Annotated in this window: 48 protein-coding genes, 1 tRNA gene and 1 pseudogene (2 of these 50 cut by a window edge); 27 read left to right on the top strand and 23 right to left on the bottom strand. The window is 59.5% G+C overall.

All coding sequences use genetic code 11. The features are described from left to right. Positions 1-527, bottom strand: the beginning of a protein-coding gene (locus K7H22_RS07225) for an FAD-binding domain-containing protein (RefSeq protein ID WP_230800062.1). It extends 703 nt beyond the left edge of the window; the window shows 527 of its 1,230 coding nt (coding positions 1-527); the start codon lies at positions 525-527; the stop codon falls past the left edge of the window. A gap of 209 nt (positions 528-736) precedes the next feature. Between K7H22_RS07225 and K7H22_RS07220 the strand changes: the two genes are divergently transcribed. The 5 genes from K7H22_RS07220 (at position 737) to K7H22_RS07200 (ending at position 4,174) form a co-directional block, all read left to right on the top strand. Continuing rightward, positions 737-1,369 carry an ATP-dependent Clp protease proteolytic subunit gene (locus K7H22_RS07220; RefSeq protein WP_230800061.1) on the top strand — a complete coding sequence of 211 codons (633 nt, stop codon included), beginning with the start codon at positions 737-739 and terminating at the stop codon, positions 1,367-1,369. Between the two features lie 141 nt (positions 1,370-1,510). Then, positions 1,511-2,776, top strand: a complete 1,266-nt coding sequence (gene clpX / locus K7H22_RS07215) for an ATP-dependent Clp protease ATP-binding subunit ClpX (RefSeq protein WP_230800060.1) — start codon at positions 1,511-1,513, stop codon at positions 2,774-2,776. 166 nt (positions 2,777-2,942) lie between these two features. Then, positions 2,943-3,326 (top strand): NADH:ubiquinone oxidoreductase subunit NDUFA12, encoded by a 384-nt coding sequence (locus K7H22_RS07210; RefSeq protein WP_230800059.1) that lies wholly within the window; start codon positions 2,943-2,945, stop codon positions 3,324-3,326. Between the two features lie 21 nt (positions 3,327-3,347). Beyond that, positions 3,348-3,797 (top strand): outer membrane lipid asymmetry maintenance protein MlaD, encoded by a 450-nt coding sequence (gene mlaD, locus K7H22_RS07205; protein ID WP_230800058.1) that lies wholly within the window; start codon positions 3,348-3,350, stop codon positions 3,795-3,797. Further along, complete coding sequence (locus K7H22_RS07200; RefSeq protein ID WP_419248159.1) at positions 3,794-4,174, top strand: DUF2155 domain-containing protein; 381 nt, start codon at positions 3,794-3,796, stop codon at positions 4,172-4,174. Before mlaD ends, K7H22_RS07200 begins: the two co-directional genes overlap by 4 nt. Here K7H22_RS07200 and aat read toward each other — a convergent pair. Genes aat through accB form a run of 3 tightly spaced genes read right to left on the bottom strand, consistent with a single transcriptional unit; the run spans position 4,138 to position 6,638 of the window. Next, positions 4,138-4,782: a leucyl/phenylalanyl-tRNA--protein transferase gene (aat, locus tag K7H22_RS07195; protein WP_230800057.1), complete on the bottom strand. Its 645-nt coding sequence runs from the start codon at positions 4,780-4,782 to the stop codon at positions 4,138-4,140. The genes K7H22_RS07200 and aat overlap by 37 nt on opposite strands. Positions 4,783-4,792: 10 nt before the next feature. Then, positions 4,793-6,142, bottom strand: a complete 1,350-nt coding sequence (gene accC / locus K7H22_RS07190; RefSeq protein ID WP_230800056.1) for an acetyl-CoA carboxylase biotin carboxylase subunit — start codon at positions 6,140-6,142, stop codon at positions 4,793-4,795. 10 nt (positions 6,143-6,152) lie between these two features. Next, on the bottom strand, positions 6,153-6,638 hold the full coding sequence (gene accB / locus K7H22_RS07185) for an acetyl-CoA carboxylase biotin carboxyl carrier protein (protein ID WP_230800055.1): 486 nt from the start codon (positions 6,636-6,638) through the stop codon (positions 6,153-6,155). 348 nt (positions 6,639-6,986) lie between these two features. On the opposite strand from accB, the gene K7H22_RS07180 reads away from it, so the two are divergent. The 5 genes from K7H22_RS07180 (at position 6,987) to K7H22_RS07160 (ending at position 13,105) form a co-directional block, all read left to right on the top strand. Next, entirely contained in the window at positions 6,987-8,378 is a 1,392-nt protein-coding gene (locus K7H22_RS07180; RefSeq protein ID WP_230800054.1) for a short-chain fatty acyl-CoA regulator family protein, read from the top strand. A gap of 110 nt (positions 8,379-8,488) precedes the next feature. Further along, complete coding sequence (locus K7H22_RS07175; protein WP_230800053.1) at positions 8,489-8,857, top strand: response regulator transcription factor; 369 nt, start codon at positions 8,489-8,491, stop codon at positions 8,855-8,857. Continuing rightward, positions 8,854-9,159: a hypothetical protein gene (locus K7H22_RS07170; RefSeq protein ID WP_230800052.1), complete on the top strand. Its 306-nt coding sequence runs from the start codon at positions 8,854-8,856 to the stop codon at positions 9,157-9,159. Before K7H22_RS07175 ends, K7H22_RS07170 begins: the two co-directional genes overlap by 4 nt. Positions 9,160-9,168: 9 nt before the next feature. Continuing rightward, the gene (locus K7H22_RS07165; RefSeq protein ID WP_230800051.1) at positions 9,169-11,847 is read left to right on the top strand and encodes an ATP-binding protein; all 2,679 of its coding nucleotides are present in this window, start codon (positions 9,169-9,171) and stop codon (positions 11,845-11,847) included. Between the two features lie 37 nt (positions 11,848-11,884). Further along, entirely contained in the window at positions 11,885-13,105 is a 1,221-nt protein-coding gene (locus K7H22_RS07160) for a flagellar motor switch protein FliM (RefSeq protein WP_230800050.1), read from the top strand. Between the two features lie 13 nt (positions 13,106-13,118). Here the strand turns inward: K7H22_RS07160 and K7H22_RS07155 are convergent, their stop codons facing one another. From K7H22_RS07155 to K7H22_RS07140, 4 genes are all read right to left on the bottom strand, one after another. Next, a complete protein-coding gene (locus K7H22_RS07155; RefSeq protein ID WP_230800049.1) occupies positions 13,119-13,553 on the bottom strand; it encodes a TIGR01244 family sulfur transferase in 435 nt (144 codons plus the stop codon). Between the two features lie 9 nt (positions 13,554-13,562). After that, positions 13,563-13,994 (bottom strand): DUF6691 family protein, encoded by a 432-nt coding sequence (locus tag K7H22_RS07150; RefSeq protein ID WP_230800048.1) that lies wholly within the window; start codon positions 13,992-13,994, stop codon positions 13,563-13,565. Further along, on the bottom strand, positions 13,994-14,419 hold the full coding sequence (locus K7H22_RS07145) for a YeeE/YedE family protein (RefSeq protein ID WP_230800047.1): 426 nt from the start codon (positions 14,417-14,419) through the stop codon (positions 13,994-13,996). Before K7H22_RS07145 ends, K7H22_RS07150 begins: the two co-directional genes overlap by 1 nt. Before the next feature lie 85 nt (positions 14,420-14,504). Next, the gene (locus K7H22_RS07140) at positions 14,505-15,368 is read right to left on the bottom strand and encodes an MBL fold metallo-hydrolase (RefSeq protein ID WP_230800046.1); all 864 of its coding nucleotides are present in this window, start codon (positions 15,366-15,368) and stop codon (positions 14,505-14,507) included. A 170-nt stretch (positions 15,369-15,538) separates the two neighbouring features. Between K7H22_RS07140 and K7H22_RS07135 the strand changes: the two genes are divergently transcribed. From K7H22_RS07135 to K7H22_RS07125, 3 genes are all read left to right on the top strand, one after another. Next, a complete protein-coding gene (locus tag K7H22_RS07135; RefSeq protein WP_230800267.1) occupies positions 15,539-15,862 on the top strand; it encodes a TraR/DksA family transcriptional regulator in 324 nt (107 codons plus the stop codon). A gap of 79 nt (positions 15,863-15,941) precedes the next feature. Beyond that, on the top strand, positions 15,942-16,166 hold the full coding sequence (locus tag K7H22_RS07130; protein ID WP_230800045.1) for a hypothetical protein: 225 nt from the start codon (positions 15,942-15,944) through the stop codon (positions 16,164-16,166). 79 nt (positions 16,167-16,245) lie between these two features. Further along, the gene (locus K7H22_RS07125; RefSeq protein WP_230800044.1) at positions 16,246-18,387 is read left to right on the top strand and encodes a 3-hydroxyacyl-CoA dehydrogenase NAD-binding domain-containing protein; all 2,142 of its coding nucleotides are present in this window, start codon (positions 16,246-16,248) and stop codon (positions 18,385-18,387) included. A 23-nt stretch (positions 18,388-18,410) separates the two neighbouring features. On the opposite strand, the gene K7H22_RS07120 is transcribed toward K7H22_RS07125, so the two are convergent. After that, the gene (locus K7H22_RS07120) at positions 18,411-18,626 is read right to left on the bottom strand and encodes a hypothetical protein (RefSeq protein WP_230800043.1); all 216 of its coding nucleotides are present in this window, start codon (positions 18,624-18,626) and stop codon (positions 18,411-18,413) included. Between the two features lie 135 nt (positions 18,627-18,761). Here K7H22_RS07120 and K7H22_RS07115 point away from each other — a divergent pair, with 135 nt between their 5' ends. Next, positions 18,762-19,022: a DUF2312 domain-containing protein gene (locus K7H22_RS07115; RefSeq protein ID WP_230800042.1), complete on the top strand. Its 261-nt coding sequence runs from the start codon at positions 18,762-18,764 to the stop codon at positions 19,020-19,022. Positions 19,023-19,068: 46 nt separating this feature from the next. Here the strand turns inward: K7H22_RS07115 and K7H22_RS07110 are convergent, their stop codons facing one another. Continuing rightward, positions 19,069-19,944: a hypothetical protein gene (locus K7H22_RS07110; RefSeq protein WP_230800041.1), complete on the bottom strand. Its 876-nt coding sequence runs from the start codon at positions 19,942-19,944 to the stop codon at positions 19,069-19,071. A 122-nt stretch (positions 19,945-20,066) separates the two neighbouring features. Here K7H22_RS07110 and K7H22_RS07105 point away from each other — a divergent pair, with 122 nt between their 5' ends. The 4 genes and pseudogenes from K7H22_RS07105 to K7H22_RS07090 all read left to right on the top strand — a co-directional run bounded on the left by K7H22_RS07105 (position 20,067) and on the right by K7H22_RS07090 (position 23,752). After that, positions 20,067-21,737: an ABC transporter permease gene (locus tag K7H22_RS07105; RefSeq protein WP_230800040.1), complete on the top strand. Its 1,671-nt coding sequence runs from the start codon at positions 20,067-20,069 to the stop codon at positions 21,735-21,737. A 52-nt stretch (positions 21,738-21,789) separates the two neighbouring features. Further along, positions 21,790-21,865 (top strand) — tRNA-Thr (locus K7H22_RS07100). Further along, positions 21,862-22,613: pseudogene (locus K7H22_RS07095) on the top strand (IS3 family transposase); the annotation flags it as partial. The gene K7H22_RS07100 and the pseudogene K7H22_RS07095, both read left to right, overlap by 4 nt. A gap of 497 nt (positions 22,614-23,110) precedes the next feature. Further along, entirely contained in the window at positions 23,111-23,752 is a 642-nt protein-coding gene (locus tag K7H22_RS07090; RefSeq protein ID WP_230800039.1) for a class I SAM-dependent methyltransferase, read from the top strand. 326 nt (positions 23,753-24,078) lie between these two features. On the opposite strand, the gene K7H22_RS20170 is transcribed toward K7H22_RS07090, so the two are convergent. The 5 genes from K7H22_RS20170 to K7H22_RS07075 form a co-directional block, all read right to left on the bottom strand. Continuing rightward, complete coding sequence (locus K7H22_RS20170) at positions 24,079-24,372, bottom strand: hypothetical protein (protein ID WP_330165843.1); 294 nt, start codon at positions 24,370-24,372, stop codon at positions 24,079-24,081. Positions 24,373-24,393: 21 nt separating this feature from the next. Further along, positions 24,394-24,567: a hypothetical protein gene (locus K7H22_RS20165; protein WP_330165842.1), complete on the bottom strand. Its 174-nt coding sequence runs from the start codon at positions 24,565-24,567 to the stop codon at positions 24,394-24,396. A gap of 77 nt (positions 24,568-24,644) precedes the next feature. Then, on the bottom strand, positions 24,645-24,836 hold the full coding sequence (locus K7H22_RS20160) for a hypothetical protein (protein WP_330165841.1): 192 nt from the start codon (positions 24,834-24,836) through the stop codon (positions 24,645-24,647). 121 nt (positions 24,837-24,957) lie between these two features. Continuing rightward, the gene (locus K7H22_RS07080; protein WP_230800038.1) at positions 24,958-25,701 is read right to left on the bottom strand and encodes a helix-turn-helix domain-containing protein; all 744 of its coding nucleotides are present in this window, start codon (positions 25,699-25,701) and stop codon (positions 24,958-24,960) included. 18 nt (positions 25,702-25,719) lie between these two features. Beyond that, a complete protein-coding gene (locus K7H22_RS07075) occupies positions 25,720-26,508 on the bottom strand; it encodes a Hint domain-containing protein (protein WP_230800037.1) in 789 nt (262 codons plus the stop codon). A 904-nt stretch (positions 26,509-27,412) separates the two neighbouring features. Between K7H22_RS07075 and K7H22_RS07070 the strand changes: the two genes are divergently transcribed. Next, positions 27,413-33,064 carry a Hint domain-containing protein gene (locus K7H22_RS07070; RefSeq protein ID WP_269063041.1) on the top strand — a complete coding sequence of 1,884 codons (5,652 nt, stop codon included), beginning with the start codon at positions 27,413-27,415 and terminating at the stop codon, positions 33,062-33,064. Between the two features lie 283 nt (positions 33,065-33,347). Beyond that, positions 33,348-34,061 carry a transglutaminase-like cysteine peptidase gene (locus K7H22_RS07065; protein ID WP_230800036.1) on the top strand — a complete coding sequence of 238 codons (714 nt, stop codon included), beginning with the start codon at positions 33,348-33,350 and terminating at the stop codon, positions 34,059-34,061. A gap of 69 nt (positions 34,062-34,130) precedes the next feature. Here K7H22_RS07065 and K7H22_RS07060 read toward each other — a convergent pair whose 3' ends face one another. The 6 genes from K7H22_RS07060 to K7H22_RS07035 form a co-directional block, all read right to left on the bottom strand. Beyond that, entirely contained in the window at positions 34,131-34,439 is a 309-nt protein-coding gene (locus tag K7H22_RS07060; protein ID WP_230800035.1) for a hypothetical protein, read from the bottom strand. A gap of 323 nt (positions 34,440-34,762) precedes the next feature. Continuing rightward, the gene (locus K7H22_RS07055; RefSeq protein WP_230800034.1) at positions 34,763-35,341 is read right to left on the bottom strand and encodes a hypothetical protein; all 579 of its coding nucleotides are present in this window, start codon (positions 35,339-35,341) and stop codon (positions 34,763-34,765) included. 675 nt (positions 35,342-36,016) lie between these two features. Further along, positions 36,017-36,367 carry an Hpt domain-containing protein gene (locus K7H22_RS07050; RefSeq protein WP_230800033.1) on the bottom strand — a complete coding sequence of 117 codons (351 nt, stop codon included), beginning with the start codon at positions 36,365-36,367 and terminating at the stop codon, positions 36,017-36,019. A 5-nt stretch (positions 36,368-36,372) separates the two neighbouring features. After that, positions 36,373-37,338 carry a response regulator gene (locus K7H22_RS07045; RefSeq protein WP_230800032.1) on the bottom strand — a complete coding sequence of 322 codons (966 nt, stop codon included), beginning with the start codon at positions 37,336-37,338 and terminating at the stop codon, positions 36,373-36,375. Between the two features lie 84 nt (positions 37,339-37,422). Further along, a complete protein-coding gene (locus tag K7H22_RS07040; RefSeq protein WP_230800031.1) occupies positions 37,423-37,824 on the bottom strand; it encodes a response regulator in 402 nt (133 codons plus the stop codon). A gap of 194 nt (positions 37,825-38,018) precedes the next feature. Continuing rightward, complete coding sequence (locus K7H22_RS07035) at positions 38,019-42,500, bottom strand: PAS domain S-box protein (protein ID WP_230800030.1); 4,482 nt, start codon at positions 42,498-42,500, stop codon at positions 38,019-38,021. 557 nt (positions 42,501-43,057) lie between these two features. Between K7H22_RS07035 and K7H22_RS07030 the strand changes: the two genes are divergently transcribed. Beyond that, complete coding sequence (locus K7H22_RS07030) at positions 43,058-44,185, top strand: CaiB/BaiF CoA transferase family protein (RefSeq protein WP_230800029.1); 1,128 nt, start codon at positions 43,058-43,060, stop codon at positions 44,183-44,185. Positions 44,186-44,189: 4 nt separating this feature from the next. Here the strand turns inward: K7H22_RS07030 and K7H22_RS07025 are convergent, their stop codons facing one another. Then, the gene (locus K7H22_RS07025; protein ID WP_230800028.1) at positions 44,190-44,660 is read right to left on the bottom strand and encodes an Lrp/AsnC family transcriptional regulator; all 471 of its coding nucleotides are present in this window, start codon (positions 44,658-44,660) and stop codon (positions 44,190-44,192) included. A 134-nt stretch (positions 44,661-44,794) separates the two neighbouring features. Between K7H22_RS07025 and putA the strand changes: the two genes are divergently transcribed. From putA to mnmH, 3 genes are all read left to right on the top strand, one after another. Further along, a complete protein-coding gene (putA, locus tag K7H22_RS07020; protein WP_230800027.1) occupies positions 44,795-48,313 on the top strand; it encodes a bifunctional proline dehydrogenase/L-glutamate gamma-semialdehyde dehydrogenase PutA in 3,519 nt (1,172 codons plus the stop codon). 91 nt (positions 48,314-48,404) lie between these two features. Continuing rightward, complete coding sequence (locus K7H22_RS07015) at positions 48,405-50,837, top strand: heavy metal translocating P-type ATPase (RefSeq protein ID WP_230800026.1); 2,433 nt, start codon at positions 48,405-48,407, stop codon at positions 50,835-50,837. A gap of 128 nt (positions 50,838-50,965) precedes the next feature. Further along, positions 50,966-52,012 carry a tRNA 2-selenouridine(34) synthase MnmH gene (gene mnmH, locus K7H22_RS07010; protein ID WP_230800025.1) on the top strand — a complete coding sequence of 349 codons (1,047 nt, stop codon included), beginning with the start codon at positions 50,966-50,968 and terminating at the stop codon, positions 52,010-52,012. A gap of 3 nt (positions 52,013-52,015) precedes the next feature. Here mnmH and selD read toward each other — a convergent pair whose 3' ends face one another. Continuing rightward, on the bottom strand, positions 52,016-54,193 hold the full coding sequence (gene selD / locus K7H22_RS07005) for a selenide, water dikinase SelD (RefSeq protein ID WP_230800024.1): 2,178 nt from the start codon (positions 54,191-54,193) through the stop codon (positions 52,016-52,018). 210 nt (positions 54,194-54,403) lie between these two features. Between selD and K7H22_RS07000 the strand changes: the two genes are divergently transcribed. The 3 genes from K7H22_RS07000 to K7H22_RS06990 all read left to right on the top strand — a co-directional run. Continuing rightward, positions 54,404-55,306 (top strand): LysR substrate-binding domain-containing protein, encoded by a 903-nt coding sequence (locus K7H22_RS07000; protein WP_230800023.1) that lies wholly within the window; start codon positions 54,404-54,406, stop codon positions 55,304-55,306. 175 nt (positions 55,307-55,481) lie between these two features. Continuing rightward, positions 55,482-56,639, top strand: coding sequence for an ABC transporter substrate-binding protein (locus K7H22_RS06995; protein ID WP_230800022.1), 1,158 nt, complete (start codon positions 55,482-55,484; stop codon positions 56,637-56,639). Between the two features lie 79 nt (positions 56,640-56,718). Beyond that, positions 56,719-57,671, top strand: the 5' portion of a protein-coding gene (locus K7H22_RS06990) for an ABC transporter ATP-binding protein (protein ID WP_230800021.1). The gene runs 37 nt beyond the window's last position; the window shows 953 of its 990 coding nt (coding positions 1-953); the start codon lies at positions 56,719-56,721; its stop codon lies off the right edge, out of view.

Genomic DNA, 57,671 nt, shown 5'->3' with positions numbered 1-57,671 from the left:
TCCGCGCCAAGTTCCCACGGCAGGCGCAGCGTGAAAATCCAGATGGAAGCGAACCACATCCGCGCGTGATTGTGCAGATAGCCCGTCTGCACCAATTCCTGCGCCCAATGGTCGAAAGCGTCGATTCCGGTCTGCCCCTTGCAGGCATCGGCCCATGCCGCGCGCAAGCCCGATTGCGTTTGCACCGCGTCCAGCGCGCCGCGCAGCCCTGCCTGATAGATGTCCCACACGGATGGGCGCATCTCCAACCAACCCTTCCAATAAGTGCGCCAGAACACCTCCTGCACGAATTTCTCTGCGGCGGCGGGGGAATGGCGCGTCAGAATGGATTGGAGCACCTCAGTCTCGGTCAGTAGCCTGTGCCTGATCCAAGGCGAAAGGGTCGAGACATGCCCGTGCTGACCCGCGCCCAGATCATAGTTTCGAAATCGTGCATAATCCGTGCCTGCAACGGGGATAAACCGCGCCAGACGTTCCAGTCCGGCGGTGCGTGTCGGCATGAAATCCTGTGTCGTGGTCAATGTCATATCGGGCGGCCTTCCGGTCACTGGGATGCTTGCCGACCGCGACCTAGCGTCTTTCGCAAAGGGTTCAATTGCAGGCATTCCAGACCTGTGCCAGCACGCCAAGGGGGGATTAATCCGCCGCGCCCCTTGCAGGCAGGTGGGCGCAAGACTAAGACTCCCTTAGCACCTCACGTCTATGGATGAACAACAGCACAAGCAGGCAGGCCGATATGAAAGACCCTATTGACGTTTACATGAATACACTCGTGCCGATGGTGGTCGAACAGACCAGCCGTGGCGAACGGGCCTACGATATCTTCTCGCGCCTGCTGAAGGAGCGGATCATCTTCCTGTCAGGCCCCGTCCATGACGGCATGTCGAGTCTGATCGTGGCGCAGCTTCTGCACCTTGAGGCGGAAAACCCGTCCAAGGAAATCAGCATGTATATCAACAGTCCCGGCGGTGTTGTGACATCCGGTCTGTCGATCTATGACACGATGCAGTATATCCGGCCGAAAGTGTCTACCCTTGTGGTCGGGCAAGCAGCATCGATGGGGTCGCTTCTGCTGACCGCCGGCGAGAAGGGGATGCGCTTTTCGTTGCCCAACAGCCGCGTCATGGTGCACCAGCCTTCGGGCGGCTACCAGGGGCAGGCGACGGATATTATGATCCACGCCGCCGAGACCCAGAAGCTGAAAAACCGGTTGAACGAGATCTATGTCAAGCACACCGGCCAGTCCCTGAAAAAGGTCGAGGCCGCGCTGGAGCGTGACAATTTCATGTCCGCCGAGGACGCCAAGGAATGGGGCCTGATCGACGAGATCGTGGCCAGCCGCGGCAAGGCGGAAGAGGTGAAATCGTAACAGTTTGTTGTCCCGCCCGTCGCCGGGTGGGACAATTTTGACATTGTGGACGTTGGGGGGCTGCCCTAAGCTTGGTCTCCAAAATACGAAGGTCGGCTGGCTCGATCGAACCAACACAAGACATGGCCTGAAAGGGACGATATGGCGACGAATTCCAGCAGCGACAGCAAAAACACCCTGTACTGCAGCTTTTGCGGAAAAAGCCAGCACGAGGTAAGAAAGCTGATTGCAGGACCGACCGTGTTCATCTGTGATGAATGCGTCGAGCTTTGCATGGACATCATTCGCGAGGAAACCAAAAGCGCCGGACTGAAAGCCACCGATGGCGTGCCGACACCAAAAGATATCTGCGCGGTTCTGGATGACTATGTGATCGGACAGCAGAAGGCGAAGAAGGTTCTGTCGGTCGCGGTGCACAACCATTACAAACGGTTGAACCACTCTTCCAAGACCAATGATATCGAACTGTCCAAGTCGAATATCTTGCTGATTGGCCCGACAGGTTGCGGCAAGACGCTGCTTGCGCAAACGCTGGCGCGGATTCTGGATGTGCCCTTTACAATGGCCGATGCGACCACACTGACGGAGGCCGGTTATGTCGGCGAGGATGTTGAGAATATCATTCTCAAACTCCTGCAATCCTCGGAATACAACGTTGAGCGCGCGCAGCGCGGCATCGTCTATATCGACGAGGTCGACAAGATCACCCGCAAGTCCGAAAACCCCTCGATCACCCGCGACGTGTCGGGCGAGGGTGTGCAGCAGGCGCTGCTCAAACTGATGGAGGGCACGGTTGCATCCGTTCCGCCACAGGGCGGGCGCAAGCATCCACAACAGGAATTTCTGCAAGTGGATACAACCAATATCCTGTTCATCTGTGGCGGGGCATTTGCAGGGCTGGACCGGATCATCGCACAGCGCGGCAAGGGCAGCGCGATGGGCTTTGGCGCTGACGTCAAGGACCCCGATACCCGCCGTGTGGGTGAAACATTCAAGGATCTGGAACCCGAAGACCTGCTGAAATTCGGTCTGATCCCTGAGTTCGTGGGACGTCTGCCCGTGATCGCCACGCTGGAGGATCTGGACGAGGAAGCGCTGGTCACGATCCTGACCCAACCCAAGAACGCGCTGGTCAAGCAATACCAGCGCCTGTTCGAGCTTGAGAGTGTCAAGCTGACATTTACAGATGACGCGCTGACGGCCATCGCCAAACGCGCCATTGAACGTAAAACTGGTGCACGCGGCCTACGTTCGATTCTCGAAGATATCCTGCTGAACACCATGTTCGACCTGCCCGGCATGGCCAATGTCGATGAAGTTCTGGTGAACGAGGAGGCCGCGATTTCGGCGGCCCAGCCTTTGATGATCTACGCCGAATCCAAAAAGGAAGGCGCGACCGCCGGTTGAGCCTGCCATCAGGACCACGGGCGGTATTGCGCAGGGCATGGATATTTAAGGCAAGAAGAAGCAGGGCCGTGCCGAAAGGTGCGGCCCTTTGCATCAAGGATCGCTTGCATCTGGACCTTGGCGCGCGGATGCGGCATAGCAGATAGAACGAATAGCGGAGGCTTCGATGGGCATTCTGAACACGCTCTTGCGCGCAGTGACCTGGTGGAACGGCCAGACCCTGAATACACAATTCTATACATGGCGTCGCGGCGTCAAGGTGGGCGAGGACGCGCAGGGCAACGCCTTTTTTACCACAAAGGACGGCAAGCGCCGCTGGGTCATTTATAACGGCGAGGTCGAGGCAAGCCGGATCAGCCCTGACTGGCATGGCTGGCTGCATCACACGTTCAAGGATACGCCTTCGGACAAGCCGTTGCCCCATAAGACATGGGAAAAGCCGCATCAGGAAAACCTGACCGGCACGCCGCTGGCCTATGCGCCTGCAGGCTCCATCCGCCGTACAGCGCCCGCGCCGCGCAAGGATTACGAAGCCTGGACGCCGGAATAAGTCAGCGCAGGGAAAGAACCGATGTCCGAAACGAAAACAGAAGTAGTGATCGGAGCGGCTGTGCTGGCAGTTGCGGCCGGTTTTCTGATATATGCCGGTCAGGTCACGGGCATGTCTGCCTCGACCAAGGGCTATCCGCTGACGGCATCCTTTCGCTCGCTTGAGGGGGTCAACGTGGGCACCGATGTGCGTCTTGCAGGCGTTAAGGTGGGCACGGTCACGGCTGTATCCCTCAACCCCGAGACATTCCGCGCCGATACGACGATCTCGGTTCTGGACGGTCTCGAACTGCCGGATGACAGCGCCATCGTGATCGCGTCCGAAGGTCTGCTGGGCGGCAATTTCGTCGAACTGGTTCCGGGGGGATCGCCCTTCAACCTGGCCGCGGGCGACGAGATTATCGACACGCAAGGATCTGTCAGCCTGGTGTCCCTGTTGATGAAATTCGTCTCGGGTGGTGAGGAGCAGTGAGCCTGCGCCGTCTTTTCTGTGGCACCCTTGTCGGGCTGCTGGTTGCAGGGTTTGTGCCGCTGCACGCGCAGGAGGTAGAAACCGCGACCGGCAACGGGGCGGTTGTGCGCGTTCTGGACAAGATCAATGGCGAGGTCGAGGACCTGAGTGTCCGCAACGGGGCATCCGCCAATCTGTGGCGTCTGCAGGTCGATCTGGAAGAATGCCGTTATCCGTCCGGAAACCCGGCTGGGGACGCGTTTGCTTTCCTCACGCTGCACCATCAGGGGCAGGAAGAGCCGTTGTTCCGTGGCTGGATGATTGCGTCATCGCCTGCGCTGAACGCACTGGACCATCCGCGTTATGACGTCTGGGTCATCCGCTGCACCACCTCCTGAGGGGTGGCAGGCAGGGCAGGGCTGCTGAAATCCCCCTGCAACATCAAGGCCTTTTCCAACCTAAGGTGGTACTCTGCACGCGTCACCTCGACCGCGCCGAGCGAGGCGAGATGCGGGGTCAGAAACTGGGTATCGAACAGGCGGAAGCCACCCAGACGTAATCTGTCGACCAGATAGGCGAGTGCGATTTTTGACGCATCTGTTCTGCGCGAGAACATGCTCTCGCCGAAAAAGGCCGCACCCAAAGAGACGCCGTACACCCCGCCTGCAAGGGTCTCGCCCTCCCAGACCTCCAGTGAATGGGCATGCCCCATAAGGTGCAGATCAAGGTAAAGGCGGCGGATCTCGGCGTTGATCCAAGTCTCGTCGCGGTCGGCGCAGGCATCCACTACGTCGGAAAATACCGTGTTGATCGTGACATGCGGCGGATTGCGCCGCATCCTGCGCGCAAGGCTGCGAGATATCCGGAATCCGTTGAGCGGAAAGATACCGCGGCGGCGCGGATCGACCCAGAAGACATCCGGGTCGTCGCGGGTTTCGGCCATTGGGAAGACGCCAGAGGCGTAGGCGTTGAGCAACAGCTCCGGCGTGATGACCGCCTCTGTCATGATCGGCGCGTCAGGCCGGAAGATGCGTTTTGAGCCAATGTTCCAGCCAGTGGATCGTGTAATTGCCGGTTTGCACATCCTCTTCCTGCAAGAGCGCATGGAAAAGGGGAATTGTCGTGTCCACACCGTCGACGATCAACTCGCCCAAGGCGCGCGCCAGACGCGCCAGCGCTTCGGGACGGTCGCGGCCATGAACGATCAGCTTGCCGATCAGGCTGTCGTAATAGGGCGGGATCTTGTAACCGTCATAGAGCGCGGAGTCTATCCGCACGCCCAGACCACCGGGGGCGTGATACTGCGTGATCCGGCCGGGGCAGGGCGCGAAATTCGGCAGTTTCTCTGCATTGATCCGCACTTCGATGGCATGGCCGTTGATGGTCAATTCATCCTGTGTGAAGGACATCGGCAGACCTTCGGCCACGCGGATCTGTTCGCGCACAAGATCGACGCCGAAGATGGCTTCGGTCACGGGGTGTTCCACCTGCAGGCGGGTGTTCATCTCGATGAAATAGAAATCGCCCTTTTCGTAAAGAAATTCGATCGTACCCGCGCCGATATAGTTGATGGCTGCCACGGCATCGGCGCACACCTTGCCGATACGGGCGCGTTCTTCGGGGGTGATCACGGGGCCGGGGGCCTCCTCGAACACCTTCTGGTGGCGGCGCTGGAGAGAGCAATCGCGCTCGCCTAAATGCACGGCGCGCCCCTTGCCATCCCCGAAGACCTGAATTTCAATATGGCGTGGCGTGGTCAGATATTTCTCGATATAGACCTCGTCATTGCCGAATGCCGCCTTGGATTCAGACCGCGCGGTCATAAAGGCGCTTTCCATGTCGGCGGCAGTCAGGGCCACTTTCATGCCGCGCCCGCCACCGCCTGCGGTTGCCTTGACGATCACGGGATAGCCGATTTCTGCCCCGATCCGCTTGGCATCCTCAAGCGTTGGCACACCACCATCCGAACCGGGCACGCAAGGCACACCCAAGGCTTTCATCGTGTCCTTGGCGGTAATCTTGTCGCCCATGATACGGATATGTTCGGCTGTGGGGCCGATGAAGGTGATCCCGTGATCCTCGACAATCTGCACGAAATTCGCGTTCTCGGACAGAAAACCGTAGCCGGGATGGATCGCCTGTGCGCCCGTGATTTCGCAGGCTGAGATGATCGCCGGAATGGAAAGATAGCTTTCCGTGGAAGAGGGCGGCCCGATGCAGATGGCCTCATCTGCCATCCGCACATGCATCGCATCCGCATCGGCGGTCGAATGGACCGCGACCGATTTGATACCCATTTCACGGGCTGCACGGATCACGCGCAGGGCGATCTCGCCACGGTTGGCAATCAGGATTTTATCGAACATGACCAGTGCCTTATTCGATGATCATCAAGGGGGCGCCATATTCCACAGCGGCACCGTCTTCCACGAGAATGCGCTTGACCGTGCCGGATTTGGGCGCGGGGATATGGTTCATTGTCTTCATGGCTTCGATGATCAGTAGGGTATCACCCTCGTTCACCTGCGCGCCAACGCTGACGAAAGCGGGCGAACCGGGTTCGGCCTGCATATAGACGGTCCCCACCATCGGAGAGGTTACTGCACCCGGAAGGGATGCAGGGTCCTGCACTGCGCTGGCGGCGGCAGGTGCGGTCGCGGCCGTGGCCGCAGGAGCATAATGTGTCTGGGCCGGAGGGGCCGCATAGGTCACCGAAGGGGCAGCGCGGCTGACACGCACGTTCAGGCTGTCATCCTCGCCATATTCGCGCATGACTTCCAGTTCGGTCAGATCGTTCTCGCGCAACAGTTCTGCAAGCGCCTGAATGAAGGCGACGTCGCTGTCATGGTTCTTCTTTGTCATTATATCCTCGACCGGTTCCGACAGGGCTATGCAGGCTATCCGAGGGTAGCCTCGCGCTATACTGACCCGCTTATAGGTCATCGTGCTGTCAGGGAAAAGCCGCCAATTCACGGCGGACCTTTTTCGGCGGGGCTTGTCCAGAGGGGGGGCGATCCGAACCTGAGTCTGCGTGGTCGCTATATGCGCAGATTACGGACCCACTGGATGATCACAAGTGACTGTTGCAGCGTGTTTGTGAAATGCGGCTTTCCGGTTCTTGATAATCGTGTAAATATGCCTTTAACACAGCGGTTTGGCCGGAAATTTTTCGGTGAAAAGCTTGACCACTTCGGGGCGGGACACCCAGATATGCCGCAGCGCCAATTGACAGGAGGCCGGATAAGGGAGCGACGGATCGCGCTGGCGATGCGTCAGGCCGATCTGGCGCGAAATGTCGGCATATCGGCATCCTATCTAAACCTGATCGAGCACAACCGCCGCCGGATCGGGGGCAAGTTGCTGCTGGACCTTTCAGCATCCCTCGGGGTTGAGCCCTCTGCATTGACGGAAGGGGCCGAAGCGGCCCTGATCGCCACCCTGCGCGAGGCGGCCAGCGCGTCGCCGCAGCCAAGCCCCGACCCCGAAGGGATCGAGGATCTTGCCGCCCGGTTCCCCGGTTGGGCCGGCGTGCTTGCCGATCGTCACCGCCGCGTACTTGCGCTGGAGCGCACTGTCGAGCAACTGGCGGACCGCCTGACGCATGATCCCTATCTGGCGGCCTCTATGCACGAGGTGCTGTCCAGCGTGACTGCGATACGCGCCACGGCTGCCATCCTTGTCGACCCGCGCGAGATCGAGCCGGAATGGCGTGATCGTTTCCATCGCAATATCAACGAGGATGCCGCCCGTCTTGCGCACAGCGCCCAAGCGCTGGTCGGTTATCTGGACGGGGCGGGCAAGGCCGATGCAGCGCTCAGCTCGCCACAAGATGAGCTTGAGCGTTTTTTACTATCGCGCGATCATAACTTTGCCGAACTTGAAGATGATGTCGCTCAAGCCGATACCGTGATTGCCGCGCTGATTGATCAGGACGAGGCGTTGCAGTCAGCGTCTGCCCGCGCACAGGCGCGTCTCTATCTCGAAAGGTATCGCCGCGATGCCGAACGGTTGCCGCGGGCGCGCCTGCTGACCGCCCAGCTTGAAGCCGACAGTGCCGAGGATGCCTTTGACCCGCTGGCCTTGTCCTTGCGGCTGCATGTCGATCCGGCGACGGTGATGCGGCGCTTGGCCTGTCGTCCCCAGGCCGTGGCGGGTCTGCCTGCGGATTGGGCGCATGGCGAGACCCGCATCGGGCTGGTCAGTTGCGACGCTTCGGGGACCCTGTTGTTGCGCCGCCCGCTGGAAGGGTTCGATCTGCCGCGTTTTGGCGCGGCCTGTCCGCGCTGGCCGCTGTTTTCTGCCCTGAACAGGCCGATGACGCCGATTCGCCAAACGGTCCGGCACAGCGGTCAACACGGGCGTTTGTTTCGCGTCTTTGCCGTGGCCCAACCCGTGGGGCGGCTTGTCTATAACGCCGATCCCCTGTTCGAAGCGCATATGCTGATCCTGCCGCTGGCCGAAACGATGCCACAGAGCGCAGCCTTGTCGAAATCCGCACCCCAAGGGGACGCGCCACGCCTGGTCGGGGTCAGTTGTCGGATTTGTCCGGCCCAGGACTGCGACGGACGGCGCGAGCCGTCGATCCTGACAGATGGGTTTTGACACAGCCACGCGCAATGACGATAGTCGCTCAAGGCAGTGGGCTTGCACGGTTTGCGGACAATGCAGTTCTTACTGTCCATTCGCTACATTCCAGGGGAGGGGGAGGTGGCATGGCAAGGCGTGTTCTGATTATCGAGGATGAACCCAATATCATAGAGGCCATCAGCTTTATCCTGACCCGCGATGGCTGGCAGGTGGATACCCATTCCAACGGGCATGATGCCGTATCGGTGGTGCAGGCGCGCGCGCCCGATCTGGTGATCCTCGACGTGATGCTGCCTGGTCGCAGCGGTTATGATATTTTGACAGACTTGCGCGCGCTGCCGGCGACGCAGGATCTGCCCGTGCTGATGTTGACCGCGCGCGGACAGGCCCGCGACCGCGAACTGGCCGAGAAAGCAGGCGCAAGCCGTTTCATGACCAAGCCCTTTTCAAACGCTGATGTGATCGAGGCGCTGAACGCCCTGGTTGCGGAATGAGCGACAAGCCTTCACCTGTGTTTCTGGAACGCCGCAGCTACCGCCAGCGGCGTCTGGTGGATGCAGCAAGGCTTTTGCCACTGGCGGGCGCGCTGCTTTGGCTGGTGCCACTGCTTTGGCCTCAAGACAGTGGCCCTGATGTGGCTCAGCAGATTCCGGCGGTTCCGACCTCCTCTGCGATTATCTATATCTTCGGCATCTGGATTATTCTGGTGCTGTCCGCGATGTTCCTGTCCGCCATGCTGGATCACAAATCCGACCTGCGCTACCAAGGGGACCAGCCGGAAAACAGGGATACGTAGGCAAGGGGCATGGGGACGCTCAATATCCTGATTGCCGTCTGTCTGGCCTATGTGGCGTTGTTGTTCGGCGTGGCCTTCATGGCCGAACGGGCAGCCCTGAAAGGGCGCGGGAACTGGCTGCGCTCGCCCTGGATATACACGCTGTCTCTGTCGATCTATTGCACGGCTTGGACCTTCTATGGCGCGGTCGGCTATGCCGCGCGATCGGGGCTGGAGTTTGTGACGATCTATTTGGGGCCGTCCCTTGTGATGGTGGGCTGGTGGTGGGCACTGCGCAAGATGGTGCGGATCGGACGTACCCAGCGCATCACTTCGGTCGCGGATCTGATCTCATCGCGCTATGGCAAGTCGGGATTGCTGGCTGTCTGCGTAACCCTCTTGGCCCTGATCGGGATTACACCCTATATTTCGTTGCAGCTTCAATCTGTAACGCTGTCTTTTTCAAGTTTCGCCGTCAGCGACGCGGAAGGTGCGGCCTTGATAGCGGCGCATGACACCGCATTGTGGGTGGCAATCGGTTTGGCCTTGTTCACGATCCTTTTTGGCACTCGCAACCTTGATGCGAACGAGCGTCATCATGGTGTCGTCATGGCCATCGCGGTCGAGGCGGTGGTCAAGCTGTTTGCCCTGATCGCTGTCGGTGTCTTTGTCGTCTGGGGGCTGGCCGGCGGGATCGGCCCGATGTTGGAGCGTATCGACGCCTCAGAGATCGGCGCGTGGCAGATGGATCGCGGGCGCTGGTTTGGGCTGACCTTCCTGTCGGCGGCGGCCTTTCTGACCCTGCCGCGCATGTTTCAGGTTCTTGTGGTCGAGAACGAGGATGAAGGCCATCTGCGGACCGCGGCATGGGCCTTTCCGACCTATCTTTTCCTGATGAGCCTCTTCGTCGTGCCCATCGCGGTTGTCGGGCTGGAACTGATGCCTGCTGGTGCGAACCCGGACCAGTTTGTTCTGACCGTTCCCTTGTCGCAGGGACAGGATGGCTTGGCGATGCTGTCCTTCCTCGGTGGCTTTTCCTCGGCTACATCCATGGTGATCGTGGCATCAATCGCCCTGTCCACAATGGTGTCGAACCATATCGTGATGCCGATTTTCCTGCGCGTGACACGCGGCGGGGCAAGCGGACCCTCCGATGTTCGCCATGTGGTGATCCTTGCGCGGCGAATCTCGATCGGGATCGTCCTGACGCTGGGCTATTTCTACTACAAGATTTCCGGCGGTGGCACGGCTCTTGCGGCGATCGGGTTGGTCTCTTTCGCGGGTCTGGCACAGCTTCTGCCTGCGATGATGGGGGGCATTTTCTGGCGCGGGGCCACGCGAAACGGGGCTTTTGCGGGGCTTGTGACGGGTTTCGTGCTCTGGGCTTATTGCCTATTGTTGCCGCAGTTCGGGGGCGGACTGCCGGTCGCGGTGGTCGAGCAGGGGCCTTGGGGCATCGGCTGGCTGCGCCCGCACGCCCTGTTCGGTATTCAGGGCATGGACCCGCTGCTGCATGCGGTGATGTGGTCGCTTCTGCTGAACGCGACAGTCTTTGTGCTGGTCTCGATTGCCAGTTTCCCTTCACCGCTGGAAAGGCTGCAAGGCGCGCAATTCGTCAATATTTTCGAGCATTCGAACAATCCGCAAAGCTGGTCGGGCGGTGTCGCGCAATCCGAAGATCTGATGATCATGGCGCAACGGATATTGGGACCCGCCGAGGTGCAGTCATTCTTTCAGGCCGAGGCTGCGCGTCAGGGCCTTGCAGGGTTTCTGCCCGAACCTACGCCCGATTTTCTGGCGCGGCTGGAGCGGGAATTGTCCGGTGCCGTGGGCGGGGCCACGGCCCATGCGATGGTGGCGCAGATCATGGGCGCGGCCACCGTGTCGGTCGAGGATCTGCTGGCGGTGGCTGACGAGACCGCGCAGATGATGGAATATTCAAGCCAGCTTGAGGCAAAATCGAACGAGCTGACGCGTACCGCCAGACAGTTGCGCGCCGCGAATGACAAGCTGACCAAGCTATCGGTGCAGAAAGACGCCTTTCTCAGCCAGATCAGCCATGAATTGCGTACCCCCATGACCTCGATCCGTGCGTTTTCCGAGATCCTGCGCGATGCCGACGGGTTGAAGGCGCAGGATCTGACCCGCTATGCCTCGATCATCCATGCCGAGGCGATCCGCCTGACGCGTTTGCTGGATGATCTGCTGGATCTGAGCGTGCTGGAAAATGGGCAGGTCAATCTGAACATCCGCGAAGGGACGCTGGCCGATGTAATCTCGCATGCGATTGCGGCGGCGGGTGCGGATATGCACCCCTTGAAGGTGCGGCGGATTGGCCCTGCATCCGATATCATGCTGCGCACGGATCTGGACCGGCTGGCGCAGGTCTTCATCAACCTGATCGCCAATGCGCAGAAATATTGCGACGCTGAGCGGCCTGAACTGGTGATCGAGGTCAACCGTCGCAGCGGACGGATCATCGTTGATTTCATCGACAACGGCACCGGTATCGCACCCGATGCCCAAGGCATGATTTTCGAGAAATTCTACAGGGTTTCCGACCGGCAGGCCGGTGGTGCGGGGCTGGGGCTGGCGATCTGCCGCGAGATTATGGACCGTCTGGGCGGCACGCTGGGCTATCTGCCGGGGCAGGGTGGTGCCGCATTCCGCGTCAGTCTGCCTGTCGCGCAGTGGATGGCGGCGCGATAGGCGCGGGAAAACGCGAAAGCTTCAGCATTTCGTAACCATGGGACGGGTAAACCGGACAGATGTAGCTGCAGAAGCGGTGACGGGGTCGATGGTCGGTACAGCATCAAATGCGGGGTTGCGCCTCAAGGCACGAAACGCGCGCGACGGGCAGGATGCGCGGGTCATGTCGCCCGCGCGGGCATTGCGGCTTGCCATCGAGAAAGCTGCGGATGAAGATTTCTCGATAGCTGTGCGCGTCGGTTCCATAGGGCGTTCGCTGGAGGATCATGGCAGCTTGTTGGAAATGGTCGCGGACGAGGGGCTTTTGCTGTTGCTTGACGGCCCGTCCGGTGCACTGGGTCTGGCGGCGGTGGATGCGGCGACCGTGACCTCCCTGATCGAAATGCAGATGACAGGCCAGATCACCTCGCGGCCCGTATCGCCGCGCGCCTTGACGCGGACCGATGCTGTGCTGGTGGCGCCTTTGGTGGACAGCGTCCTGCGCCGTGCCGCGCAGCATCTGGCCGACCATCCTGACGGCTACTGGACCCGCGGCTACCGCTTCGGCGCGATGATCGAAGACCGGCGCGGCCTTGGCCTGGCGCTGGTTGCGCCCGATTATCATGTTTTTCAGATACCTCTGGATATCGGGCAGGGGGCTCGCATGGGCGAGCTTGTGCTGGCTCTGCCTGTTTGCGAGCGACCAGCGGACCAGATAGCCAAAGTCGAACAGGTCAAGGTATCGCCGGAATTTCAGGCGCGCGTCATGGATGCGCCCGCGCGCCTTCAGGCGATCCTGTGCCGCCTGTCGTTGCCATTGTCCCAGATGGGCCAGCTTTGCGCAGGTACTGTGCTGCCCTTGTCGCCGGATGTTCTGGGCGACATTTCGCTCGAGGCGGGGGGGCGGGTTGTGGCCAAGGCCCAGTTGGGCAAATTGCAGGGCATGCGCGCCTTGCGGGTCAAGATGCCGGGGCAGAGCGGCAGAAGGCAAAATCAAACCGCAGAAGAAAGCGGCGGAGCAGTGGCAGAACCGGAAAAGCCCGTCCCGGCAGATCAGGAACCGGCGTTACATGCTGCACCTGACAGCCCCCTTACCAACCCCGGCCTTGAGCCTGAGTCAGCGTCAGCGGATGCCGGAGCCGAACATGGCCCGCCGCGGACAGATCGACAGCAGAACCCGCCATTTGTCTTCGACGATGAACCCGCGGCGGATCAGGCATTTGACGAATATGCCGGACGCATGGTGGGCAAACCGCACAAAGGGATCGAAGCGGCCTAGCGGTTGCGCGTGCTTACAGCCCGCCTTGCCCCTCGATCGCGACCAATTCAGGCCGCAAGCCAGCCAGATCATAGCCGGCGGCGGCAGTCGCCTGCAGGATATCGGCCACGGGTTGATGCCCTGCCTGCCCCAGCGACCAAACAACCGAAGATCGTGTGCCCGAGGCGCAATAAGCCAGAACCGGACCTTCCGCCCCCGCGATCAGGTCGCGTTGCCGTTTCACATTTTCGGGGGTCATGGTTTGATGGGTCAAAGGCAGAATATGAAAGGCCAGTCCTTCCGCCTGTGCCGCCTTTGCCAGTACTTCGGCGCTGATGGAGGAAGCCACCTCTTCATCGGGGCGGTTGCAAATGACTGCACTGAAGCCAGCCGCCTTGATCGCCGCGATATCTTCGGGGCTGATCTGGGGCGAAACGGAATAGCGGGGCGTGATCTGACGAATATCCATGAGCTTGCTTTAATCTGCTACAATCAACCTGTCCAGCTTGACGCGCAGCAGCGGCGTTAGCGCCATACCTGCCAGCATTGCCACCGCAAAAACCCAGTGCCAGACACCACCATAGGAAAGCGATGCAATAGCCGGTCCGGGGCAGAGCCCTGCAAGCCCCCAGCCTGCGCCGAACATGGTTGATCCCAGAACCAGATTGCGGCTGACTTGTGACGAGACCTGTGCGGGGAAATCACCCCCTACCAGAGGCCTCCGCCCCGGCACGAAACGCCAGGCAATGGCCATCGGAATGATGGCGCCCCCCATTACGAATGCAAGTGTCGGGTCCCAGTCTCCAAACACATCCAGCCAGCCCTGAACCTTGGCGGTATCGGTCATGCCGGACACGAAAAGGCCCGCGCCGAACAGCCCGCCTGCGAGGAATGCGAAGAGCAGACGCATCAGATCACCCCCAGGAGATGCCGGAACAGCACGACCGTAATACCACCCGCAAGAATGTAGAACACTGTCGCGACAATCCCGCGCAGGCTGAAACGCGAGATGCCGCAGACTCCGTGTCCCGATGTGCAGCCATTGGCCAGACGCGTTCCCGCTCCGACCAGAAGACCGCCCGCGATGATCACCAGCGGATTGGATGAAACATGAGTATCGACCGATCCGTAGAGCGGATAGAGAAGGATCGGCAACAGGATGACGCCCGCCAGAAAGATCAGCCTTTCGGTTGCGCTGTTGCGGCCTGTGCCATCTACAAGCCCGCCGATGATTCCGCTGGCCCCCATGATTCTTCCATTGGCCAGCAGATAGACCGCCCCGCCTGTGCCGATCAACAGCCCGCCGACCAGCCCCCAGATCCAATCCTGTTCCATATCCGTCCTATCCTGTTGGAATGCGCACTATGCGCCGCACCCGCCATCTTTTGCGGCGGGCGGTTGCGTATCAAAATCTGGTCGATCAGAGCTTGTTCACTGGTACTTTCAGGAACACATCGCCCTTCTCGTCCGCTGGCGGCATCTGGCCTGCCCGCATGTTCACCTGTAACGAGGGGATGATCAGCTTGGGCATGGCCAGCTGCGCGTCCCGCGCATCCCGCATCTTGACGAATGCGTCGCGATCCTTGCCTGCACCCACATGGATATTGCCCGCCTTCTGCGCGGCAACTGTGGTTTCCCAAGCGAATTCGTCGCGCCCCGGTGCCTTGTAGTCGTGGCAGACGAAAATGCGTGTCGCGTCGGGCAGGGCGAGGATTTTCTGGATCGAATTGAACAATACCTCTGACGAGCCGCCCGGAAAATCGCAGCGCGCCGTGCCGAAATCGGGCATGAACAACGTGTCGCCCACAAAGGCGGCATCGCCGATGACATAGGTCAGGCAGGCAGGCGTATGGCCGGGCGTGTGCAGCACATCGCCGCGCATCTGGCCGATCATGAAACTGTCGCCTTCCTCGAAAAGGCTGTCGAACTGGCTGCCATCGCGCTGGAACTCGGTGCCCTCGTTGAAGACCTTGCCGAATGTGTCCTGCACCACTTTGATACGGTCACCGATCCCGATCTTGCCGCCGACACGTTCCTGTAGATAGGGCGCGGCGGACAGGTGATCAGCATGGACATGGGTTTCAAGAAGCCACTGCACCTCCAACTTCTCGGCGCGGATATAGGCGATGATCTCGTCGGCCGAGCTGGTATCGGTGCGGCCCGAAGCATAGTCGAAATCCAGCACCGAATCGATGATCGCACAGCTTCTGCCATCGGGGTCTTTGACCACATAGGAAACCGTGTTGGTGGCTTCGTCGAAAAAGGCTTTGACGTCTGGGGTCATAGTGTCGTCCTCCGTTTGGTAGAACATATATGGCTTGCTGCATGTGTATCAAGGGGCAGTCTGGCTGTCGGTCGGCGTGACCAGACATCAAACCTGTGGTCGTATTGACCTGCATCAAGGCCCTGTCTGCCAGTTCAGGTCATAATGGAACGGATAAGGGAGAAGACATGATGACACATACAGATATCCGTCGCGCCACCTTGATGAAACGCCTGTCCGAACTGGACAGCCGCCTGCACCGGATCGAGGCTGAATTGGATCAGCCCCATACGCAGGATTGGGACGATATGGCCATCGAACGCGAGGGCGACGAGGTGCTGGAGCGGCTGGGCCAGTCCGGTTTGGACGAGATTCGCCGCATCATGGCAGCCCTTGGCCGAATCAGGTCTGGCGATTATGGTTTCTGTGCGATTTGCGGCGCCGAGATTTCCCAGGAACGGCTGGACGCGCTGCCGGCCACGCCGTTTTGCAAGACATGTGCTGCGGAACATTGACACCATGATCTTGTGATCTGTCATCACGCGGACAGATTTTTTGCATGTGCGACATCATTGAAATGTGAAGGAGGATAGGATGATCGAACAACTACCAGACTCCTTGTCTGACCCGATCCGTGACATCGAGGCCCGCATCAAGGCAACGCTACCGGATGAACGCGAAGATCTGCAGGCCGATCTGCACCGTCTGTGCCACTGTCTGGAAAGCCAGGGCTACGAGGTTCCTGAAAGGCTCCGACTGCTGGACAGGCTGCTGACCGATGCGATGACAGAAGCGCAGTTTGACAATATGCCGGTCTGAACGGGGCTTGCCATATACCCCTCTGATTTTGCACAGTTGTGGCGCAAGCCGAACAATGTGACCGGCAGGGGGGCAGGGCGTGGCAGGGACGATCCGGCAAGACCAGCGCGACGGGATGGCCATCATCCGGTTGGCGCTTCCGCCACTCAATACATTGACGCCTGCAATGCGGCAGGAATTGGGTGATGCGCTGGATGCCGCAATCCTGAACTCTGACATTGGCGCGATCGTGCTGACGGGGTTGGGCCAGCCCGCTGCGCGTGGCTTGTCCACCGGACTTGATCTGCGCGAAGCGGAAGCGGGAATTACGCCGCCGCATGTTTCCGATCTTTGCCAGCGGGTCGAGATGGGTGGCAAGCCGGTGGTTGCTGTCCTGCACGGGATGACATTGGGCGCGGGGGTCGAACTGGCGCTTGCAGCGCATGCGCGTGTGGGAACGGCGGATGCGTTCATCGGCTTTCCGGATGTGATGATGGGCCTGCCGCCGGCGGCAGGGGCCACGCAGTATCTGCCGCGTTTGCTTGGCGCGCAGACAGCACTTGAACTGCTGTTGTCGCAAAACCCCCGCCGCTTACGGGGGCGGCACTTGCGGCCTCTGGTGGATAGCTTGGTGCCGGAAGGCGAGGATGTAGAGGCTGCGGCCTTTGCATTGGCCCAGAAACTTGCTGCCGGTCTTACCGAAGGGCGCCCCTTGCAACGCAGTCGCGATCGGCGGGACGGTCTGGCGGATTTTGCCGGCAATGCGGCAGCGATTGCGGCGCGTCGGACGCAGGTTGCAGCCAGCCCCAATACCGCGTCGGCGCGCATAGTCGATTGCGTCGAAGCTGCCTGCCTCTTGCCATTCGAGGCGGGGTTGGCTTTTGAAAACGTCGCCTTCGAGGAATTGCTTGAGGCAGATGTCTCGAAATCCTTGCGCCACGCGTTTTTTGCCGAAAGACGCGCGGCCAATTTTCCCGAATTGCGTGACGGCACAGCGCGTTCTGTGTCCCGTGTGGCCTTGATCGGCGGGGGAACAGTTGCCGCCAATATGGCCGTGGCCTTTCTTGCGGCGGGTCTTCCCGTGATCCATTTCGAACGCAGTGCAGATGCTCTGGTGGCGGTTGAAGGGCGGATCGCTGCGTCCCATGATGCGCTGGTCAAGGCGGGACGGATGCAGCCCGATCACATTCCCGACCGGCTTGCATTATGGCAAGGCACGACACAGCTTGGCGATCTGGCCCAGGCCGATCTGCTGATCGAGGCCGTGGCTGATAGCCTGTCTACCAAGACAGTGATCATGGGCGCGCTGGATCGTATTGCGCCGCCGCAGGCAGTGCTGGTCACCACCTCGTCACTGTTCCGCATCGACCAGATTGCCGCTGCCACCACACGGCCCGCCGCCGTGCTTGGCCTGCGCCTGCAGGCGCCCGCGCATCTGACCCGCCTTGCCGAGATTTGTCCCTCTGATACGACCTCGGCTGACGCGATCGCAACGGTTGCAGCTATGCTGCGCGACAGTCTGGGCCGTATCGTGCTGCGGAATGGCACCGGCGGTGGCGGAATGGGCGAGCCTGTCATCGCGGCCCTGTGGGAGGCAGGAGCAGGAATGCTGCGACAGGGCGCAAGCCCTTTGCAGATCGACGCGGCCTTGCATGGCTATGGTTTTGCGCAAGGAATCTTTCGCCAGATCGACCTGATTGGTCTGGAGCACTGCCTGGCCAAAGCCCGAGTTGCCGAGGCTTTGTTGCCTGTCGGCACCCGGCATCTGAACGATATGGACAGGTTGATTATGGCGGGCCGTACCGGACAAAGGGCAGGGCGCGGTTTCTATCTCTGGCAGGAAGGGCAGGGACAACCCGACCGCGCGGTCATGGGGATTCTCGACCTGACAGAGCTTGACCAGCAAGGCGCGGCCACCTCACTTTCAGCGGAATCCATTGTTCTGCGTGCTGTTGCCGCGATGGCAAATGCCGGTGCGCGCGCGCTGCGGGCAGGTTTTGCCCTGAGGCCATCGGATATTGATACGGTGATGATGCAGGGGCACGGCTATCCGCGCTGGCATGGCGGACCGATGAAAGCGGCCGATCTGATCGGCCTGTTCGAGATCCGGCAGGCGCTGGAGCGGTTCAGCGAGGAAAATCCGGCGCTCTACACACCCGATCCGGTATTTGCCGCACTGATCAAGGAAGGGCAGAATTTCGACAGTCTGAACCGCGCCGAAGACAGCAGCATCCCAGAGTGAACAACGCGGCAAGACCGGAAGGTTCAGCCCAGAAACACGCCCATGATCACCATCATCAGGCCAATCACAGACAAGAACAGTGCCCCCAGATTGATCGGTACGACGCGTTTGACCGCAGCGCGAAGCTCGTCATCCGACAGTTGGGCGCGTTTCGCGGCCGCAACCTTGAAAATGCACCATATCAAGCCACCCAAACCGGCAACCGATACAACTGCCCCGCTCCAGATCAGTCCCTGCATTTCCATAGCTCCTGTTTCGCGCCCCCGCCTTACAGCATCGCCGCGCGCCCCGCAACGCGGCGACTTTTCGCATCATCGGCCTTGCAGGGCGAAGGCACGGACGCTAGGGAAGAGCATCCAACCGGAGGCCGGAAGATGAACGATACGATCAGCGATGCAACCTACCGCGTGACCGCAGACGAACTGCGCGCATTCATTGAGCGTTTCGAGCGTCTTGAAGCCGAAAAGAAGGATATTGCCGACCAGCAAAAAGAAGTGATGGCCGAAGCCAAAGGGCGCGGCTATGACACCAAGGTGCTTCGCAAGGTCATTTCCCTGCGTAAACGCGACAAGGACGACATCGCCGAAGAGGAAGCGGTTCTGGAAATGTACAAAGCCGCTCTTGGAATGGTCTGACCAGTATCGCAGAAACCGATTTCTCAGGCGTTTTCAAGCATGCAATTCACGGCGTGATCAGGGTCACGCCAGGCATGCGCTGGATCGCAAATACATCTTCCTCGTAGATTTCGGTCAACTGGCCGATCAGATCAACGGTCCAGCCCGGAAGATCGACTTCTTCCTCGATCTCCTCGTCCAGCGCATACTTATCCAGAAACGCCGCAATCACGCGCCTTTTCTGTATCTCGGTCATCACGGGATGGGTTTTCAGATAGGCGCGGAAGCGTGACATGCCTGTGGGCGACATGATCTCGGATAAAAGATCAAACCCCCCCGTGATTTTCGTATTTGCCTCCAGCCCCGCCATCTCGCGGATCAGATGGGCCCAGATCAGGGGCGTATCCTCGTTGCACCACACCGTCATGGCGACGTCGGGCGCTGCCCTTTGCAACCGCGACAGCAATTCCGACCATCGCAAATCGCGTGGGTCTGTCCCGTCCAGAAAACCGGCAAGATCGGTGTCGGGCGCCAGGGCGAATGCCGCGGGTACGAAAGTCGCAGGGTCGCGCAGGCCAAGGCAAAGCTCGATCTGGTCGGGCGCAAAAAGCTGGCGCAACCGCATCAACTTCTGCTCGGCCCCGGGATAGAAAACGCCCTTGCCGACCGACAGTTTCGGCACGCCAAAAAAATTGTCATTGGACAGGATCATCCGTTCGGGCGTCTCCCCGTCCAGCATCGCATCCAGCAGCACAGCGCGCGCGTCATCGGACAGATCACTTTCAGCCATTGCGTGCAACGTATCGCGGATCAGCCGTCGGTAGCGCGAAGGCCCTGGCACAGCGACACCAAGCGCGCCGAACGCCTCGACGTTCTTCAGCATACATTTGATCAGACGGTCTTCGTCTGTGGCATGGACCCCGGCATGAAGTACCAGATGCATATTCTTTTTCTCTTGCTTTACTCGACAGTTGCGCTGCCGACTATAAGCTCTTTTCTGGACAGTTGAACCGGTTTCGGGCATTCAGCACCGGCAATGTGACAGGCAGGAAACGACCGATCAACATGAGCGATCTCACGGCCCCCCCCAGAACACGACCACAATGGCAGCGTCGGTTTGTCCAAAGCCTGAGCCCGTGGTCGTTCGGGGCGCTACTGATTGCCGCTATCGTTCTGTTGCCGATTCTGTCGGTCGTCTGGATCGCCCTCACGCCAGGCGACAACATCTGGCCGCATCTGATTTCTACCACCTTGCCACGCTATCTGACCAACACCGCGATTTTGATGGGCTGCGTTGGTCTGCTGTCAGGGCTGGTGGGAACGGGGGCTGCATGGCTGATATCACGCTACACCTTCCCGTTCTCGCGCTGGCTTGAATGGTTGTTGCTGCTCCCCTTGGCGATCCCTGCCTATGTCGGAGCCTATGCGCTGGTGGATATGTTCGAATATGCAGGCCCTGTGCAGACAGGATTGCGTCAGATGATGGGCTGGACAACGTCGCGCGACTATTGGTTCCCGCAGATCAGATCGATCGGCTCGGCTGTCGTGGTGTTGACCGCCGCGCTCTATCCTTACGTCTACCTGCTGGCGCGCGCCGCCTTCCGCGAGCAATCTGCCGCCTCGGAAGAGGTGGCGCGCTCCTTGGGGGCAGGGCATTGGGGGCGTTTTGCACGCGTGGGCCTGCCACTGGCACGCCCTGCCATTGCCGCAGGCATTGCCATCGTTATGATGGAAACCGTCAATGATTTCGGCGCGGTCGATTACTTTGCCGTGCAAACCCTGACAACCGGCATCTTCAGCGTCTGGCTGGAAAGCGGCAATGCCGCAGGTGCTGCGCAGATTGCCAGTGTCGTGCTGGTGCTGGTCATCTTTCTGGTCGGTCTCGAAAAATCCAGCCGCCGTCGCATCCGCTTTTTCAATCTGTCGATCCGTCACCGTCCCGTCGATCGGATCACCCTGCGCGGCTTGCCGGCCATGATCGCGACAGCCCTGTGCTTTTTTCCGTTTGCCTTGGGTTTCCTGCTTCCCGCGAGCGTGATCCTGTCACACGCGCTGGGCAGGGCCGAGCGTTGGGCCGATCCGGCGCTGCTCAGCGCGCTTTTCAACACGGTCACGGTCGGCGGTATCGCAGCTGTGGTGACCGTTCTGGCCGGCGTGTTCATGGTTTACGGTGTCCGGCTGTCGGGTCGCAAACTGCCAAGGATTCTGCTGCCACTGACGACCATCGGCTATGCCGCGCCGGGGGCTGTTCTGGGGGTCGGCTTGCTGATTCCGCTGGCGGCACTGGATCACCGTGTCGCCGATGCGATCGAACTGGTCACCGGCGTGGATGTGGGCCTTTTGCTGACAGGCTCCGCCACGGCGCTTGTGCTGGCCTATACCGTGCGCTTTTTCGCGATAGCACAGGGTGCGGCAGATGCGGCGATGGGGCGTGTTTCGCCCAGCCTGCCGATGGCGGCCCGTTCTTTAGGGCGCACGCAAGGACAGGTGTTGGGGCAGGTCTATTATCCCTTGATCCGCGGCTCGATCGCCTCGGCGCTACTGCTGGTTTTTGTGGATTGCGTCAAGGAACTGCCCGCAACCTTGCTGTTGCGCCCTTTCAACTACAACACGTTGGCAACGCGGGTCCATGATCAGGCGAGCCTCGAAAATCTGGGCGACGCATCCCCCGCAGCGATCCTCGTGATCCTCGTCGGCCTTGCCGCAGTAGGTTTTTTAGCCCGCGCCAACCGATAGGCACCAAACCCTCTTGCAAGCGCCCCGAGGATTGCGTAAAGCGCGTCGCAGTGCCCCTATAGCTCAGCTGGTAGAGCAACTGATTTGTAATCAGTAGGTCCGCGGTTCGAGTCCGTGTGGGGGCACCACTAATTCAGCTAACTCATTGGTATCGCCCGAGGATCGCGAGCTTGCGCGGGAGAACGAACGGCTTCGGCGCGAGAACCGCATCCTCAAGGAGGAGAGGGATATCCTAAAAAGAGGTAAGGAGGATCAGAAAACGATCCGGGGGATCGTTTTTCCGACGGCACCGACAAGTGATCATACGTTGAGCGTCGCCCCGAACCTGCTGGATCGCGACTTCAGTGCGGTCGGGCCGAACGAGAAATGAGCGGGCGATATCAGCTACATCTGGACCCGCGAGGGCTGGCTGTATCTGGCAGTCATCCTGGACCTGCACTCCCGTCGTGTCATCGGCTGGGCCGTGAGCAATCGGATGAAGCGTGATCTGGCGATCCGGGCCTTGAAGATGGCCATTGCCTTCAGGTCGCAGCCCAAGGGCTGCATCTTCCACAGTGATCGCGGCAGCCACTACTGTTCGCGTTCGCCATTGGGCTTGAACCAATGGCGCCTTCAGTGGCTCACTACCAGAAGATCCTGCGTGAACACGGCTTCCGGGTCTCGATGAGCGGAAAAGGCAATTGCTATGACAATGCGGCCGTCGAGACCTTCTTCAAAACCATCAAAGCCGAACTGATATGGCGGCGGTCATGGGCAACAAGGCGGCAAGCCGAGATGGCGATCTTCGAATACCTCAATGGCTTTTACAATCCGCGTCGGCGGCACTCAGCATTGGGCTGGAAAAGCCCGGTCGCCTTCGAACGAAAAGTCGCCTAAACGAGCACTTGGGGCGGCACAAATACGCGACAGGTCCAAGGTCAACGATCACCTCCCCAGCGCCCTCTCGGGTGACGCTGAAGGTGTGGCTTACGGTTTCGCGCTGGGCGAGGAGTTCAAAGCGGCCAAGGCGAAAGGACAGATAGCACATGAGGCAGGCTCCTGATGAGGTTGGGCACCCTAAATCTGAACAAAGGTGGTGCTGACCCCCTCCTGAATTATGCCGCGCACCCGGTTCAACCCATTGTTTTTACGTTGCTTATAGAGATTTCCCGCAGGTGGAGCTGATCTGGTTCCATGCAAGCTTGCACTGAGGTGGGCATGGGGTGCGCGCGGGCCGCTATATCTATCTCCCGGGTTTACATTTTTGCGATCATTTTTCTTCCCTAAATAGAAGAAATCTGTTTTTTTGGTGCGTATACTTTGCCTATGCGAAGAACTTGTCAGTGCCTATCAATAGCTTGGCATCACAGCTTTTGTATATAGGGGAATTCATTATGGAATTGCGATATGCTGTCTTCAACGCGGCCTTAAAGGCCAAAGAGCCCTTTTCTCGAAAGCAGCGTCAGGATAGGATGCAGTTTTTTATAACGAAGATGGGAATTCAAGGCGGTGAAAGGATTATTGATCTTGGCGGCTCTGCCGCTTTCTGGGGTGATTGTCCGCTGCCGCTAAATTTAACTATCGTAAATTTGCCTGACGCACTGGTTAAAGTAAATCCAAACGGACACCACAATGTAAATTTTGTTGAAGGAGATGCTTGTGATTTACCTCTCATTTTGGATGGAAGTTTCGACATAGCCTTTTCAAATAGCGTAATTGAACATGTTGGGCCAATCGAAAATCAGATTGCGTTCGCTAAAGAAGTTCAACGCGTAGCCCCTCGCTTTTGGGTTCAGACGCCTTCAATTTGGTTTCCAATAGAAGCTCATAATCACATGCCTTTTTGGTGGGCTTACCCAGAACCGTTAAAGCGGAAATTTATTTCCCGATGGAAACAAAAGCTTCCCGCATGGACCGAGATGATTGAAGGAACAACCGTGATCAAGCGCAAAGACTTGGAAAAGATGTTTCCGACTGGGAATATTTGGACGGAACGCTTTGCGGGATTTCCAAAATCCTATGTGATCTTTTCGTAGCTTGGTTGAGCTTTCTGCGCGCGATAAATCGGAAAAGTGACACTATCCCAGTCTCCTTCTTGTCACGGGGGCACATGTCTTGTCACGGAGGCACATGTCGGGCACCTTTAAGGACACATTCGGGAACAGCCTCTCGGCTAAGTACAAGAAAACAAGTGATGAACCGGTCGGTTTGATCCTCACCCGTCCCGTGTGGGGGCACCACATTCACAAAAGCAGCTGTAAACGAAATGTTGCGCTGGTTCTGGTGCACGCAAACACGTGCTTTGCTCCCTGTCCCCCGTTTCACTGCCGCCGAAGCAGTCCGCTGCGCTGCGACAAGCGACCTATGTCTGTTGCCCAGCCGCGCGATCCATAACCTCGATTCCGAGGATCGTGGGCAGGTGGCGGGCGGATTCCTGCCAAGTGTCGCCCTCATCGGCACTGACGAAGACAGAGCCGCTATTCGTGCCGAAATAGATGCCCGCAGGTTCCCGTGTGTCGCCTGACATGGATTGGCGCAGCACTGTGAAGAAGCAGGCCTTTTGCGGCAGGCCGGTGCGCAGATCCTTCCAGCTTTGCCCGCCATCGCGTGACCGCCAGACAGCGGCTGCAGCATCCGGAGGAAATCGGCCCTCCATGTCGCCGTTCAGGGGGAGGGTTCAGATCGTGTCGGGATCACGCGGATGCACGCGGATCGGAAAGCCGAAGGTCGAGGGCAGGCCTGCAGTGATATCATCCCAACTGCGCCCGCCATTCGCAGACCGCCAGACCCCGTGATGGTTCTGCTGGTAGAGCACGTCATCGGCCCCCGGCGCGCGCATCATGCTATGCACGCAGTGACCTGTTTCACCGTCGCGCGGTGCGGACGGATGGTCGTAATGGGCACAGGACCCGGCATTGGACAAACGGTTCAGGCCCAGTACCCGTCGCTGCCACCACCGGCCCAGTATGTCCCGGTCACCGGATCACCGACAGCATGGCTAATAGGCCAGCCATCACAGAACGGACCCGAAACTTGCCAGTCCTGACGCGCTCTTTTGTCTGACACCACGAACAGGCCCTTCGTCGTACCGACAAGTATATCAAGTCTGTCCTGATCCATGTGGCATGCCCCCGCACATTGCGCGGCAAGCTAACATAGAAAACACAATTTTTTTAGAAAGACGTCGCTATGCGCGGTTGCCCGCACAAGCCGTCGCGCAAGGCCGCGACCCTGCGGCCGCTCAGTTCTTATAGGGCTGGTGAGGCGCGCTTTGGGCAAGTTCGTCGGCAACGCTTTCAAGCAGACGCAGGTTTTCCTGTGTAACGGATTTCACCTCGATCTGGATCGCGGCTGCGGGAAGACCGGCCACACGCAGAGGCAGGGCTACGGCTATCTTGTCGGCGTCCCAGACGATCCCTGCGGCTTTCAACTTCTTCAGCAGTTGTGCGTGACGTCCCGACTGGATCTGGTGACGCTCGTCATCGCCGCAGACTGCCAGAAACTGCGTCAGGTGCCGGATCTGGTCGGTCGGGCTCAGCCCGATCTGTGCGGCGATTGCGATCCTGTCATCTGTCAGTGAACGATCCGGCTGAACATATCCTGTTGTCGAGGTGGATTCGAGAATGGTGAAGCACCCCAAGGCGGTCAATGCACCGATCTCAATATGGAAAGGGCCAAGGCGGGCAAGGCGATGGAGCAGGGTATTCGCCTCTGCCGCGCCATGATAGGATTTATGCGCGGATTGTGCCAGCGTGCCGAAGAGATGCGATGCCTCGAACGCATTATCGCCCATCCGCATACGGACCCAGCCGCGCGATCTGAGGGTATTCAGCGCGCGCCAGATCGCGGCCCTGCTGATGGGCAACAATTCGCAAAGCCCGCCAAGCGTGACAGGGCCGTGCAGCAAGATGCTCTCCATGACCAGCAGCACGCGTGCCGTAGGCCCTTCGGCATCGAGGATCGAGAAACGGTCAGGCTTTGTCATGGCGCAACCATCCCGTGGTCAGCCGGCAAGCCGCAGGTCGGATGTGTCTGTGCACTGCATGCACAGCACCATCGCGTCACGCGCTTTCAACGTCATACGGGCGCTCGCGCCGTGGGTCCTGAAACCGTTATTCGCCAGTTCAGGGAACAGGGTCAGGATTTCCAAGCGGGCTACCTGCGACAGGCGATCCCAGTTCTGTGGCTCCAGATGCAGGCTTTCGGCGGGGCAGCCTTCGGCGAAAACGATTTCATGGGTGTCAAACAGCATCTGATAGTAGGCGACATCGCCGCCCTCGATGCGCGTGATCGTGCCATCATTGACCAGATGCTGGGCAGCCACCAAAACCTCACTCTCTCCAAACAACAACTCGGCCTGCCAGCCGGAAAGCAACATACGGTGCTGGGGACATACAAGCAAATCTCTCACATTCGTCAACACGCCTTTGCGGAATCGAACGGGTGCGAATTTTCCTGTCGCGGGCACATGTTTGGTTCCGATCCAGCGTATGGGTTGGTAGCCTTGGTCCATCGTCATCACAAGATCGCCGACTTTGAGGTGTTCGATAGGAACCAGACCGCCCTTGCAGGACATGCGTGTGCCCGCCGCAAAGCACATGATACCGCTGTTTTCGCCGACCAGTTCCGCGTCGGATACAGCGGTGCTGGCATCATGGATGTGCACAGAACATGCCTGATCCAGCGCATTTTCAGCCAGTCCGGCGCGCATCCAGTTCAGCGCCGAGCTGTTTTGTTGCGCGGAGTTGCCTGTGCTGAAATCGTCGCCACGGGTTACTAGAACCTTGTTCATTGCATACACCATTGAAATGCAAGCGTTGCATCCGAGGCTGCGACCAGCGCCACAAGCCTCCTGTCGAAGGATCGCATCAGGGGATTTGTGTCAGATGAACAGACGACGGTTGTGCAGGTATCCATCGCGCCAGCGACACATGCATCGTTCCGCCCGATCTGGGCAAGACCGGACGCGTGGCCAGGCAATCGGCAAATGCGGGAAATGCAGATCGCTGCGCGCGGCGTTTTGCACAACAGCACGCGACCGGCGCGCGCCGTTGTGCGGTCCGCCATATAATCGGAACGCGAACTGGAAAAAAAACGGACGGCGGCTGTCATTACTCGCTAAACCGGTTGTCACTCGAACACCTTGGCTTCTAACTTCCAAAGCGGGCGATAATTGGACGGAATCACCACCGTTCTTGTATCTTTCGAGAACGAGCCTGCCGACGTTTGGTGCGAAAATCGCCGTTTTGCAGAGGGAAGTTGCTGCTGTGTCATAGCAATCGGGAAACAATGCGTTTCGGGCTATCCAGAGCAGAATGCGCTTTTCTCCCGATTTTCTGAGCCGGTAGTTTTGTGAGCTTTGATCACTAAATATCTAATAAATATATAATAAGTCCAATATTTTGGTTTTGCAGGCCGTGAATGACGTCTGCACAATCCCGCGATCCTGACGCAACTGTTCCAACATCCGAACAGATCGAAAACTGGATTTTCTACAGTCATCTCGCTCAGCGAAACGGGGGGCTGGATTCCTCTTTGGATCGCATATTATTACCGAAAGTGAACACCGAATCTCTTTCGGTCGAATGACGTCATCTGCGTCCCGTTCGGGGCAAAGTTTAACTTGTGTGATTTTAACGATGAGCAGGGACGTCGCGCCGTAGCGTCCTGCCGTGTATGCGAAGGAATGCTGCGAGATGGTTCTCAATCTGATTGGTCCGTATGATCCCAAATCCTCGGTTCTCGCTGGGCGCGTCTTCACAGACGACAACGCGGACAACACGGAATCAAACGGAACAGGTGGTTTCGAAGCCGGAATAGCTGGCCTTTCCGTCAGGCTGCTGAATTCCTCGGGTCAACTGATCAAGACCACGACGACTGATGCACTTGGCAACTACGCGTTCACGCAACTGGCGGAAGGCACCTACTTCGTTCAGTTTCCAACCAGTGTTGGTGATCTGTCACTGGTCGAGAAGGATATCGGCAACTTTAGCGAAGACAGCGATGCGGACCAGACGACAGGCAAGACAGTTGCCATCCATGTTCCCAAAGCAACCACAGTGAACAATATTGATGCGGGTTACAGGGATTTGACGCCTCCGGACGGGATCGTTTCGGGCACATCCGGCAATGACCTGATCGACATCAACTACATTGGCGACCCCGATGGCGACCAGATCGACAACAACGACGCGATCCTTCCGGGCCAAAGTGGTGATATGGACGTCGTGGATGCCGGCGCGGGCAACGATACCGTCGTTGCAGGTGAAGGCAATGACACGGTTTTTGCGGGTGACGGTGACGATTCCGTCTTCGGCGGCGATGGAGATGACCTGATCCTTGGCGACACCGGCTTGAGCAATACGACTTTTGCTGCACCACTGTCCCTGCAGGCCCAGAACGTCGTCGCAGGCTCGCAGACCGGACATGACGGTGCCGCTGTTGTGGGTAATTCTGTATTCTATAACAACGTCTCCGTAACAGAAGACGGTCGCGCCGTGATGGCCAAGCTTGTACTGGTTGATGCGAGCCCCAGTCTCGCGATCGACCTGACAGGTGGCGCAGGGTCCGAAATCCTGTTGAACGGCAATAATGACCGCTCAGACGGCGGCAAAACAGCCTCTTTCCGTCTTGAGTTCTATGACCAGATCACCGGACAGCCCGTTGCGATTTCCTCAGTGGCTACATTTGGCGATCTGGATCGCACCGCGACCCCCGAAGGCGTCACAATTCCGTCCGAACAGTTTTTTACTTTCGGCACGTCCTCGAACACATCGCTGGATGTCACCTCGAATGGCGGCACAGTCTCTGCCTTCGGCACAGAAGAAAACGATCCCAGCGATCAGGATGCTTGGTTCTCGGCAGCTTTCGAGAACCGGGCTTCCATTGAATTTACCCTGACGACTCGGGATCAGAACTCGGGTTTCACGCTGAACGGATCGGTGATCGACCAACCGTTCGTGACCTTGCTTGATGCGCCGGGCAATGACGTTCTGGATGGCGGTGAAGGCAACGACACCATCTTTGGCGAAGCAGGCAATGACACGCTTCTGGGTCAGGCTGGCAATGATAAACTGGTCGGCGGCGTGGGTGATGATGAAATTGACGGCGGTGCCGGCAATGACACGATCTATGGCGACGATCTGAGAGCCGGCGCGCCGGTCACAGGCACTCCCCCGGGCGAGATCCAGATCGGGAACATAGCAGGCGCCAACTACACCCTGCTGGTCTGGGATCTGCAGCAGGTGTCGGTGACCAATGCCGCTGGCAACAAAAACCCCTTTCCGGATGATGCTTCGGGCGAGGACGATGTCGTCGGCAGCACATTTACATTGTCCGAAACCGGCATCCCCAAAGCGGTGGGCATCAAGGATGGTGACAACAGGTTCGATGATGGCCCCGGCTTTCAGGACTTGAGCTTGCCTATCGTTCTGAACGGAAATTCGGGCAAGGCAGGCGACCGTCTGACGCCGGAATATTCCTATTCCGTGCAGGATTCCGCAGGTCAGATCATCAATATCTATGCGGTTGAACTGGATGGCAACGATGCGGTCGGTTTTGTCAGCGACAAGCCGATGGTGCAGGGCGAGACCTATACGTTCCTGGGCCGCACCGACACCTATCCCGAGGTAAAATATTCCCAGCTTGCCACCAGCTATTTCACGCAAGGCACTTCCGGCAATGATCAGGACGGTCCCGAAGATGCCGTGGCAGCCGGTAACGATCTGATTTACGGCGGCACAGGTGACGATCTTGTTTTCGGTCAAGGCGGCAATGACATTATCTTTGGCGGCAGCGGCAACGATACGATCTACGGGGACGAGCCGGTTGACGGGCTTCCGGGTGATACAGGAACACCGGACACGGGCGAAGTCGCCATCGACGCCGTCGCCGGTGCCAAATACACGTTGCTTGTTTGGGACCTGCAGCAAGTGTCGGTTGACAATGCATCCGGCAACAAGAACCCGTTCCCGAATGACACAACCGGCGAGAAATACGTTGTCGGCAGCACCTTTACCCTGTCCGAAACCGGCATACCCACAGCGGTCGGCATAAAGGATAGTTTCAACTGGTTCGACGATGGTGACGGAACGCAGGATCTGAGCCAGCAGGTTGTGCTGAACGGCATCTCGGGAAATGCAGGCGACCGTCTGACGCCGGAATACTCTTACTCTGTGCAGGGTTCCGCGGGACAGGTGATCAATATCTATGTCGTGGAACTCGACGGCAACAAGGCCGTCGGTTTTGTCAGCGACAAGCCGATGGTGCAGGGCGAGACCTATACATTCCTGGGACGCACCGACACCCATCCCGAGGTGAAATATTCCCAGCTTGCCACCAGCTATTTCACGGCGGATGGCACAGGCGGCAATACCGGTGGTGGCACGCCGCCTGCCATCGGCGACGACCTTCTTTTCGGTGGCGATGGCAACGACACTGTTTTTGGCGGTGCGGGCAATGATACGGTTTCTGGTGAGGATGGTGCCGACTCTCTTTTCGGTGGCGACGGGCGTGACCTGTTCGTCGGTGGCACGGCGGGCGATGTTGTCGATGGCGGTTCGGGCGGAGATGATGTCGATACACTGGATCTGTCGGGCTCCGGTCCCTTGCGCATCATCAACCAGACGGTCGATCCGGACGGCAACTCGATCTCCGGAACGGTAGAGTTTCTGGACAATGCCGGCAATGTGACCGGCGCGATGACCTTCTCCGAGATCGAACAACTGATCCTGCCCGAAAACAGCCCGCCTGAGGCGCAGGACGATACGATCTCGACGGATGAGGATACGCCGGTCACGATCGACGTGCTGGCCAATGACAGCGATCCGGACAGTGATCCGCTGACGATCACGGAGGCGACAGTGCCTGCGGATCAGGGCACGGTCACGATCGTGGACAACCAGTTGGTCTTCACCCCGGCGCAGGACGTCAACGGTCCGGTCGAGATCAGCTATACGGTGACCGATGGCAATGGCGGGACGGATACGGCCACGGTGACGGTGGATGTGACGCCGGTGAACGATGATCCGGTCGCGCAGGACGACACGGCGAGCACGGGCTTCAACACGCCGGTCACGGTGGATGTGCTGGCCAATGACACGGATGTGGATGGCGATCCGCTGACGCTGCTCGATGCGACAGTGCCTGCGGACCAGGGCACGGTCGCGATCGTGGACAACCAGATCGTCTTCACCCCCGCGACTGGTTTCTCGGGCCCGGCCGAGATCTCCTATACGGTGGATGACGGGGCCGGCGGCACCGACACCGGCACGCTGGCCGTCGAGGTGACAGCCCCCAACTTCATCGTTGAGGGCACGCCAGAGGGTGACCTGATCGATGTCGACTATCTTGGCGACCCCGAAGGCGACCGTGTTGACGCCGGTGACAACGAGGAAGGCGATGACGACGATATGATCATCGCCGAAGACGGCAGCGATACCGTTTTTGCGGGTCTGGGCGACGATACCGTCTTCGGCGGCTCTGGTCAGGACGAGATCTTTGGTGGTCCGGGCAATGACGAACTTGATGGCGGATCGGGCAGCGACACACTGTTTGGCGGTGACGGCGACGACACGATCAATGGCGGTTCGGGCAATGACAGCATCAGCGCGGGTGACGGCGAGAACCATATAAATGGCGGTGTTGGCGAGGATACGATCAATGGCGGTGACGATAACGACACCATCTTCGGTGGCGGGGATAATGACAGTATCCGCGCAGGGGCTGGTGACGACGTTGTCCATGGCGATGACGGGAACGATACGATCTTCGGCTTCGAGGGCAGTGATCAGGTCTACGGTGGCGATGGAAATGACGTCATCAATACCCGTACCTCGGAAGGAACCGGCGTTCCCGATCAGGGCCTAAACTATCCGGATGATCCGAGTACGCCTTTTAATGAGGCCCTGCTCAGCTATCCGTCGGATACCGATTCCGAGAATGATCGTGATCTGGTCTTTGGGGGCTCTGGCAATGACACAATCCTGACAGGCGATGATCAGGACACGATCTTTGGCGATAGCGGCAGTGACAGCATTGATGCCGGTTTCGACGATGACTTTGTCTATGGCGGGGCAGACGACGATACCATTGAGGGCGGCGAAGGTGCCGACACGGTCTATGGCGAGGCTGGCGATGACGTTATCTATGGTGGTCTGTCACCTGATGTCATCGGCGGGATTGGATCGGCGATCTATGATCTCGAAGACGAGGGGATCAACACTCCTGTTGATCCGAACACCGGCAACAACACCGATCTGCTATTTGGTGGCGACGGAAATGATCGGATCTTCGGGCAGGACGATGCGGATCAGCTCCATGGCGGAACAGGCAACGATACGCTGGATGGCGGTATTGACGACGACCTGCTATTCGGGGACGAGGGTGACGATCTGCTGATCGGTGGTCAGGGCAATGACACGCTGGATGGCGGTGAAGGCGTTGATATCCTGACAGGTGGTACGGGGCCGGATGTCTTTATCGCGGATGGTACTGCTGATCTGATCACTGATTTCAATACCACCGAAGGTATCGGCAATGACGTTCAGACCGACAATGACTTTGTCGATCTGTCAGCATTCTACAACGACACGACGCTGGCCGCATGGAATGCTGCCAACCCGACGCAGCAATATTCAACACCGCTGCAATGGCTGCGGGCCGAACAGACAACGGGCGTTTTGATGTCAGCGGGCGGGTTGCTGATCCAAAATGCCGGTGTCGCTGTCGCAGCGGCGGCGTTGAGCCAGGAGAACACCTCGGTTGTGTGCTTTGTCGCGGGGACGCTGATCACCACCAAGCAGGGGGATGTGCCTATCGAGACCCTGCAGGTGGGCGACATGGTTGTGACAAAAGACCATGGCTATCAGCCTGTCCGCTGGATCGGTTCGACAAAGGTTCAGGCTACGGGCAGATTGGCGCCTATCCGGTTCCGAAAGGGGGCGCTGGCCAATGATCGCGACCTGCTGGTCTCGCCGCAGCACCGTATGTTGCTGAGCGGATGGCAGGCGGATCTTCTATTCGGTGTGAACGAGGTTCTCGTGGCGGCCAAGCATCTGGTCAATGACGGGTCGATCACGCGGGTGGAAGGCGGCGAGGTGGAATATTTCCACATGATGTTCGACGAGCATGAGATCGTCTATGCCGAAGGTTGCCAGTCCGAAAGCTTCCATCCGGGGCATGAGGGTTGGGGGGCATTGGCCGAGGAAACACGTGCCGAGATCATCGCCCTGTTCCCGCAACTGGCGACCGAGGCCTTCCGTGCCTACGGCTTCGGCGCCCGTCGAACCCTCAAACAGAGCGAGGCCAAGATGGCTGTTGAAGCAGGTTGCTTCATTGATCAGGCCTGACAAAAGGAACCGGCCGCCCGGAGGGTATCCAGGCGGCCGGTGAACAAGTTGATGCTTGTGAAAACGGTGGCCACAGAGCGCAGTGTGCAGCGGACGGGCCGCGCTGAAACCGTTATGGACAGGCGGATTAGTGGATTTCAGGGCAAATGTGGCGGTATCCTGCCAAGTTTTGCGCTGAAACACAGAGTTTGCCCCAAAAGACCAGATTTTGGCCCAACCTCTGACAAGGTCCCGATCAAGGGTGTAACACGACCCGGATACCCAAGGGCTAGAGGAGTTGACCATGAACGATCGGGCTGCTTGGTATCATACCATCCCTGCCGGTATTGTCGGACAATTCCCCAATCGGAAACACGGTTTGCGGGCGCTGGCATTGGCCGTTGCATCGGCGGCCGCGTTGGGTGCAGGGACTGACACATTGTATGCGGGGCAGGATGCTTTCCTGACGGCGCGTATGACGGTTTCATCGCCTGCCGGTGCCAATGATCTTTGCCAGCGCTATCCTTGGGCCTGTATGCGATCCGCCGGCTTGGTTAGAATTTCAGGCAAACAACTTGATTATGCGGTCAAACTGAACCGTCAGATCAACCGCCAGGTGCGCGCGGTCTCGGATCAGGCGCAATACGGGCGCACGGAATACTGGTCTTTGCCGACAGGCCGAGGAGGCGATTGCGAGGATTTCGCGCTGCTCAAGAAGAAGCATCTGATCGCGGCGGGTCTTGATCCACAAGCTTTAATGGTGTCGACCGTTCTGGACAGGAACCGCAACGCGCATGCCGTTCTGGTGATGCGGACCGTACATGGTGATTACGTTCTGGATAACCTTCGCAACGATGTGAAGCACTGGCGTCAGACAGGCTATACATTCCTCAGGATGCAGGACCCCACTGATCCCAGGAAGTGGACGGCTGTGATTGATGGCGGCATCATGCGCAATGACAATGCGGTGTCCACATCGCGGTTGGTGCCGACAAGTCTGCGGCCTAACTCCAACTGACCCCAAGGCGCACATGCCTTAGCGCTATGATGAACTTTGATAGCTTTTGAAAAACGGCCCTGTCTCCGTTCAGTGCTCGGCGGGCTCATTGCTTTGTGTGGCATCAAGGGGAGGCGCCTCGGCGCGCGTCCGAATGGCGCTGGATTGCGCATCATCTGGATCTTCCAACCAAGCCGGGATATCCACTAAAAGCGCATCATAGCATTCCAGTCGTGCCGCGGCATCGGGGGCCTCGGCGCAATCAAGGTAGCGGTCCAGAAAGGCCCGTTTGATGCCTTTGTGATCCTGTGCTTGGGCAGAGACAATATTGGGAACAACCAGCATCACACAGATCGGCAGGACGCAGCCGATCAGAAAAAATAATCCCTTACTGTGCATGGTTTTGTCCCTCTTGGGCGGGCCCGGTTAGACTAATTGGATGATTGTCTGCTTTTGCAATCAGAGACTGAAAGCGGCGAACTCTTTTGGTGCGCGATGCGGTCAGAACATATCCGTTCGCCGCACCGCGCATGTTCTGCCACGCAACCAACATCTTAGAGCAACGCGGTGTGGAGGCTAGCGTCTGTCAAACAATGGGCCGACCTCACGTCTTGGTAGTCCACTTGAGATGATGTCGACCACATTACGCCGATGGAGTTGGGACTTGAATTCGAAAACTCGGACTCCGCACACTCGCAGAAGTTACAGCCTTCTCCATGTTACTAAACTTTGGGTTTACGGTCGGGTTTGGGTTTATGGTCGGGTTTGGGTTTGGGTTTGGGGTCGGGTTTGGGTTTATGGTCGGGTTTGGGTTTATGGTCGGGTTTGGGTTTGGGGTCGGGTTTGGGTTTATGGTCGGGTTTGGGTTTGGGTTTGGGGTCGGGTTTGGGAGAGGGTTTGGAATTGGGTTTGGGATTGTCTTTGACTTTGACTTTGCCGCCTCCGCCCAACCGACCGCTGTTCAATCCGCTGTCTCTTCTGCCAGCTGCCGGCGATGCGATCGACGCCGTCCCATAGTCAGCAAAGGCCAGTGCCAGTTCGGGGCATTCCTCTAGCCAGATGGCAAGGTTGCGGTCGTAGTTCGGATTGCTGCGGATCTGGGCGACAAGTTCCGGTGTGAAATCGTCAGAGTTCAGGTCGCAGAAGGGCACGCCATTCTCGGCAGACTGCGCAGCAGAAAACTTGTCAAAATACATATCCGCAACAATCGGCACAGGCTGAGGTTGAGCACAGGCAGCAGCAAGCGTCAAAATGCTGCCTGCCGAGAGAGTTTTCAAAAGGGTTTTTGGTGTGGTGAACATCTAAGTCACTCCCGTCAAAAGTCTGGAGACTAAGCTCGCAAGTCGGGCATTCATCTCATAGCGGGATTATCTACCAATAAGGCTGGTGAATGAAAATTGAATTGTGACGCGAAAAAGGCAGTTATAGCCTTGGAGAAAGCTAAATATTCAAGGAAAAAACTACCTAAAGTATATTTCTATATTTGGTGCGTTGTGCTGTTAAAGTTCCCAACGCGGACGCGGATCGCGTTACACGAAACTTCAAAAAATCACAGCAAAGCAAGGGCCTAAAGAATACTTCGAATGTTGTCTCATGCCCCGGAAAGATGCTGGCACACATGCTTTTGAGATGTGTGGCAGCTTGGATTGTGGCAAATTTTAGGTAGCTTTTTCAATTGCAAGATTGATGGGTCAGCGCTGTCTGTCATGGCTGTACCGTGCTTTTATTGTCACTCAATCGTGGTCAATAAAGGGGAAATCGTGCCATTCGACAGATCGAGTCTGAGCAGGCTTTCAATGAGGGGGGGGGTGCGCTGCCAACAGCCAGCATAAAATCACCTTTAAGGCGACTTTACGATTTCCGGTTCAGGCCTTCTGCTGCAGGATGTTGCGCATATCCGCCCCGCACGAGCCCGTGACGCTTCACCAAGTCGGGTTTGAGACGTTAATGTGAAATGGAAATATCCAACGCTTTGATCACAGCAGTTCTTCCAGAGCGTCCAGCAAGGCCTCGATATCGGGTGCGATCGTGCTCCAGCTCCGCAATGGCTCGTCCGTGCCAAGGTCGGACTTCAGGCGCTGTTCGACTGATCGGGCGCGATCGCCAATATCGGGGTAACCCAATGTGCCCGCGACACCCGCAATCTTGTGCGAGATCTGCGCGATCTCGGTAAGGGAGGGAACGGGTTCCTCGCCCTTATGCACGGCTTCCTTCAGCGCTTCGATGCGCAAAATCCTGTCTGTCGTCAGATTGACAAAGACCTGATGCGCTGCGTGCAGCATGTCCGGCAGTCCGTCTGGCACCTTTCTGGCAGCGTTGGCGTTCATCCCCGTCAATCCCTTTGCTTCTGTGGGCTAAAGCCTTCCTCCAGCCCGATTTGTGCAGACATACGTGCACGGTCCAGAAGCGACGAGATTTCGGCGCGCTGGCTGAATATACTGGCCGATACCGGCGTCCCTACCTGAATGACAGGGCTTGGCAGGCTAAGGCTGGAATAGAGTTTCTGATAGCTGCCAACACCGGCGCGGACGTCTTCCTGCAGGCGCCGCGGATCGCTGACAGCTGTACGGTTGGTCAACACAACAAAATCGCCCTGTCCGGCATGTGCCATGCTGAAGGGGGATGTCTTGAGCGTCTCGGCGATCACCGTGGCGATATTCGCAAGATAGTCGATATAGCCGACATGATCGGTCAGGCGGAAGGCCTCGGCGGCATTGGTCACCGTAAAGCCGATCGCGGCGTGACCGAACAGTTGAAGACGGTTAAGCGTCAGCAGATGGTTCTGCATCGCCAGATATTCCACCATCCAGTTCGCGCTGATCACCGAGAGCGGCGCGTCGAATTTGACCTTCGACTTCGGCAGATCGGACCAGGATTTCAACTCGTCCAGCAGGTCAAGCGCGCGCTGACGTTCGTCGACCAGTTGGCGCATCACCTGAAGGCGCGCGCGCAGTTCGATTTCATCCAGCGGTTTGGTGAAATAATCGGTAGCGCCTGCAGCGAAAGCCCCGTCAACGAAATGCTTGTCGGCGAGCGACGTCACCATGATGATCGGTGTCTTGCGATAGACAGACATGGCGCGGATTCGGCGGCAAAGTTCGACACCATCGACCTCAGGCATCTCGATATCGAGGAGGAAACCGTCGAAAAGCTGCGGGCTGTTGCGAATGACTTTAAGCGCCGCACTGGCCGAGGGAACGCTCGTGACGTCGTGATAGCCAAGCTGTGCCAGCGTGCCCTGCAACACCATCTGGAAGGCTTTGTCGTCGTCAACTGCAAGTATCCGAAGGTCTTTCATTCTGCCAATCCTCGATCATCTATTTCGTCTCAAGGTGCCAACGGAATATGTCGGGAGTAGGGCAAATTTACAGCATTTTTCAACCTATAGGATACCGTTTTCATGGGTGTGCGACCTGTTTGCCATAACCCCTTCAATCACCCCAACGAATTCCGCGCCGCGGATCGGTTTCGGCATGATAATATCCGAGTGGCAGCCCGAAGGCGGCTGGCGCAACGCTTCGGCTTCGGCTGTGAAACGGATCACACGGGTATCCCTGTTACAGGAATTGCCGGCCCTGAGATGCCGGATCACACGGTCGCCGTTGATGTGGGGCATGTTCTGATCGAAAATCATCAGATCATAGGGTTGCTTCAGCGCGGCCTCCAAAGCTTGGCGTCCGTCATCTGTCACTGTCACATCAATACCAGCAATCCCAGACAGCAGCGATCTCACGATCTGCTGGGTCACTTCGTCGTCTTCGGCTAGAAGGATCTTGAAGGTCATTTCAACTTTTCGCCATAATAGTCAATTCGCGCCGGCGCCCATCATTGCAGGACCCGACGTTTTTTTGCAATGACCATAGTTAAACCCCGACTTTCGGGCAAAAGAAAGAAAATCCTCTGACCATTGTTGACGTTTTTTAACGCTGCACACGCACCTGTTGCATGACGATCAACCAAGGCGTGCAGAAGCTATTGTTAATCCTGCGTCAGGGTCAGGATTGCATGTAACAATTCGGCGCGCTTGAACGGTTTGGCCAGATGCGTGTCAAAGCCAGCAATCAGATAATCCGCCACCTGATGCGGCATTGCGTTCGCCGTGACAGCAATAACCGAGACGGGTGACACACCTCTATGGTATTCTTGGTCCCGTATCTCTCCCAGAGCCGTGACGCCGTCCATGACAGGCATCGAAATATCCATCAGGATGATATCGAAAGGCCTGCCATTCTCGGCACTGGTCGACCATGCGTCGACAGCTTCACGCCCATTTTCAACCATTACGATGTCCATGCCGGTCCCGCTCAGCATTTCCTCGATCACGATACGGTTGGTCGGATTGTCATCCGCGACCAGTGCCCGCAGATGCGCCAGACAGATATTCTGTTCCGCAATCTGGGCAACGCGTTCTCTTTCGGGCGCATGTGGCATTTCTGCTGCGGGAAGGGGGAGCCGCACACGGATCGTTGTGCCCATGCCCGGCTGGCTTTCGACGGAAATCTCGCCCTCCATCAACGCAACCAACTGGCGCACGATAGACATACCCAAGCCGGTGCCACCGAAACGCCGTGTGATGGTGCCATCGGCCTGTTCGAAACTATCCAGAATACGCGCCACCTGTGTTGCGGACATGCCCATGCCGGTGTCGCTGACCTCGATGTCCAGCGGATCACCAGGCTGGCACTGCATGGTCAGCGTTACCGAGCCTTTGTCGGTAAACTTGATCGAGTTGTGCAGCAGGTTGTTCAGGATTTGGCTGATCCGGTGGGGATCGCCCAAGACCGGCAGCGCGCATCCGCTGTTTGTATGAACGCGGAATTCCAGCCCCTTCTCTTCGGCGCGGATCGCGTTTAGCGCCTCGACCGGTTGGGCCAGGTCGTTGACAATGAAAGGGACTTTCTCGATCTCCATTTTGCCGGCTTCGATTTTGGACATATCGAGGATGTCATTGAGAATGCTGAGAAGCATCTCGCCGGAACTGCGGATCGTACCGATCATACGGCGCTGGCGATCTTCGGTCAGCGTACCTTCCAGCACTTCGGCCATGCCCAGCACGCCGTTCAACGGGGTCCGGATCTCGTGGCTCATATTGGCAAGGAACATGGACTTCGATTTGCTGGCTTCTTCGGCCTGGATACGCGCCTGTTCCAGACGCAGGTTCGTCGCCAGTTCCTCGGTGATATCGTTGAACGAGGTCACAACGCGCATTTCGTTGCCCTCGCCCGTAAAGGCGACCGCATTGACCGAGATGAAGCGCTTTGTGCCGTCGTCCCATTGGATGGCAAAACGGACGTCGCGCACGGGTTTGCCTTCGGATATCGCGCGCGAGAAGGGCAACTCTTCGTCCGGAATAGGCGAGCCATCCAGACGGCTGGAGCGCCAGACAGGTGCGTTATAAGTCAGATCCGTCATGTTGTCGCGCGTGAGGCTTAGGATGCGCTCGGCCTCGCTATTGGCATAGATGATACGGCCTTCGCCATTCATCACGACGATGGCTGCAATGCTCGCATCCATGACCTGTTCAAGAAAGCCTTTGCCAGCCTCAAGATCCTGCTCCAACTTCTTGCGGTCCGAAATATTCAGATGCACACCGCCGATCACTTCGGGCGAACCGTCGGGACCGAAACGGGTAATCTGGCTGCGGGACAAGATCCATATCCAGTGACCGTCACTATGGCGCATCCGGAATTCGCTTTCGGCCATGGCGGTCGCGTTTTCGCTGCCGACATGACCGAGATTGTCAAAGATCTGCAGATCGTCCGGATGAACCAGAGTACGGAAACTTGCCAGATCCATGGTCGGCGTCTGGCTTTTGTCGTAACCAAGGATTTGGCGCCACTCGCCGCCCACGGTCAGGCGGTTCGATGCGGCATTCCATTCCCATGTACCGATTGCGGCCCCTTCCATGACCTTGGTCAGTTGCTGTTCGACCTCGTCACGGTCTTTCAGCGCATTGGTCAGTTCCGCATTGGCCGCATCAAGGGCGATAATCTGGTTGCGTTTGGTGGTGATGTCGATGGCCACAGTGATGCAGCCGCCATCAGAGGTGCGGACATTGATTCGCCGGACCCAACGGCCATCGGGCAGGGCCACCTCGTCTACAAAGCGTGGCTGTGCGTAGATACGCAGCCTTTCAGCCAAAACCGCGTCGATATCGGCCCCGTCTCCGCCACCCGGCAATACGTTGATCTCAAGCCCGCGTCGGAGGATACCCTCCAGCGTCGCACCTTCAACGAGGATCGGATCGAGGCCCGGAAACATCTTGCGATAGGCGTAATTGGCGATGACCAGCTTATCCTCTGAATCAAAGATCACGACACTGTCGGGCAGCGCATCAAGCGCATTCTCAAGCCTTTGACGCATGGCCGTGGCTTCGGCAGCAAGCCTGTTGACTTCGATACGCTGGCGCTTGTGTTCGGTAATGTCGGTCTCGACGGTGACATAGCCCTGCAACGCCCCGTCCACGCCGAACAGCGGCTGGACGTTGAAGTCGATCCAGTAGCGATTGCCGTGGCGATCCTTGTTGATGGTTTCGCCGCGGAAAGGCTCTTTTCGGGCAAGCGCTTCTTGCAACGCGTCATCTACGGCGCTGTCGCTCTCGGGGCAGCGAACCAGATCCTCGAACAGCGCGCCGCGCACCTCGTCCAGCGTCCAACCGCATTTTTCGCTGAAGGCACGGTTGAACCAGACAATCCGTTGTTCACGGTCGACAACAACGACGAAATTCGTCATCGCCTCGACAATCTTTCCCATCTTGAGCAATTCTTCACGCTGTGCCGTATCGTTTGTCACGTCCCGCACAACAAAGATTGCACTGGTCATTCCCTCGGGCAGGGGGGAATCCTTGCGCGCGCCTGCAATCTCGAATGCATAGCGCTTCCCGTTTATTTCGAGGGGATAGCGCAGACCGGTTATCGCGCCCTCGGCAATCACCCGTTCAAGCGCGTCATGGGCGATTGCGGCCACGTCGGGCGGCAGAACATCGTCGATTTTCTTGCCGGCAAGTGGCCCCTCGACCGGCATCTGCATATGTTTAGGTCCGGCCAGAAAGCCGGTGTACCGGCCCGTGGCGTCGATTTCGAACAACAGGTCTGGCACCGCCGCCATGATTGCCTCGAAGCGATTGGCGGTTTCGCGCGCCTCGGTTTCGTTCCGGCGCAGTTCGGTTACATCCGATCCCATGCCGCGATAGCCCAGGAATGTTCCTGCTGAATCGAAAATCGGGGATGCGCTGAACCGAAAATAGATCGGGTCACCCTCAAGGTTGGGGGCTTTGTAGATCACGTTGCGGAATGGTTCGCGCGCTTTCATCTTTTGGGTGATCAAGTTGAAGCCCGGCTCGTCAGGATCAATGCCGGCATCGCGCGCGACGTCCATCCGCAAGCGACCCAGAAAGAAATCAACACCGACGCCAAAACGCTCTATATTATGTGAGATAAAGGTATACCGGCCTTCAGCGTCCTGTTCCCATACCCAGTCATCACTGATCTTTGCCAGATCATGCAGGCGCGACGCCACCGCGTCGCGTTCTTCCGAGGCCTGCGTCAAAGCCATCCGCGCGTCGGCCAACTCGGCTTCGCGGTTCTTCCGCTCGCTGATATTACGGATCAGGAACAGATAGCCACCCGGATCGTCCTGCCCAAGCCCCTCACGCAGCGACACCGAGACTTCGACCCAGCTTTGCGGATCGTCCAGGTGCAGCAATTGCTCGACACCGGTTATGACCTTGCCTTCCCGAACCTCGGCCATCATGCGGCGACGTTCGGCTGCGATCTCGGGGCGCAGCACCTCTTCCAGAGTTTTTCCCAGAACCGCGTTCGGCTCGTAGGCCCACCCGTGATTGAGCGTATGATGCGATCTGCGATAGATGCCGTCGTGATCCACTTCTAGTAGCAGATCGGGCAGGGCGGCCAGCGTCAGCTCCAGTTTGTCCTTGGTCCGCTCAAGGTCTTTTACGGCCTCTTTTCGCATCAGCGCAGATTGGATCAGATCCGCAACGGCCCGCAGCATCTTGATTTGGTCATCCGTGAACGGTGCTTCCACTTTCGTGCGGTCCAGCCCGGCAAGGCCCACCAGACGATCGTCTTCAAGGATCGGGACGACCATCACGGACAGGATGTCCTGCATCTCGAGCGTCGCCTTTTCAGGGGCTTCGTCGGCCAATGCACGCACGGCTGGAATGTGAACGACCTTGTCCGCGTCCAGCGTCGCCTGCCAGCCATCAATGACGCTGATGGGAAGACCCTGCAGCTTGTCGCGCATCGGCTCTACGCCCTGCGCCACCCATTCGTGTGTATTGTCCATCACCTCGTCTGAACGGAAAAGAAAGACATATCCACGATCCGCCTCGCAGATCTGCGCCATACCGCCAAGAACCCGCGTGATCGCCGTGTCCAGATCTGCTGCCGGCGTTCGTACAAGTTCGTTCAGAAACGAAATGACGATGGTTTCCTGCTTCAAGCCTGTCCCTCCCGCCGGGGTTCGAGGGTAAATGCAACGCTGTGCGTCACCCTTGACAACCACATCCCCTTGTCAGTCGCTGCGTGATAGCCCTGATGTGATGCAAGTCTTCATCCTGTTGCGAAAAAGATGCAATTGAAGTCAAGCAGCGCGTCTTCGCTAAGATCAATCTACAATCTGTCACTGTTCAACGCTGGCCACCGGATCGCAACTCCCCCGATTGTTTGTCTATCCGCTGACTGCTGCACGAACAGCATATTCAAAAGATAAAAGATATGAGTGTAATTTTATTCGTTTCAATCACATTCTCTGAAAAGGGTAAAGGCCTGCAAAAGTCTGGTTGCGCGGTTTCGGTCACCAATTTGCTTGCGCGATATTGCAGAGCAGAACACTGTGCCGAACCATGCGGCGATATGACATCCCGACAACCCGGCGTTGAAGGCGTTAGCCGCATTTTCTAGCCTCTCTGTCCGCTCAGGGGGCTGCATCCGTTCTGGTCTTGGCATCCGGCGTTCAACCTGCAAACTTGCAGCTTTCATGTATGGAGGCACATTGGAATGGCAGGGCCGCTCGACGGATTGAAAATTGTTGAAATGGCGGGGCTTGGCCCCTGTCCGCTGGCGGGACAATTGCTGGCGGATCTTGGCGCGGAAGTGGTCGTGATCGACCGCAAGTCAGCTGCGGCCGACCCGACCGAGGTGAACCGGCGCGGAAAACACTCTGTCGCGCTGAATCTGAAATCCCCGCTAGGGCTAGACGCAGCGCGCCGCCTGATCGGGCAGGCCGATATCCTGATCGAGGGTTTTCGTCCCGGTGTGATGGAGAAACTGGGGCTTGGCCCGTCGGATTGCCATGAGATCAATCCAAGGTTGATCATTGGAAGAATGACAGGCTGGGGGCAGACCGGACCACTGGCCATGACAGCAGGACACGATATCAATTATCTGGCTTTGTCCGGCGCCTTGGGGGCGATCGGCGCTGCGGATGGCCCGCCTGTGCCGCCGCTCAATCTGGTGGCAGATTATGGTGGCGGGACAATGTTTTTGATCTTCGGTGTGTTGGCCGCCCTGTTCGAACGAGGCAAGTCAGGACGCGGGCAGGTTGTGGACGCCGCGATGGTGGATGGTGTGCCCGCGATGATGGGGTTGATCCATCAGGGGCTGGCGCAGGGTTGGTGGAGAAAGGGACGCGAGGGAAATATGCTGGACGGTGGCGCGCCCTATTACCGCTGCTATGTGACCAAGGACGGGCGCGCCCTGTCGGTAGGTCCGCTGGAGCCGCAGTTTTTCGCCGAACTGGTCGAACTGGCCGGATTGCCTGCCGCGCATTGCCACGATCAGGCCGATCCCGCGACATGGGCGGACAGGCGCGCGTTATACGCCCAGGTCTTTGCCCGCAAAACCCGCGACGAATGGATGGAGATTTTCGCAGGGTCCGATGCCTGTGTCGCCCCTGTGCTGGACTGGGACGAGGTAGAGCATCATCCGCAAACTGCCGCGCGGGGCACCTTTGTCAGGGTGGGGGGCGTCATGCAGGCCGCCCCTGCGCCGCGCTTTGACCGTACCCCTGCCGCAGCCCCTGCCGCGCCGGGTGCTGCCGGACAGGATACTGACGCGATCCTGTCGGCATTGGGCTATGATGCGGCAGAGCTGGCGCGGTTGCGTGATGAGGGTGTGCTGACCTGACGATCTAGAACGCGCTGTCCTTGACCGCCTGCATCGACACATGGGTCGAGGTTGATCCGACGTAGGGCAGCGCCGAAATCACCTCGCCCAATATCTGCCTATAGGCTTGGATATCGCTGCTGCGGATCTTGAGCAGATAGTCGAAAGAGCCTGCAATCATATGGCATTGCTCGATTTCCGGCACATCCATCACCGCGCGGTTGAAGGCTGTCAGCGCCTTTTCCGTGGTGTCGGTCAACCTGACCTCGGCAAAAGCCACGTGATCCAGCCCCAGCTTGGAGGGGTTCAGCACGGCGCGGAACCCTTGGATATAGCCCTGATCCTGCAGGCGTTTCATCCTGACCTGACAGGGGCTTTTGGACAGGCCGACCTTTTTGGCAAGGTCGGTGATCGCGATGCGCCCGTCAGTGCTAAGTTCACGCAGAATCTTGGTGTCGATCCGATCAAGCGGTTCTGATTTTGCCTCGTCTGGCATGGATATTCCTTCAAAAGAGCCGCAATGAAATCCAATCGGCTTGTGCAACCTTGATCAACGGGAAAAACGACTGTCAAGCATCTGCTATTCTGAAGGCCAGATAACCCCCCTCATTTCTCTGGCCGGAGTTCCCAATGTCTCGTCTTGCCCTGCTTCGTGATGAAATTCGTGCCACCCACCACCAGCCCGAGGATGCGGTGCTGGACAGGCTGCGGACGGATTCGGCGCCCGATAGCGCAAGTCGCGCCGCAGCGCGTCAACGCGCCGTCGGTTTGGTCAAGTCGATCCGCGGATCAGGCCGCCCCGGCCTGATGGAAGTGTTCCTGTCCGAATACGGCCTGTCCACCGATGAAGGCATTGCGCTGATGTGTCTGGCCGAGGCGTTGCTGCGTGTGCCGGATCGCGAAACCATCGACGATCTGATCGAGGACAAGATCGCCCCGTCCGAATGGGGCGCGCATCTGGGGCGGTCCTCCTCAAGCCTTGTGAATGCCTCGACATGGGCGTTAATGTTGACGGGCAAGGTTCTGAAAGAAGATCACACCCCCGGCGTCGCCAATATCCTGCACGGCGCGGTCAAGCGTCTGGGCGAGCCTGTGATCCGCACCGCTGTCAGCCGTGCGATGAAAGAACTGGGACATCAATTCGTGCTGGGCCGCGACATATCCGAGGCGATCAAGCGCGGTGGCACGCGGGCGGCGCAGGGCTTTACCTTCTCTTACGACATGCTGGGCGAGGCGGCTTTGACCGCGAAGGATGCCAAAAAATACCACACGGCCTATGCGAACGCGATTACCAAACTGGCGGGCGAATGCGCGAACACCGATATCCGCGCCAATCCCGGCATCTCGATCAAGCTCAGCGCGTTGCATCCGCGCTACGAAGTGGGCCAGCATGACCGTGTGATGGCCGAACTGGTGCCATCAACACTGGAGTTGGCACTGGCGGCACGCAAGGCCGGCATGGGGCTGAACATCGACGCGGAAGAGGCGGATCGTCTGGATCTGTCGCTGGACGTGATCGAGGCGGTGCTGCGCCATCCCGATTTGGCAGGCTGGGACGGCTTTGGCGTGGTGGTGCAGGCTTACGGCAAGCGCGCGGCACTTGTGATCGACTGGTTGCACGTGCTGAGCGAGGACCTGGACCGCCGTATCATGGTCCGTCTGGTCAAGGGCGCCTATTGGGATACCGAGATCAAACGCGCGCAGGTGGAAGGGCTGAACGGCTTTCCGGTCTTTACCCGAAAGGCCGCAACGGATGTGTCCTATCTTTGCTGCGCGCAAAAACTGCTGGGCATGACTGACCGGATCTATCCGCAATTTGCGACGCATAATGCCCATACCGTGGCCGCGATCCTTGAAATGGCGGGCGACAGATCGTCTTTCGAATTCCAGCGATTGCATGGCATGGGCGAGGTTCTGCATGACGTCGTGATGAAAGAGGCCGGCACGCGCTGCCGAATCTATGCACCTGTCGGGGCACATCGTGATCTGCTGGCTTATCTGGTGCGGCGTCTGCTGGAAAACGGTGCCAATTCCAGCTTTGTGAACCAGATCGTGGACGAGGATGTGCCGCCCGAAGTAGTCGCGGCCGATCCCTTTGACGCGCTTGAGGGCGTGGCTGCAAGGCGTTCTGCGGCTGTCAGGGACCCGTCGGATCTCTATGCGCCCGAGCGCCCCAATTCCAAGGGTTTCGATCTGCATGAAGCCTTCGATCTTGAAATGATTGACACGGCCCGCGCGCCCTTTGCCGCGCCCTATCAATGGCAGGCTGGTCCATTGGCCGCTGTTGATCTGGCGGCGGAAGAACGGATAGAGGCGATCAATCCCGCCGATCCCGCCGACATCGTGGGGCAGACCGCGATCTGCTCTGCTGCGGATGCAACAGCGGCAATCGGTGCGGCTGCACCATGGGCTGCCGATGCCCATAAGCGCGCCGATGTGCTGAACCGCGCGGCCGACCTTTACGAACAGAATTTCGGTGAAATCTTTGCCGTGCTGTCGCGCGAGGCTGGCAAGACGCCCAAGGATGCAATCGCCGAACTGCGCGAAGCGGTGGACTTCCTGCGCTACTACGCCGCGCGCGGGATCGAGGCCAAGGGCGAGGCGCGGGGAATATTCACCTGTATCTCGCCGTGGAACTTTCCGCTGGCGATTTTCACCGGACAGATCGCGGCCGCGCTGGCTGCGGGCAATGCGGTTCTGGCTAAACCGGCGGAAACCACTGCGCTATGCGCGCATGTGGCCGTGCGCCTGATGCATGAAGCGGGGATTCCGCGCAGCGCTTTGCAACTGTTGCCCGGCGCCGGTTCGGTGCTTGGTCCGGTTCTGACCGGAGATGCGCGGGTGGGCGGCGTCTGCTTCACAGGATCAACCGCCACCGCCCAGCGGATCAACCGCACAATGGCCGAAGACATGGCCCCCGATGCACCGCTGATCGCGGAAACCGGCGGGTTGAATGCCATGATCGTGGACAGCACAGCCCTGCCCGAACAGGCAGTGCGCGATATCATCGCCTCGGCCTTCCAATCGGCGGGACAACGATGCTCGGCGCTGCGGGTGCTCTATCTGCAAAAGGATATCGAGAAGCCGTTCCTTGAAATGCTGTTCGGGGCGATGGATGAATTGCGCCTTGGCAACCCGTGGCACCATGATGTGGATGTCGGTCCCGTCATCGACGCACGCGCACAGTCGGATTTTGCACAGTATATCGCCGACGCGCGCAAGGCTGGAAGTCTTCTCAAGGCGATGGATGCGCCAGCGAAGGGCCATTTCATCGGCCCCGCCGTGATCCGTGTATCCGGAATCGAGGCGCTGGAGCGCGAGGTGTTTGGCCCGATCCTGCATGTCGCGACATTCCGCGCCGACCAGATCGACAAGGTCGTGGATGCGGTCAATGCCAGCCGTTTCGGCCTGACCTTCGGTCTCCATACACGGATTGACGGGCGGGTCGAGCAGGTGACATCGCGCCTCAAGGTCGGTAATGCCTATGTGAACCGCAACCAGATCGGCGCCATTGTCGGCAGCCAACCCTTTGGCGGCGAGGGTCTGTCGGGCACCGGACCCAAGGCGGGCGGGCCGTCCTATGTGCCGCGTTTTCTCAAGACGGCGCCGGTGGATCGTGCGGGGCAGGCTGGCAAGGCCGCCGATGTGGCCACAGTGCAGGCGCGGCTGGACCAGTTGCGCGGGCTGAATATGCCCCGCCTGTCTGTGACCGACCTGCCCGGGCCGACCGGGGAATCGAACCGCTTGTCGACCTTTGGTCGCGGAATCGTCCTGTGCCTTGGCCCGACTGCCGCCGACGCCGCCGAACAGGTGCGGATCGCGCGGGACAACGGCTGCTATGCCTTGGCCGTGGCACCGGCTGTGCCTGCCGCCCAAGGCATTGATGCGGTCCTGCCGCGCGGAGCGTTGGAACATTTGCGCGGTTTCGATCTGGTCGCGCTCTGGTCCGACAAACGCGATCTGGCCTCGGCGCGCAGGGCTTTGGCGGCCCGCGACGGTGCCCTTGTCGGGTTGTCCTGTGGGACCGATCTGGCCGCGCGTTGCCGGATCGAACGACATATCTGCATCGACACCACGGCAGCTGGTGGCAATGCCGCCTTGCTGGCAGCCGAGGCCGAGGAACATGAAGCTGTCGTCGCGGCGATGTGATCCATCGCCGCAAGTGCTGACTAAGCTGTTCTCTTGAATTCCGCGCAGTAAAGGCGTTTATCTGTCGCAATTGGAATATGAAGGCGGTCCGATGCAACAGACGCTGCGACTTGATGTGACTGGCCTGAGCTGTGCTGGCTGCGTGCGTCGCGCCGAAGCCGCTCTGTCCGGTGTGGACGGCGTGCACGAGGCCCGTGTGAACCTTGCCACAAGGCGGGCCGAGGTCGCGCATGACGGCGCTGTGACACCTGCACATGCGGCAGCGGCACTGGCCAAGGCGGGCTATCCTGCCGCCGAGGAAGATGTCAGACTGCGCGTCGATGGCGCGACCTGCGGCTCATGCGTGGCGCGGATCGAAGCGGCTTTGGCGGCGGTTCCGGGTGTCGTATCTGCCGCTTTCAACCTTGCAAACGGGCAGGCGCGGTTGCGTATTCTTGTGGGCGCGGTGGACGAAGCGGATCTGATCGCTGCTGTCAAACGGGCAGGTTATGCCGCCAGCACCCTGACGGACGACAGGCCTGACGCCGCTGCGGAACGTGACGCCGCTGACATCGCCAGACTGCGCCGCGACACGCTGCTTGCGGGCTTGTTGACCCTGCCTGTCATGGTGCTGGCGATGGGTGGGCATGTCTGGCCGCCTTTCCATCACTGGCTGCATGGCACAATCGGGATGGGGACAAGCTGGACGATCCAGTTCGTCCTGACCTCACTGGTGCTGTTCGGGCCTGGCCTGCGGTTCTTCAAACTGGGCGTGCCGGCGCTTTTGCACCGTGCGCCGGATATGAACGCGTTGGTGGCGCTGGGCACATCGGCGGCTTGGGGGTTTTCGACCGTGGCGACCTTCGCCCCCGGCATTCTGCCGCCCGGCACAGCCGAGGTCTATTTCGAGGCTGCCGCCGTGATCGTGACCCTGATCCTGCTGGGTCGCTGGCTTGAAGCGCGGGCGCGCGGGCAGGCGGGGCAGGCGATCCGCAAACTGGCAGGCTTGCAGGTGCGCGAGGCGCGGGTGCGGCGCGACGGGGTGATGCAGATGATCGCGATCGGCGATCTGGTCACCGGCGACGAGATCGAGTTGCGCCCCGGTGCCCGTGTCCCGACAGATGGCGAGATTATCGAGGGCCGCTCGGATATCGACGAATCCATGGTCACGGGCGAGCCGCTGCCCGTCACGCGCGCTGCGGGTGAGCGGGTGATCGGCGGTACGGTGAACGGCGCAGGCGCTCTGATGATCCGCGCCACGGCTACGGGCAAGGATACCGTCCTGTCGCAGATCATGGCCGCCGTGGCCGACGCACAGGGCGCGAAACTGCCGATCCAGTCGCTGGTGGACCGTGTCACGGCCATCTTCGTGCCGGTCGTGATTGCGACTGCTTTGGTGACGCTGGGCCTCTGGCTGGCCTTCGGTCCTGCACCGGCCTTGGGTCTGGCTGTCGTGGCGGCTGTATCGGTGTTGGTCGTGGCCTGTCCCTGCGCGATGGGGCTTGCGGTGCCGGTGTCGATCATGGTGGGCACAGGGCGCGCCTCGGAACTGGGTGTGCTGTTCCGGCGCGGCGATGCCTTGCAGGCACTACAAGGCGTGCAGATCATGGCCTTTGACAAGACCGGCACCCTGACGCTTGGCAAACCCGTCGTCACGGGCGTGACGGTGCTGGACGGGAGCGAGGATACAACACTGGCCGCGATTGCCGCACTTGAGGCGACAAGCGACCATCCGATTGCACGTGCTGTCGTTGCGGAAGCCGAGGCGCGGGGGTTGACCCTGCCAAATGTGGCGGACGCCAAAGCGCATGCGGGTCTTGGTGTGGCCGGTCGGATCGAGGGGCGCATGCTCAAGGTAGGTGCCGCGCGGTTCTTTGACGACATTCCGCAGGGTTTGGCCGGCACGGTCGCCGCTTGGGAAGCCGAAGGCCGTAGCGTCTTGTTTGCCGCTTTTGACGACCGCATCATTGCGGCTTTGGCGGTGTCCGACCGGATCAAGCCCGAGGCGCGCAGCGTGATCGACGCGCTGAAAGCGGCCGGTGTCCGTCCGGCGATGATCACCGGCGACAGCCGCGCCGCAGCGGATGCGGTGGCGGCGGAACTGGGGATCGAAACGGTCATCGCGGGCGTTATGCCCACGGTCAAGGCCGAGGCGCTGGCTGAACTGGCCAGACAGGGCCGAGTCGGATTTGTTGGGGACGGGATCAATGATGCACCGGCCCTTGCCGCGGCGGATGTGGGCATTGCCATGGGCAGTGGCACCGATGTCGCGATCGAGGCGGCGGATGTGGTGCTGATGTCCGGTGATCTGCGCGGTGTCGCCACAGCGCACAGGATCAGCCTGCGCACCATGTCCAATATCCGCCAGAACCTTGTCTGGGCCTTCGGCTATAACGTAGCACTGATCCCCGTCGCGGCGGGACTTCTGGCCATTTTCGGCGGGCCGATGCTGTCGCCGATGCTGGCCAGCGGCGCGATGGCGGCCTCGTCCGTGCTGGTGATCACCAATGCGCTGCGCTTGCGACGGTTGCGGGCGGTGGCCTGACAAGATTTTTATGCTTCTGCTGTCTGCGCTTGGCATGCGTATTTTTAACAAGATGGAACAGGGGACAGTGGTCATTTGCAGGCAGGCCCGCTAGGTGCAGCGATATTCGTATCTGGTGTGAAAGCGCAATGGCACTCAAACTGACCTCCCTTGCCGCACTCGCGGCGCTGCCCTTCGATCAGATCATCGACGTGCGCGCCCCGTCGGAATATGCCGAGGATCACATCCCGGGGGCGATCAATCTGCCAGTCCTGTCGGATGACGAGCGCGCGCAGGTCGGCACGATCTATGTGAAACAGGACCGGTTTCTGGCGCGCAAGGTTGGGGCCGCGCTGGTTGCGCGCAATGCTGCGGATCATCTGGAAGGGCCATTGGCAGATCGCGATGGAAGCTGGCGGCCTTTGGTCTATTGCTGGCGTGGCGGGCAGCGGTCGGGGTCTTTCGCCTCGATCCTTGCGCAGGTCGGCTGGCGTGTGGAACTGATCGAGGGCGGCTATAAAAGCTATCGCAGGCTGGTGGTGCAGGCGCTTTATGATCAGCCTCTGGCGCATCGCCTGATCCTGATTGACGGCGGCACGGGAACCGGCAAGACGCGGCTGCTGGTCCGTCTTGCGAAGGCAGGGGCGCAGGTGGTGGATCTGGAAGGCATGGCCGCGCATCGCGGCTCGCTTCTGGGCGGGGTTGCAGGTGGGCAGCCCTCGCAGAAAGGTTTTGAAAGTCGGGTCGCCATGGCCTTGGCCCGCCTTGATCCGGCCCGTCCGGTGTTTGTCGAGGCGGAAAGCAACAAGATCGGGCGCATGATCCTGCCACCCAGCCTGTGGCAGGCCATGATGGCCGCCGATCACGTGCGGATCGACGCTCCGCTGGCGGCGCGTGCGCGCTACCTGACGCGGGCCTATGCCGATCTGCTGGCCGATGTGGACCTGCTGTGCGCGCGGCTGGCCCCGCTCAAGGTCTATCACGGGGCGGAACGGATCGAGATCTGGCAAGCTATGGCGCAAGAGGGTGCGTTCGAGGCATTGGCAGAAGATCTGGTCGCACGGCATTACGACCCGCGCTACGTCAAGGCGCAGGCAAGAGGGCGCGCGCCGCTGGCGCATATCTCGCTGTCCGGTCTGGCGGAGGATGATCTGGACAAAGCTGCCGATGAAATTCTGGCCATCACCGGTTTGTGAGAATCACTTGCACCGGATTGCAGGGGCCTCTGCGGTCATGCTGCCGATCAGCGCGGCTTCATGCCCAAGGGCGCGCAAGGCCGCAACAATGCTGTCGGCCTGATCGGGATCGACGGCTGCCAGCAACCCGCCTGCCGTTTGCGGATCGTGCAGCAAGGCGCCCCTTGCGCCGCTGGCCCCAGTCACCGGCGCGGCAGCGCTATTGGCGGCATAGGCGGTCGAACGGATTCCCGCTGCGGCAAGGTCTTCTGCCCCGTCATAGACGGGAATATCCGCCAGCCGCACATACGCCCCCAATCCCGAGGCGCGGCAGATCGCCAGCAGATGCCCCGCAAGTCCGAAACCCGTCACATCGGTCATGGCATGGGCATCGCGCAGAACCTGCGCCGCATCGCCCTGCGGCATCGCCATCCGCGCCAGAAGAGCCGCGATATGCCGCCCGTCCGCGCGCATCTGCATCTCGGCGGCCAGCAGGGTGCCCGACCCGATGGGCCGTGTCAGGATCAGCGCATCGCCCGCTTTCGCGCCTGCATGGGTGATCGGCGGCCCCTCGCAGAGGCCCGTCACCGTAAAGCCAAGTGTCAGTTCCGCCCCAGTTGTCGAATGCCCGCCCACAATCTCGGCCCCTGTTGCGCGGAACACGGCACTTGCGGCTTGCATCACCTCGTCCATCATACGGGTCTGCAAGTCAGGGGACATCGGCGGCAGGATTACCGTTGCGGTAGCGACCTGTGGCGCGGCACCCATCGCCCAGATATCGCCCAAGGCATGGATCGCCGTGATCCGCGCCATCAGGACCGGATCGCTGGTAAATGCCCGCAGATGGTCTGTCGTGATCACCTGACTCGCCCCGCCCATGGCAAGGATCGCCGCATCGTCGCCGGGCTTGCTGAGGATATCGGGGCGCTGCGGCGCGGGCAGGCGGTGCAGCACGGAATACAACGCCTCGGCCCCCAGTTTCGAGCCACATCCACCGCAGAGCGGCTGATCCACAGCCCCCAACGCCTCGACCCCCAGCGCGCGGGTTTGCGGCAGGGTCGGACCGGCCATCACGGGCAGGGTGCGGAACTGATCCATAAAGCTTTGGTCGATACGATCCTTCCATTGCCACAGCCAGCGACCGGAAAAGGCGAGGCCGAATTTCTCGGCCACGGCGGATTTCGCGCCCAGCGAGATCAGCTTGAGATAGTCGCGCTGTGGCCGGAACGGCCGTGTCGGCTGGCCTGTCAGCACCGCGCGCAGGTTGTCATAAAGGACAGGCGCGGCCCGCACGGCGAACACACCCGCCTTGGGACGCGGGGCATGGGCCATATGGGCGCAATCGCCTGTGGCGAACAGCGAGTCATGGCCCGCGACACGCAAGTCGGCATCTACGGTCACGAAACCATCTGTCAGCTGCAAACTGGTCTTGGCAAGCCAGCCCTGCGGAAAGGCACCCGCGGCCCCGACGACCAGGTCGGCGTCGATGAATCGCCCATCCTGCATGGCAATACCCTGCGCCGTAATCTGTTGCACCCGTGCGTCGGCCTGCAATGTCACGCCATTTGCCACCAGCGCCCGCAACAAGCGCTTGCGCGTCGCGGGCCCTGTGCCTGTCAGATCACCTGCGGCCTCGACCAGATGGACCTCGGGCGTCAGGCCCAGACGCGTGATGCCATGCGCCATGGCCATCGCCAGTTCGACACCAGCAACACCGGCTCCGATCACGGCGACGCGCGGCTGGCTGCGGCCGGCCGCGACATCGGCCAGAAAGCCGCGCCATTTGCTGGCATAGACGTCCAGTGGCTTGGCTCCAACGGCATGATCGGAAAAGCCCGTAATCGCGGGCATTTCCGCCGTTATCCCGATATCGAGCGAGGCGACATCATAGTCCAGAACCCGCCCCGTTTGCAGATTCAGAACGCGGCCGACCGCATCCAGCCCTACAACGCGGTCAAGGATCAGCCGCGCGCCTGCGGAACGGGCAAGGCGGACAAGGTCTATATCCAGATCCTCGCGGCTGTAATGGCCTGCGATATGGCCGGGCAACATGCCAGTATAGGGGGCAGTGGGCGCAGGGTTGATCACGGTGACGCGCGCACCTGCCAAAGGCGCCATGGCCCATCTCCGCAACACCAGTGCATGCGTGTGGCCGCCGCCGATCAAGACAAGATCACGGGTCAGGGGAAGGGGCAGGTGCATGGGCGGGCCTTTGTAAGACTTGTTCTGCGGCCTTTAGCCCAAACTGTCGCCAAGAGCCATGCACTAGGCTGTGAAACGGACGGCAAGACGACATTGCCATCGCCGGGCCGCTTTGTTGGGCGCGGCTCAGGCTGTATCCAAGCTTTTGTTGCGACAGCCGGTTTTCTGGGGTCTAACCGAAGCGTCACGCAACAAGGCGGGTAGGGCGGTTTGGCATTCACCTTGCGACAGCTTCAGTTTTTCATCGCCGCTGCCGAACAGGGTTCGGTGACCGGTGCGGCGCGTGTGCTGTCGATCTCGCAATCCTCGGTGACCGAGGCGCTCCGCGCATTGGAGGATGATCTGGGTGTGACCCTCTTCAACCGTCAGGCACGCGGGCTGGAGATCACGCATCTTGGCAGCCAGTTCCTGCGTCATGCCCAGCAAATTCTGGCCGATGTATCCAATGCAAGGCAGGCTTTCCGCGATCAGGCCGATCAGGAAGGCGGCAGGCTGGCGCTGGGCGTGACCTCGCTGGTCGCGGGCTATGTGCTGTCGGATATCCTGTCACGCTTTCGTCGCGCCCATCCCCGGGTCGAGTTGAACGTGATCGAGGATAATGGCGAATATCTGCAACATCTGCTGATCGGCGGAGAGTTGGATGTCGCCGTGCTGCTGACATCCTCGGTGCATGACCGGATGGCGCTGAATGTCGAAACCCTGTTGGTCTCTCCCTACCGGCTGTGGTTGCCATTGGGCCATCCTTTGGGGCAGGCGGATGCGATCGCTTTGGAACAACTGGCCGAGGAACCGCTGATCCAGTTGATGGTCGACGAAATCGAGGAAAGCATGCGCCAGTTGATGGCTGCAATGGCTGTCAAACCCTCCATCGCTTTCCGCACCCGCTCGGTCGAGGCGGTGCGGAGCCTCGTCGCCACTGGCGCGGGCCTCGCGATCCTGCCGGGATTGGTTTACCGCCCTTGGTCGCTGGAAGGCGACCGAATCGAGATACGCGATGTGTCGGGCGACCTGCCGACTGTGCAGGTCGGTCTGGCATGGCGGCGCGGCGCTCCTTTGAGCCCGCAAGCCCGAAATTTCATCAGGGTTGCCCAATCCACTTTGCCCGGCCGCTAGGCCTTTTTCCGGCAACGGTCCGAAAAACCTGCAAAAACCCGTAACCATGTCAAGCCATCGGAAAAGCCGATGGCTCGCTTCTGGATTTTGATATTGCGAAGCAAGCACCCCCTCATAGGCTGGCTGCAAACAGAAAACGCGGCCACCGGAAGGCCATGACACAGGGAGCAAGGACATGAGACATCTAAGACTTATGGGAACCACGGCACTTGCAGCGATGCTGGGGGTAACGCCTGCGCTGGCGCAGGTTGGCGCGCTTGGCACTCCAGAGGGCAAACTGAACATCGTGGCATGGCCCGGATATATCGAGCGCGGCGAGACCGTGGCCGATTTCGACTGGGTCACCAAATTCGAGGAGGCGACGGGCTGCATGGTGCAGGTCAAGACTGCCAATACCTCGGACGAGATGGTCGCCTTGATGAACGAGGGCGGGTTCGATCTGGTCACCGCCTCGGGAGATGCCTCGCTGCGGCTTGTCGCTGGAGGACGTGTGCAGCCGATCAACCTGTCCCTGATCCCCTCTTGGGGCACAGTGGACGAGAGGTTGAAGAACGCGCCGTGGTATGTGGTGGACGGCGTTCACTACGGTGTCCCCTATCAGTGGGGGCCGAACGTGCTGATGTATAACACTGAAGTGTTCGGGGATACGCCCCCGACTTCATGGAATGTCGTGTTCGAGGAAATGGACCTGCCGGATGGTCAAACCAACAAGGGCCGCGTGCAGGCCTATGACGGGCCGATCCATGTTGCGGATGCGGCGCAGTACCTCATGTTCCATAAACCCGAACTGGGCATCACATCGCCTTATGAGTTGAACCAGGAACAGTATAACGCAGCCTTGGATCTGCTGCGCGTGCAGCGCACGCTCACCGCCCGCTACTGGCACGACGCCTTCATCCAGATGGACGATTTCCGCAATGAGGGCATGGCCGCATCGGGCACATGGCCATTTCAGGTGAACCTGTTGCAGGCGGATGGCGTACCTGTGGCAAGCGTGATCCCGCAAGAGGGTGCAACCGGCTGGGCTGATACCACCATGATGCATGTGAATGCGGAAAACACGACCTGCGCCTATCAGTGGATCGAGCATACGCTGTCATCGAACCTTCAGGCCGACCTGTCGGTCTGGTTCGGGGCAAACCCCGTTGTTCCGGCTGCCTGCACCGACGGACGCGGGATGCAGACCGCCGAGGGTTGCACCAAGAACGGCTTTGACGATTTCGAGCGGATCCGCTTCTGGACCACGCCCGTTACCCGATGCGAAAGTCAGGAAGAATGTGTGCCCTATTACCGCTGGGTGTCGGATTATATCGGTGTGATCGGCGGCCGCTGACGCGTCCTTCTCTCTAACCACCCCTGTATCGGTACCCCCGCGCAAGCGGGGGGTGCCTTTGCCTGACCCGGAAGACGCCATGACCACAGCAGTAGAATTCCTCAATGTATCGCGCCACTTCGGGTCCATCCGTGCGGTGGATGGCGTGACCCTGAACATTGCGGAGGGCACGTTCTTTGCCATGCTTGGCCCTTCCGGTTCGGGCAAGACCACCTGCCTGCGCCTGATCTCGGGGTTTGAGCAGCCGACAGGCGGACAGATCCGTATCTTTGGGCAGGATTGCATTGATGTGCCGCCCAACCGGCGCAATGTGAACACGGTGTTTCAGGACTACGCCCTGTTTCCCCATATGAATGTGCGCGACAACGTCGCCTACGGGCTGATGGTCAAGGGCGTGGACAAGCGCACACGCCTGTCGCGCGCGGATGAACTGCTGGCACTGGTCAAGCTGGACCATCACGGTTCGCGCAAGCCGGGCGAGTTGTCGGGTGGTCAGCGCCAGCGGGTGGCTTTGGCGCGCGCCCTGATCAACGAGCCGCGCGTTCTGCTGCTGGACGAGCCTTTGGGCGCGCTGGATCTCAAGCTGCGCGAGGCGATGCAGGACGAGTTGAAAGCCCTGCAACAGCGACTGGGCATCACTTTTGTCTTCGTCACCCATGATCAGGGCGAAGCGCTGTCGATGGCCGATCAGGTGGCGGTGTTCTCGGAAGGGCAGATCGCCCAGATCGGCACCCCGGCCGAGATTTATGAGAAGCCCCGCACGCGGTTCGTGGCTGATTTTGTCGGCTCGTCAAACGTGCTGAGCGCCGAGATGGCCGCCGGATTTGGCGGCGCGGCGCGCCCCGCCAGCCTGCGGCCCGAAGCGGTGCGGATCGTTGAGGAGGGCGCATGCGTGCGCGGGCGGGTGCAGGCGCTGCGTTATCTTGGATCGGGAACCCGCGTTATCGTGGCCGTGCCGGGGGGCGAACTGTCCGTGTTCGTGACCAAAGGTCTGCCGGTGCCCGCCCAAGGCGCCGAGGTGGGTCTGAACTG

The organism is Seohaeicola saemankumensis, assembly GCF_021021435.1.
Lineage (GTDB): Bacteria > Pseudomonadota > Alphaproteobacteria > Rhodobacterales > Rhodobacteraceae > Seohaeicola.
This window is presented reverse-complemented; position numbering and strand designations above follow the sequence as displayed.

What these genes read in the sequence shown, in the direction of transcription:
- K7H22_RS07220 (WP_230800061.1), top strand. Translation starts at nt 737, where the DNA reads ATGAAAGACCCTATTGACGTTTACATGAATACACTCGTGCCGATGGTG.
- clpX (WP_230800060.1), top strand. Translation starts at nt 1,511, where the DNA reads ATGGCGACGAATTCCAGCAGCGACAGCAAAAACACCCTGTACTGCAGC.
- K7H22_RS07210 (WP_230800059.1), top strand. Translation starts at nt 2,943, where the DNA reads ATGGGCATTCTGAACACGCTCTTGCGCGCAGTGACCTGGTGGAACGGC.
- mlaD (WP_230800058.1), top strand. Translation starts at nt 3,348, where the DNA reads ATGTCCGAAACGAAAACAGAAGTAGTGATCGGAGCGGCTGTGCTGGCA.
- aat (WP_230800057.1), bottom strand. Translation starts at nt 4,782, where the DNA reads ATGACAGAGGCGGTCATCACGCCGGAGCTGTTGCTCAACGCCTACGCC.
- accC (WP_230800056.1), bottom strand. Translation starts at nt 6,142, where the DNA reads ATGTTCGATAAAATCCTGATTGCCAACCGTGGCGAGATCGCCCTGCGC.
- accB (WP_230800055.1), bottom strand. Translation starts at nt 6,638, where the DNA reads ATGACAAAGAAGAACCATGACAGCGACGTCGCCTTCATTCAGGCGCTT.
- K7H22_RS07180 (WP_230800054.1), top strand. Translation starts at nt 6,987, where the DNA reads ATGCCGCAGCGCCAATTGACAGGAGGCCGGATAAGGGAGCGACGGATC.
- K7H22_RS07175 (WP_230800053.1), top strand. Translation starts at nt 8,489, where the DNA reads ATGGCAAGGCGTGTTCTGATTATCGAGGATGAACCCAATATCATAGAG.
- K7H22_RS07170 (WP_230800052.1), top strand. Translation starts at nt 8,854, where the DNA reads ATGAGCGACAAGCCTTCACCTGTGTTTCTGGAACGCCGCAGCTACCGC.
- K7H22_RS07165 (WP_230800051.1), top strand. Translation starts at nt 9,169, where the DNA reads ATGGGGACGCTCAATATCCTGATTGCCGTCTGTCTGGCCTATGTGGCG.
- K7H22_RS07160 (WP_230800050.1), top strand. Translation starts at nt 11,885, where the DNA reads ATGGGACGGGTAAACCGGACAGATGTAGCTGCAGAAGCGGTGACGGGG.
- K7H22_RS07155 (WP_230800049.1), bottom strand. Translation starts at nt 13,553, where the DNA reads ATGGATATTCGTCAGATCACGCCCCGCTATTCCGTTTCGCCCCAGATC.
- K7H22_RS07150 (WP_230800048.1), bottom strand. Translation starts at nt 13,994, where the DNA reads ATGCGTCTGCTCTTCGCATTCCTCGCAGGCGGGCTGTTCGGCGCGGGC.
- K7H22_RS07145 (WP_230800047.1), bottom strand. Translation starts at nt 14,419, where the DNA reads ATGGAACAGGATTGGATCTGGGGGCTGGTCGGCGGGCTGTTGATCGGC.
- K7H22_RS07140 (WP_230800046.1), bottom strand. Translation starts at nt 15,368, where the DNA reads ATGACCCCAGACGTCAAAGCCTTTTTCGACGAAGCCACCAACACGGTT.
- K7H22_RS07135 (WP_230800267.1), top strand. Translation starts at nt 15,539, where the DNA reads ATGACACATACAGATATCCGTCGCGCCACCTTGATGAAACGCCTGTCC.
- K7H22_RS07130 (WP_230800045.1), top strand. Translation starts at nt 15,942, where the DNA reads ATGATCGAACAACTACCAGACTCCTTGTCTGACCCGATCCGTGACATC.
- K7H22_RS07120 (WP_230800043.1), bottom strand. Translation starts at nt 18,626, where the DNA reads ATGCAGGGACTGATCTGGAGCGGGGCAGTTGTATCGGTTGCCGGTTTG.
- K7H22_RS07115 (WP_230800042.1), top strand. Translation starts at nt 18,762, where the DNA reads ATGAACGATACGATCAGCGATGCAACCTACCGCGTGACCGCAGACGAA.
- K7H22_RS07110 (WP_230800041.1), bottom strand. Translation starts at nt 19,944, where the DNA reads ATGCATCTGGTACTTCATGCCGGGGTCCATGCCACAGACGAAGACCGT.
- K7H22_RS07105 (WP_230800040.1), top strand. Translation starts at nt 20,067, where the DNA reads ATGAGCGATCTCACGGCCCCCCCCAGAACACGACCACAATGGCAGCGT.
- K7H22_RS07090 (WP_230800039.1), top strand. Translation starts at nt 23,111, where the DNA reads ATGGAATTGCGATATGCTGTCTTCAACGCGGCCTTAAAGGCCAAAGAG.
- K7H22_RS20170 (WP_330165843.1), bottom strand. Translation starts at nt 24,372, where the DNA reads ATGGAGGGCCGATTTCCTCCGGATGCTGCAGCCGCTGTCTGGCGGTCA.
- K7H22_RS20160 (WP_330165841.1), bottom strand. Translation starts at nt 24,836, where the DNA reads ATGGATCAGGACAGACTTGATATACTTGTCGGTACGACGAAGGGCCTG.
- K7H22_RS07080 (WP_230800038.1), bottom strand. Translation starts at nt 25,701, where the DNA reads ATGACAAAGCCTGACCGTTTCTCGATCCTCGATGCCGAAGGGCCTACG.
- K7H22_RS07075 (WP_230800037.1), bottom strand. Translation starts at nt 26,508, where the DNA reads ATGAACAAGGTTCTAGTAACCCGTGGCGACGATTTCAGCACAGGCAAC.
- K7H22_RS07070 (WP_269063041.1), top strand. Translation starts at nt 27,413, where the DNA reads ATGGTTCTCAATCTGATTGGTCCGTATGATCCCAAATCCTCGGTTCTC.
- K7H22_RS07065 (WP_230800036.1), top strand. Translation starts at nt 33,348, where the DNA reads ATGAACGATCGGGCTGCTTGGTATCATACCATCCCTGCCGGTATTGTC.
- K7H22_RS07060 (WP_230800035.1), bottom strand. Translation starts at nt 34,439, where the DNA reads ATGCACAGTAAGGGATTATTTTTTCTGATCGGCTGCGTCCTGCCGATC.
- K7H22_RS07055 (WP_230800034.1), bottom strand. Translation starts at nt 35,341, where the DNA reads ATGTTCACCACACCAAAAACCCTTTTGAAAACTCTCTCGGCAGGCAGC.
- K7H22_RS07050 (WP_230800033.1), bottom strand. Translation starts at nt 36,367, where the DNA reads ATGAACGCCAACGCTGCCAGAAAGGTGCCAGACGGACTGCCGGACATG.
- K7H22_RS07045 (WP_230800032.1), bottom strand. Translation starts at nt 37,338, where the DNA reads ATGAAAGACCTTCGGATACTTGCAGTTGACGACGACAAAGCCTTCCAG.
- K7H22_RS07040 (WP_230800031.1), bottom strand. Translation starts at nt 37,824, where the DNA reads ATGACCTTCAAGATCCTTCTAGCCGAAGACGACGAAGTGACCCAGCAG.
- K7H22_RS07030 (WP_230800029.1), top strand. Translation starts at nt 43,058, where the DNA reads ATGGCAGGGCCGCTCGACGGATTGAAAATTGTTGAAATGGCGGGGCTT.
- K7H22_RS07025 (WP_230800028.1), bottom strand. Translation starts at nt 44,660, where the DNA reads ATGCCAGACGAGGCAAAATCAGAACCGCTTGATCGGATCGACACCAAG.
- putA (WP_230800027.1), top strand. Translation starts at nt 44,795, where the DNA reads ATGTCTCGTCTTGCCCTGCTTCGTGATGAAATTCGTGCCACCCACCAC.
- K7H22_RS07015 (WP_230800026.1), top strand. Translation starts at nt 48,405, where the DNA reads ATGCAACAGACGCTGCGACTTGATGTGACTGGCCTGAGCTGTGCTGGC.
- mnmH (WP_230800025.1), top strand. Translation starts at nt 50,966, where the DNA reads ATGGCACTCAAACTGACCTCCCTTGCCGCACTCGCGGCGCTGCCCTTC.
- selD (WP_230800024.1), bottom strand. Translation starts at nt 54,193, where the DNA reads ATGCACCTGCCCCTTCCCCTGACCCGTGATCTTGTCTTGATCGGCGGC.
- K7H22_RS06995 (WP_230800022.1), top strand. Translation starts at nt 55,482, where the DNA reads ATGAGACATCTAAGACTTATGGGAACCACGGCACTTGCAGCGATGCTG.